The sequence below is a fragment of the Micromonospora sp. S4605 genome (assembly GCF_003176715.1).
GTDB lineage: Bacteria > Actinomycetota > Actinomycetes > Mycobacteriales > Micromonosporaceae > Micromonospora > Micromonospora echinaurantiaca.
In genome coordinates, this window is sequence record NZ_QGSW01000249.1 from 1 (window position 1) to 56,524 (window position 56,524).

The following is a 56,524-nucleotide window of genomic DNA, read 5'->3' on the forward strand; positions in this document are numbered from 1 at the left end:
GGTCTGGTTCGGGGGCCGGGGCGGGGATCTTGTACTCCTCGGTGAGCGTGGTGACCGGGCCGGGCCAGGTGGCCTGGGCGACCTCGATCGGCTTGCGCGCGCCGTCGTAGGCGACGTGCAGCAGGTGCAGCACCGGGGTGTCCGGGCGGATCTGCAGGATCTCCGCCTCCTCCCGGCTGGGCTGGCGGGCGCTGATCGTGTCGGTCGCCGAGACGTACCGCCGCCCGGTGGCCTCCTCGGCCTCCTGGTAGAGCGGCCGGCCGTACGCCTCGCTGCGTTCCAGTGAGGTGCCGGCGGCGTCGGCGGGCAGGAACCAGGAGGCGCCGACCTCGACCGGGGAGTCCTCGGTGCGGACCAGGTGCCGGCGGCAGATCAGCTCGGTGCCGTCGGGCACGCCGAACGCGTCGGCCACCTCGGGCGGGGCGGGGGCGCGGCCGACCGAGACCAGTTGCTGCCGGTACCGGGCGGCCAGGTCGGTGTGGTAGCCGCGGAAGCCGCCGTACCGTCCCCGGGAGAGCCGGTTGAGCCGCCGCCGGGTGCCCCGGACGTACGTGCCGGAGCCCGGCTTGGTGATCAGGATGCCCTCGACCCGCAGCTGGTCGACGGCGCGCTGCACGGTCTGCTTGGCCACCCCGAACATCTCGGCGATGGCCGGGATGGACGGCAGCCGCTCACCCGGCCCCCAGTCGCCGCGCCGCACCTGCGCCTTGAGCTGCGCGGCGATCTGCCGGTGCGGGAACTCCGCCGCGCCCGGATTGATCTGCATGCGTGCCTCCTCGATCACAGCTAGGTTCCTAGGATGGCCTAGCGGGTGTGACCACGCCACCCCGGACACGCCGACAGTCCCCGCCTCGGCGACCGAGCTGCGAAGCGGCCGAGGTTTCGCCAGCGGAGCCGAGAGCCCAGCGAAAGAGCGAGGCCAGGGAGTTTTCGGAGAAACGAACCGGGCCCCGGAACGGCTGTCCGGAGCCCGGTGGGCGAACGGGGAAGCGGGGGAGCGGGCTACCAGGAGCCGGCGGTCGGGCCGGCCGAGCCGCCGCGGCGGCGCAGGTACTTCTCGAACTCCTGGGCGATCTCGTCACCGGTCAGCGGGGTGATGCCCGCGTCGCCGACGCGCTCCTCCAACTCGCGCACGTACTCGCCGAGTTCGGCGTCCTGCTCGGCGGCGCTGCGTACCCGCTGCTCCCACTCGGCGGCCTCCTCGGCCAGGTCGGCCATCGGCACCGGCAGGTCGAGCACCTCCTCGACCCGGTGCAGCAGGGCGAGGGTGGCCTTGGGGCAGGGCGGGTTGTTGGCGTAGTGCGGCACGTGCACCCAGAACGAGACCGCGTCGACCTCGGCCCGGGTGCAGGCGTCGTGCAGCACCCCGACGATGCCGGTCGGCCCGTCGTAGCGGGTGGGGGTGAGCTGGTAGCGCTCGGCGGCCCGGGAGTCCGAGGCGCTGCCGCTGATCGGCAGCGGCCGGGTGTACGGCACGTCGGCCAGCAGCGCGCCGAGCAGCACCACCCGCTCGACCTCCAGGCTGTGGCAGATCTCCAGCACCTGCTCGCAGAAGGTGCGCCAGCGCATGCTCGGCTCGATGCCGCGGATCAGCACCACGTCGCGCTCGGTGCCCTCCGGGCTGGCCACCATGAACCGGGTGGTGGGCCACTGCACCCGGCGGGTCTCGCCCTCGGCCATGGTGATGGTCGGCCGGCTGACCTGGAAGTCGTAGAAGTCCTCCGGGTCCAGCTCGGTGACCTGCCGGGCGTTCCACACCTGCTCCAGGTGTTCAACTGCGGCGGTGGACGCGTCCGCGGCGTCGTTCCACCCCTCGAACGCGGCGATGGCCACCGGGGACCGCAGCACCGGCAGTCCGTCGAACTCGGTCACGCCGTCACCTCTCCCTGCTGGTCGCGGACGGTGCCGGGGCCGCGCCCGGTGTCCCGCCGGCCGGGCACGGGGGCGCTGCTGTTGTCCTTCACGTCCGCCAGCCTACGTCCCGGGGCCGGGCGCGGCCCGGTGGCCGCGCCGGTCGGCAGGCGGGAAGCAACGGGCATAAGCCTACAGATCAGACAGGGTGATCCCGCTGACAGTATCTGGGACAGGGGTATGGGCCGCGACGTGGCCGGGGGCGGCACACTAACCTGAACGGCGTGCGGACTTCGTTGCTCGACGTACTGGCAGACCGGATCCTGATCGCCGACGGCGCGATGGGGACGATGCTGCAGGCGGCCGACCTGACCCTTGACGACTTCGAGGGCCACGAGGGCTGCAACGAGGTCCTCAACGTGACCCGGCCGGACGTGGTCCGCGGCGTGCACGAGGCCTACCTCGCCGCCGGGGCGGACTGCGTCGAGACGAACACGTTCGGCGCCAACCTCGCCAACCTCGGCGAGTACGACATCGCCCACCGGATCCGGGAGCTCTCCGAGGCCGGCGCCCGGATCGCCCGCGAGGCGGCCGACGCGTTCGCCACCCCGGAGCGGCCCCGGTTCGTGCTCGGCTCAATCGGTCCCGGCACCAAGCTGCCCACCCTCGGCCACGCCGACTACGCCACCCTGCGGGACGCCTACCGGGAGAACGCCGCCGGCCTGATCGCCGGCGGCGCGGACGCCCTGATCATCGAGACCTGCCAGGACCTGCTCCAGGTCAAGGCGGCGGTGGTCGGCGCGAAGCGGGCGATGGCCGAGATCGGGTCGCGGGTGCCGATCATCTGCCACGTCACCGTGGAGACCACCGGCACCATGCTGCTGGGCAGCGAGATCGGCGCGGCGCTGACCGCGATCGAGCCGCTCGGGGTCGACCTGATCGGGCTGAACTGCGCCACCGGCCCGGCGGAGATGAGCGAGCACCTGCGCTACCTCTCCCAGCACGCCGGGCTGAGGCTGTCGGTGATGCCGAACGCCGGCCTGCCGCAGCTGACCGCCGACGGTGCGGTCTACCCCCTCACCCCGGTCGAGCTGGCCGACGCGCTGGAGCGGTTCGTCGCCGAGTACGGCGTATCGCTGATCGGTGGCTGCTGCGGCACCACGCCGGAGCACATCCGGGTGGTCGCCGAGCGGCTGCACGGCGCCCGGCCCGGCCCCCGCGAGCCCCGGCACGACGCCGGCGTCTCCTCGATCTACCACCACGTGCCGTTCGCCCAGGACGCCAGCGTGCTGATGGTCGGGGAGCGGACCAACGCCAACGGTTCCAAGGCGTTCCGCGAGGCGATGCTGGCCGCCGACTGGCAGGCCTGCGTGGAGATCGCCCGCAGCCAGGCCCGGGACGGCTCGCACCTGCTCGACCTCTGCGTCGACTACGTCGGTCGGGACGGCACGACGGACATGCGCGAGCTGGCCGGCCGGTTCGCCACCGCGTCCACCCTGCCGATCATGCTGGACTCCACCGAGCCGGCGGTCGTGGAGGCTGGCCTGGAGATGCTCGGCGGCCGGTGCGTGGTCAACTCGGTCAACTTCGAGGACGGCGACGGCCCCGAGTCGCGGTACGCCCGGGTGATGCCGGTGGTCGCGGAGCACGGCGCCGCCGTGGTCGCCCTGCTCATCGACGAGGAGGGCCAGGCCCGCACCAAGGACTGGAAGGTGCGCGTCGCCGGCCGGCTGATCGAGGACCTGACCGGGCGCTGGGGGCTGCGCCGCTCCGACATCCTGATCGACGCGCTGACCTTCCCGATCGCCACCGGCCAGGAGGAGACCCGGCGGGACGGCATCGAGACCATCGAGGCGATCCGGGAGATCGCCACCCGATGGCCGGGGGTCAACTTCACGCTGGGCATCTCCAACGTCTCGTTCGGGCTCAACCCGGCCGCCCGGCAGGTGCTCAACTCGGTCTTCCTGCACGAGTGCGTGCAGGCCGGGCTGACCTCGGCGATCGTGCACGCCAGCAAGATCCTGCCGATGTCGAAGATCCCCGACGAGCAGCGCGAGATCGCCCTCGACCTGGTCTACGACCGGCGGCGCGAGGGCTACGACCCAGTGCAGCGGTTCATCGAGATCTTCGAGGGCGTGGACGCCGCGTCGGCGCGCGCCGGCCGGGCCGAGGAACTGGCCGCGCTGCCGCTGGACGAGCGGCTCAAGCGGCGGATCATCGACGGCGAGCGCAACGGCCTGGAGGCCGACCTGGACGCCGCCATGGCCGGCGGCCGGACCCCGCTGTCGATCATCAACGACATCCTGTTGGACGGGATGAAGGTGGTCGGCGAGCTGTTCGGCTCCGGGCAGATGCAGTTGCCGTTCGTGCTCCAGTCCGCCGAGGTGATGAAGACCGCGGTGGCGTACCTCGAACCGCACATGGAGAAGGCCGACGACGGCGGCAAGGGCCGCATCGTGCTCGCCACCGTGAAGGGCGACGTGCACGACATCGGCAAGAACCTGGTGGACATCATCCTGTCCAACAACGGCTACGAGGTGGTGAACATCGGCATCAAGCAGCCGATCACCGCGATCCTCGACGCCGCCGAGGAGCACCGGGCCGATGCCATCGGCATGTCCGGGCTGCTGGTCAAGAGCACGGTCATCATGAAGGAGAACCTCGCCGAGATGGCCTCGCGCGGGGTCGCGGAGCGCTGGCCGGTGCTGCTCGGTGGGGCGGCGCTGACCCGGGCGTACGTCGAGGACGACCTGCGGTCGATGTTCCCCGGGCAGGTGCACTACGCCCGGGACGCGTTCGAGGGACTGTCCCTGATGGACCGGGTGATGGCCGCCAAGCGTGGCGGGGCGCCGGTGATCGACGCGGAGCGGGAGGCGGCACTGGCCGCCCGGCGGGCGCGCCGGGAGCGGCAGCGGGCCATCGTCAACGAGTCGCTGCCGGAGCTGGACGACGCCTCGGTCCGCTCGGACGTGGCGACCGACGTCGAGGTGCCCACGCCGCCGTTCTTCGGCACCCGGGTGGTCAAGGGCGTGCCGCTGGCCGACTACGCGGCGCTGCTCGACGAGCGGGCCACCTTCCTCGGCCAGTGGGGGCTGCGCGGCGCCCGGGGCGGCAAGGGACCGTCCTACGAGGAGCTGGTGGAGACCGAGGGCCGGCCGCGGCTGCGCTACTGGCTGGACCGGCTGATCGCCGACAAGGTGCTGGAGGCGGCCGTGGTCTACGGCTACTTCCCCGCCTACGCCGAGGGCAACGACCTGGTGGTGCTGGACGAGAACGGGCACGCCGAGCGGGCCCGGTTCTCCTTCCCGCGCCAGCGGCAGGAGCGGCGGCTCTGCCTGGCCGACTTCTTCCGCCCCCGGGGTGAGCAGCTGGACGTGGTGGCCCTGCAACTGGTCACCGTCGGCCAGCCGGTCAGCGAGTACGCGGCGAAGCTGTTCGCCCGCAACGAGTACCGCGACTACCTGGAGGTGCACGGGCTGTCGGTGCAGCTCACCGAGGCCCTCGCCGAGTACTGGCACAAGCGGGTCCGCGCCGAGCTGGCGCTGCCGGGTGGCCGTACGGTCGCCGACGACGACCCGGCGGACCTGGCCGGCCTGCTGCGCACCGACTACCGCGGTTGCCGGTACGCGTTCGGCTACCCGGCCTGCCCCGACCTGGAGGACCGGGCGAAGGTGGTGGAGCTGCTCGGCGCCGAGCGGATCGGGGTGCAGCTGTCGGAGGAGTTCCAGCTCATGCCGGAGCAGGCCACCGATGCGATCGTGGTGCACCACCCGGAGGCCAGCTACTTCAACGCCAAGTGACGCCTCGCCCCGCCTGAGAGAGACCACCCGCGCGGCCGAGCCGTGGACGAAACTGTCCCGGCGTGGTCTGCGGTGGGCGCTGGACGGTCCCGTCAGGGCTGGAACAGTTTCCAGTGCCCCTCGGAGACGACCTGGGCGGCGCCGTCGACCACCCTGATGGCGGTCTCATCGTCGATCGCGTACGTCGGCGCAGGAATCCGTGCCGCCCACCTCGCTGCGTTGGCCAAGGAAGCGTCGGGGTGGTCCGGGTGCTCCAGGTGCGGGATCACCGCGAAGTCAACGAGTCCCGCTCCCTGTCCCGTGACCAGGATTCTGTCGAGGTCACCCTGGGGCGAGGCGAACACGACGTCCTCCGACTTCAGCGGTCCATCGTTCCCGCGTGGCGGTTCGTCGTAGGTCTCGACGAAGGTGGAGGCAGCAGCGATGCTCCCGGCGCTCACGCCCACGTAGACCGCCTCGGAGCGCAGCGTCGGCAGGAGACCGGTCAAACCGGAGCGCCGCATCCAGTTGGCGAGAAACAGGGGGTCGCCGCCCCACACCAACAGTGCGTCGGCGTCCCGGACCGTTGGCACCCAGGTAGCCTCCTCGATGCTCGGCAGCGCCGTCAGCTCCAGGACCCCCAACGATTTCCAACCCAATTCACACAACGGCGCTGGAGCCTTGCCGCAGATCGCCCGCCACGCCATGCCGGGCCCGCCGGGGAAGGAGTAGACGGCGGTGGGGATAAAGAGGGCGTTGGACTCGGCGATCGGTTTGCCCAGCAGGTCAACCAGCGCGTCGTGGATGCTGCTGTTCTTGATCCCGGCCGATGTGAGGAGAGCTCTCATGTTCCTACCTTCCTGAGTGGTCCAGGTAGGGGACGGTAGCGGCTGGGTCGGACGTTGGGTCGATGTCGGCGTCGGGTGGTTGCCCCACAGGCACAGTCTGTCCACGGGCGCAGGACGGTGAGGTGCTCCGAACAGCGCCGGTCAGCCGATGGTCCACTTGCCACGTCCGGTCAGACTGGCAGTGTGAGACGGGACACAGGGGCGCGGGTCGTAGCCCTGGCCGTCTGCGTCCTGCTCTCAGCGGAGATCGGCGGGTGGCAGGGCTGGCGGAACGCGACGGTGGACCCGCCCGCACCTCCGGCGGTCTGCCCGCTCATCCGGTCGGCGGTGTTCGACCTCCTGGTTCCTGCGCGCGGTGCCCTGCGAACCGGGGAGCAGAACGGGCCCGGCCTGCGCTCGAACTACTGCCTGGCCGAGAGCGTGTCCACGACGGAGGGCGCACGCGCTGAGCTGTGGGTGTCCCTCGGGCGTTACGGGCGGCACGAGGGCCGTGGCCCGCGTTGCGTGGACCGAGATGGGCTGCTGACGGTCGTCAACAACGAGAATCATCCCGTTGCGCTCGGCGACCGCGCCGTCTACTTCATCGCGGGCGACCGCGAAACTGGCCGGCGCATCAACTTCTCGGCGTGCTTCGGCACCTACGGAGTGCTGGTCGAATACGAAGCGACTGGCGCCGCCGATACGGCGATGGTCGCCTCGGCCACCACCGTCGCCCAGGAGGTGCTGTCGTGGCTATGAACGGCCCCCCGTTTCCGTGGATTCCCGTTCCGGGAGACCTGCGACCCCGTGGCCTCGACCGCCGAATGCTCGTGCGGCAGTGGCTGCTGGCTGCTGCGGCGGTGTCCCTCATCATCGCCGCCGGCGTGGTCGCGTGGCACGTCGGCCGGCTGGCGGCACCCACGATCGGCAGGTGGCAGATCACCATCACCGACCAGACGAGGGACGCACCACCGCTACCCGACCTGCCGGCATCTCCGTTCGCGCGGTAACCGCGGCCGTCGATCGGGAGCGAGTGCCTGCGATGCCCGTGGCGTCGGGCGGCGGCGTCGTACCCGGTGTCGGGCCGGGTTCAGGCGATGAGCAGACGGAGGCCGAGGTCTACCGCGTCGAGATCGACGAGGTCGCGGTTACGTTCGGCCCACCGACCCGAGGCGAGGTCGTCACGGAGGCGGCGCACCGCGCGCTGCTCGGCCTCCGGCCCCACTCTCGCCCAGACCGATACTCCGCGACGGACATCCTCGTCCAGGTACGCCTCGGGTCGGCGCCAGTGCGCCTCGAAGAACCCGTCGACGCAGTCCCACGGAATGAGCACCGGTTCGACCCGGGCCTCGACCGCGTGGGCCAGGTCGGTCAGCGAAGGTCGGCCGACCAGGAGGTCCGCGACCTCGGGCAGGTAGTCACGAGTGAGCCAGAACCGGTGACGCCATCCGCTGTCAGTGGTGTCGTGCGTGAACACCACCACGCGGCGAGCGACGCGCCGCATCTCGCGCAGGCCGGCGATCGGGTCCGGCCAGTGATGGACGGAGGCGACCACCATCGCTGCGTCGAAGGAGTCGTCATGGAACGGCAGGTGCTCAGCGGATGCCGCCAGGCACGGCGCCGCGTCCGCGGGACGCTGCGAGCGCATGAGCGCCGACGGTTCCACCGCGAGGACGTGCCGGTCCGGGGGCTCGTACGACCCGGTGCCCGCCCCGACGTTCAACACCGTCCGGGCATCGCCGAGCGCGGCCCAGATCCGCGCAGCGATGCGCGGTTCGGTGCGGCGGGTCACGGTGTAGGTGGCTCCGATGGTGTCGTACAACTGCCCGCTGGTCATGACTCGGCCTCTCTGGTCGGTTGCCGCCGTTGTCCCCGCACGCCCCGCGGCCTGGCTAGGCGTATCGATGACCGGTGTTCATTCTCGGTCGCTGGCCGGTGGAGTGGTAGGCCACGCCCCGATCCCACAGCGAAGCCTCAGGAAGCGGTGCCGCACAGCTCGCGTCGCTCGGGCACTGCTCGAGGCCGGCCGACCGGTAGGCGCTCGGCGATGTATCCATCGATGTTCATCGCGACGAGGTACTGTGTCCGGGTCATCTGCGGAGGCTAGCGGCGGCCTGCGACGGAATCCCGACGAGCGGACGGCATCGGTCGAACCGCGACCGGCGGGTGTCTGGCGCAGCGGGCGATCCGGCGGCGGGCAGCGTGCGGCGACTGCTCCTACGATGACCCGGTGCTGATCATCGACTGGCTCTCCGAGGTTTGGCCGCGGACCCGGGCGGTACGCGTCCTCGACGGCGGTCTGGACGGCGGGCCGCTGGCGGAGCGCGCCGTGCTGGCCGAGACGCGCGACCCGGCTCGGCTGGCCCGGATGCGACGGCTCACCACTGTCGGCCGGTTCACCGGTGACGTCTGTCGGTGCCTCGGCGGGCCCACCCTGGCCCTGTACGACGCAGCGGACACGCTGCTCGGCAGCGCCACCCTGCATGGGCACGGCAGCGTCTCCTGGGAGCGGTCCAGGTTCGCCGACGACCTCGAGGTCGCCGAGCCCGAGGCGTTGACGCTGTTCCTGGCCGAGTGCGGGGTGACCGGGCTGCTGGTCGACCTGCTCGGCCCGCTCGTGTCGGCCCTCGGCTACGACGAGCCGCCGGACGGCCCACAGTTCCGTCCGGCCGGGGCTTCGGGGGTGCTGGCCGCCCGGGAGGTGCCCGAAGTGCTCCGCGACGACCTGGTCGCCGTCGCCGGCGACGACGCCGCGCAGCTTCCCGAGGACCGGGTACGCGGCCTCGCCGAGCGGTTGACCAGTGTGGAGCCGGATCCGGTGGCCCGGGCGGGTGCGTTGCTGAACTGGCTGGGCCGGCTACCGTTCCCGACGGAGGCGTTGTGGGGTGAGGGCGTCCTGGTGCGCCGGCTGCTCGCGGCACTGCCCGAGGGCGACATCGTGGCGGCGACGGCATCGGGTACGCCGGTTGCGGTGCTCGGCGCGGTGAACTGGGCGGCCCACCAGCCGGACGACCGCGCGATCGCCGCCGCCATCACGCCTACGCTGCTCGGCTGATCCACTGCGGATTTCCGTCACCCCGTGACCGGGTTCGGCCGTCGCCGGGCGGGACCGGGGGAAGCCCGGCAGGCTGTGGGGCGTGACGATTCGTACGGTGGCCATGACCTCAGGTGGTGGTCGCATGATCCAATTCCCTGGCAGGGTTGAGTGATGGCCGCCCAGCTTCGCGCTCGTCTGACCGACTGGACCGTGATCGTGCCGCTGCTGGCGGTGCTGCTGCTGGTCCTGACCTGGGGACGCGAGCTGTCCGGCCCGCTCGTCGTGGTGGTGGCCGCCTTCCTGGCCGGCGCGGTGCTGGCCGCCGTGCACCACGCCGAGGTGGTCGCACACCGGGTGGGGGAGCCGTTCGGCTCGCTGGTGCTCGCCGTGGCGGTCACCGTCATCGAGGTAGCCCTGATCGTCACGCTGATGATCAGCGGCGGGGAGAAGACCCAGTCGCTGGCCCGGGACACCGTCTTCGCCGCCGTGATGATCACCTGTAACGGGATCCTCGGCCTGTCGTTGCTGCTCGGCGCGCTGCGTCGGGGCGTGGCGGTGTTCAACTCCGAGGGCAGCGGCGGTGCGCTGGCCACCGTGGCCACCCTCGCCACGCTGAGCCTGGTGGTGCCGACCTTCACCACGAGCCGTCCCGGCCCGCAGTTCAGCCCGGCGCAGCTGGCCTTCGCCGCGGTGGCCTCGCTGGCGCTGTACGGGTTGTTCGTCTTGGTGCAGACCGGTCGGCACCGGGACTACTTCCTGCCGGTCACCAGCGAGGGCGCGGTGATCGAGAGCGACGGGCACGCCGCCCCGCCGTCGACCCGCAAAGCGCTGCTCAGCCTCGTGCTGCTGCTGATCTCGCTGGTCGCGGTGGTCGGGGACGCCAAGTCGGTTTCCCCGACGATCGAGGCCGCGACCGCCAGGGCCAACCTGCCGCACTCGTTCGTCGGCGTGCTGATCGCCCTGCTGGTGCTGCTGCCCGAGACCCTGGCCGCGGTGCGCGCGGCGCGCCGGGACCGGGTGCAGATCAGCCTCAACCTCGCCCTCGGTTCGGCGATGGCCAGCATCGGGCTGACCATCCCGGCGATAGCGCTGGCCATGATCTGGCTGGAGGGGCCGCTGGTGCTCGGCCTCGGCGGCACCCAGATGACCCTGCTCGCGCTCACCGTGGTCACCGGGGTGCTGACGGTGGTGCCGGGGCGGGCCACCCTGTTGCAGGGCGGCGTGCACCTGGTGCTGCTCGCCGCGTTCGTCTTCCTCGCCGCCAGCCCCTGAGCCGGCGCTGCCGCGACCGGCGCTGCCGTGCGGCCCCGGCGCCAGTGCACGCGACCCGGCGCCGCCGCGCGTCATCCGCCGTCGAGGCGGTCGGCCCGGGTGTGCAGGTAGCGCTGCTGGGCCAGGTTGGTCGACCGGGCGGCCGCCGCCCGGTAGACGTCCCGGGCGGCGGTACGGTCGCCGAGCAGTTCCAACAGATGCGCGCGGACGGCCGGCAGGCGGGCGTCCGCGCCGAGCCGGCCGTCGGCGGCCAGCGCGTCGACCAGCGCGAGTCCCGCCACCGCACCCTGGCTCATCGCCACCGCCACCGCGTGGTTGAGCGCCACCACCGGGCTGTCGGAGACCTGCCGCAGCACCTCGTACAGCGCGGTGATCTGGGCCCAGTCGGTCGCCTCGGCGCTGGGTGCCTCGTCGTGCACCGCAGCGATCGCCGCCTGCACCTGGTACGGCCCGACCCGGCCACGGGGGAGCGCGGCGGTGACCAGGGCGACGCCCTCGGCGATCTGGTCGGCCTTCCACCGGCTGCGGTCCTGCTCGGCCATCGGCACCAGTTCGCCGTGCGGGCCGGTGCGGGCCGGTGCCCGGGCGTCGGTGAGCAGCATCAGCGCGAGCAGCCCGGTGACCTCCGGATCGTCCGGCAGCAGCCGGTGCAGCAGGCGGGTCAGCCGGATCGCCTCGGCGGCCAGGTCGGCGCGGAGCAGCGCCGGCCCTGCGGTGCTCGCGTACCCCTCGTTGAAGATCAGGTAGAGCACGTGCAGGACGGCGGCGAGGCGCGCGGCGCGCTCGGGCCCGGCGGGCATCGCGAACGGCAGGCCGCTGTCGCGGATGCGCTGCTTGCCGCGGGTGATCCGGCGGGTCATCGTGGCCTCCGGCACCAGGAACGCCCGCGCCACCTCGGCGGTGCTCAGCCCGCCGACGGCGCGCAGGGTGAGCGCGATCTGGGAGGCCGGTGACAGCGCGGGATGGCAGCACAGGAACAGCAGGGTGAGGGTGTCGTCGGTGTCGGTCGGCGGGCGGTCCGCGGCCGGGGCCAGCCGCTGCTCCGGCAGCACCCGGCGGGCCACCGTCTCCTCCCGCCGCCGCCGCGCCTGCTCGCCGCGCAGCAGGTCGGTCAGCCGGCGGGACGCCACGGTGATCAGCCAGCCGCGCGGGTTGTCCGGTACGCCGTCGCGCGGCCAGCCGGTGGCCGCCGCGATCAGCGCCTCCTGGGTGGCGTCCTCGGCGGTGTCGAAGTGGCCGTACCGGCGCACGAGCGCGCCGAGGACCTGCGGCGCCAGCCGGCGCAACAGGTCCTCGACACGCTCCGCGGGCATCGCCGGTTCAACCGTCCAGGTCGGCGATGCCCTCGGCGACCGGCCGCACGTCCACGTACTCGCCGGGGGCGTCCGGGTTGACGAAACCGGCGGCGATCTCGGTGGCCCGGTCGAAGCTGTCGCACTCCACGATGGTGTAGCCGGCCAGCACCTCCTGCGTCTCCGGGTACGGCCCGTCGGTCACCACCGGCAGCCCGCCGCTGACCTGGACCCGGCGGGCGTGTACCGGGGCGACCAGCCCGCGCGCGTCCACCAGTTCGCCGGACTCGGCCAGCGCCTGGTGGCCCTTCTCCATGTGGGCGTGCATCGCGGCGACGTCCTCGGCCGACATGGCCGGCTTGCCGGTGGACCGGCCGGCCATCGCGTCGTAGTCGCGCTGGGAGCCGTACAGCAGGATCATGTACTTCATCTCGCGTCCTCCTCTTCGGCGCCGGTGCGGCGCCCTCACCGGAGACGTCGGCGCCGCCCGCCGGTTCCGGACACCGGAGGTGGAGCCTACGTCCGCGGTACGGGTGCACGGGTCGACTACCGTCGACGCATGACGATGTGGATGCTGCTCGGCGGTGTGGCGGCGGTGATCCTCGGGGCGGTCGCCTGGGTGGGCTGGCGGGACCGCCGGCGACTCAGCGGGCCGGACGACACGCGCGCCGACCGGGACGCCCGCGCCAGCCAGCACGCGCACGAGGCGCAGCGGCACGCCTCCCCGGGGCAGGAGTGGTCGGCGCGCAACGACACGCAGGGGTTCTGAACGCTCCGCGCGGGTGAACCGGCGCGGCTGTCGCCCCGTAGATCATGGCGAGGGCATGACGGACGTGCCGTCGGGGTACTGCACGGGCATCGCCGACGCCGGGAGGGGCACTGTGACGGCAGGTAGGCACGGGTGGTCGCGCGGGTCGCTGGCCGGGCTGGTGGTGGCGCTGGTGGCCACCGCCGGGTGCTTCGTCGGCGGGGTGTCCGAACCGGGCACGGAGGAACCGGCGCCACGGCAGCCCGCTTCGTCGGCGTCACCCGGGGCGGAGCAGACCCGGGCGGACGGCACCACCAGCGTCGCCGAGTTCCAGCAGGACGTCCGCGACGCGCAGAGCATCGCCGAACGGTACTGGGCCCAGCAGTTCCAGGCCTCGGGGCAGCAGTTCCGGCCGGTCCGGCGGATCATCCCGTACCAGCGCGGCGGTGAGGTGACCTGCGGCGGGCAGGAGATCCCGCGCAACAACGCGGTCTACTGCTCGGCCGGCGACTTCATCGCCTACGACGTGCGCTGGTCGGTGGGGGCGTTCCGCCAGGTCGGCGACGCGTTCGTGTTCTACCTGCTCGGCCACGAGTACGCGCACGCCATCCAGGTCCGCCTCGGCATCCGCTACAGCTTCACCATCCAGCAGGAGCTGCAGGCGGACTGCATGGCCGGGGCGTACCTGGGGGACTCGGTGCGCGGCGGGGTGCTGACCCTCGACGAGGGCGACCTGGACGAGTTCCGCGACGGGCTGCTCGCGGTCGGCGACGACCCCGACCAGCCCTGGTTCGCGGAGGGTTCGCACGGCACCGCCGAACAGCGCACCGAGTCCTTCTTCCGCGGCTACGAGCGGTCCCTGGCGGCCTGCGACCTCGGCTGAGCGGTCCCGGTCAACCCTCGTCCCACCACTGGCTCACCCGCACGGACGCGCCGCCGCCGTTGTCGCCCAGGTTGGGGTCGTTGAAGGAGAAGGTCACCCGGGGGTTCGGGCCGGCGCTGAAGTAGAGGATGCAGCCGCTGTCCGTGCCGACCGGGAACCACCGTCCGGGGCCGTAGGACAGGCCGTTCTTCAGCACCAGCACGGACCCGTCGGAGACCTTGGCGATCAGCGCGTACCGGAGGGCGTCCGGCGCCGGCCACCCGCTGCCGCCCGGAGGCCACTCGCCGGCGATGGACTTCTGGGTGCCCCAGTGGTCGATGCGGATCTTGCCCTGCGCGGACACCCGGAGCACGTCCCGGTCCCGGATGCCCACCGGAGTCGGCCACACGGTCTGCCGGTTGCCCGGCGCCGCCCAGGGTTGGTCGTCGATGTTCTGTGGCGGGGCCAGGTCGTAGCAGCGGTCCAGCGGCAGGTTCGCCGCCGCGGCCGGGGCCGCCGGCCAGAGCGCGGCGGTGGCCGCGAGGACGACAACGGTGCACCGGGAGAGCAGGGATCGGACGCGCATCGGCGACCTCCTCAGGCGACGGGCCGCCGCGTCGGCGGCCGGCTGCGCCCAGTCTGCGACCGGGCCGCAAGCCCGCCGCCCGGGCGCGGCCGGAGCCTGGTCGCGGAGCCGACCGTCGGACAGGTCACCCGGACGGCACCTCGCCCCGGCAGCCGTACGGGAAGTTGAGAGGATCGCGGGGTGACCACTGATCCGCTGCCCAGCCGCCATCCCGCCGCCGTGCTCTTCGACATGGACGGCACCCTGGTCGACAGCGAGAAGCTGTGGGACGTCGCGCTGCACGAACTGGCGGCCGAGTACGGCGGCACCCTCTCCGACGCGGCCCGCAAGGCGATGGTCGGCACCAGCATGGCCGCGTCGATGCGGCTGCTGCACGACGACCTGGGCCAGCCGGAACGCGACCCGCAGGTCAGCGCGGCGTGGATCGACGCCCGGATCCTGGAGTTGTTCCGCACCGGCCTGCGCTGGCGTCCCGGCGCGCTGACCCTGCTGCGGGCGGTCCGGGGGGCGGGCATCCCCACCGCCCTGGTCACCTCCAGCGGCCGGCCGCTGGTCGAGGTGGCGCTGGACACCCTGGGCCGGGACAGCTTCGACGCGGTGGTGTGCGGCGACGAGGTGGACGCCACCAAGCCGCACCCGGAGCCGTACCTGACCGCCGCCCGGCTGCTCGACGTGCCGATCGCCCGCTGCGTGGCGATCGAGGACTCGCCGACCGGGGTGGCCAGCGCGCTCGCCGCCGGGGCGGCGGTGCTCGCCGTACCCGCCGAGGTGCCGATCGCCGCGACGGCCGGCGTACACCAGGTGGAGAGCCTGACCGCCGCGGACCTGGAGCTGCTGGCCGCCCTGCTGGGCGAACCGCCGACCGGATGACGCGACGGAGGGGCCCGCCAATCGGCGGACCCCTCCGTCTGCGACGGCGATCTCAGTCGTGGGCGATGGCGCCCAGCACGTTGATCCGGGCGGCGCGGACCGCCGGCAGCACCGCGGCGATCACGCCGACGAGCGCGGCCAGGCCGAGCATGACGCCCATCTGGTCCCAGGGCAGCACCAGGTCGGTGATCCCCTCGTCCTTGAGCGCCTCGACCACCGCGGCGCCGAGCCCGCTGCCGACCGCCACGCCGAGCAGCGCGCCGAACACCGAGATCACCACAGCCTCGACGGTGATCATGCGCATGGTCTGCGCCCGGCGCAGCCCGATCGCCCGCAGCAGGCCCAGCTCGCGGGTGCGCTCCAGCACCGACAGCGCCAGCGTGTTGATGATGCCGAGCACGGCGATCACGATGGCCAGCGCCAGCAGAATCTGGATCATCGTGAGCAGCCCGTCCAGCTGGCCGGCCTGCTGCTCGATGAACGCGTCCCGGTCGGCCACCGACACCTCGGGGGAGTCGGCCAGCAACGCCTCGACCTGCGGCTGCACCGAGGCCACGGGGGTGCCCGGGGCCAGCTGGATGAAGCCCTGGATCGGCTGCGGGATGGTGAAGTCGCGGGCCGCCGCCGGCGGCAGCACCACCGGGTTGGTCAGCTGCGAGCTGGCGTAGATGCCGCTGACCGTGTAGGTGCGGGCCTCGCCCCGGGCCAACTGCACCGGCACCTGGGAGCCGACGGAGAGCCCGCGCGACTTCGCGGTGTCCGAGCTGACCAGCATCTGGTCCGGCGCGAGCCGGTCGATGTCACCGGCGGTCGGGGTGGCCCCGAAGATCTGTCGCAGCGAGGCCACCTCGCTGCTGGCCGCCACCCAGGTCCGCTCGCCGCCGACCAGCGCCATGTCGCCGTACTCGCCGTCGACCAGGCGGACGCCGGGGATCGCCGCGGCCTTCTCCAGCACCGCCGGGTCGAAGCTCGGCGGCCGCGGGCCGCTCTGCATGCCGGCGATCACCAGCTCGGCCTTGATGGTGTCCTGGGCCAGGCCGCTGATGCTGCTCTTCGCCGAGTCCAGGATCACCGTAACGCCGGTGACCAGCGCGATGCCGACCATCAGCGCGGCGGCGGTGATGGCGGTACGCCGCGGGTTGCGGCCGGAGTTGAGCCGGCCCAGCTTGCCCGGCACCGACCAGGCGAAGATCGCCCCGAGCAGGCTCACCACCGGCCGGCTGATCAGCGGGGTCAGCAACGCCACGCCGATGAAGGCGAACAGCACGCCGCCGAGGATGGTGACCAGGGTGTTGTCGCCGGCGTTGCCGGTGAGGCCCAGGGCCAGCAGCGTGGCGCCGATCGCGGTGACCACCCCACCGGCGACGGTGATCTTGGTCAGCGGCCGGTCCGGGGTGGCCACGTCCTGCATCGCCGCGATCGGCGGGATCCGGGACGCCCGCAGCGCCGGCAGCAGCGCCGCCACCACGGTGATGATCAGGCCGACGGCGAACGCGCCGATCACCGCCGACGCCGGCACGCCGAGCCCGGCCAGGGTGAGCCCGCCGGCGAAGGTGCTGAACAGGTACGCCAGCAGCGCGCCGATGCCGATGCCGGCGCCCAGGCCGAGCACCGAGGCGATCAGGCCGACCGCGATGGCCTCCAGCACCACCGAGCCGATGATCTGCTTGCCGCTGGCGCCGATGGCCCGCATCAGCGCCAGTTCGCGGGTGCGCTGGGCCACGATGATCGAGAAGGTGTTCAGGATCAGGAAGGTGCCCACCAGCAGCGCCACCGCGGCGAAGCCGAGCAGGATCCGGTTGAAGAAGGTCAGCGCCTCCTTGAAGCCCTCGGCGGCCTCGGTGGACAGCTGCTCGCCGGTCTTCACCACGTAGCCGCCGCCCAGGGCGGCCGAGACCGCGTCGCGCAGCGACTCGTCGGACACCCCGCCGGCCGCCGTCACCGACACGCTGTTGAAGGTGTCAGGCTCGCCCAGCATGAGCCGCTGCGCCACCGGCGTGGTGAACATGATCTCGTTGGCGCCGCCGATCGAGTCCCGGTCACCGCTGTAACCGAAGATCCCGACGATGGTGAACTCCTGCTTCGGCTGCATCGGGGTGAGCACGCCCACCCGATCGCCGAGCTTCACCTTGCCGGCGGCGGCCAGGCCCTTGTTGATGACGATCTCGTCGTCGGCACGCGGCTCGCGCCCCTCGCGCAGCCGCACCACCTCCGACTCGCCCGTCCAGTTCTCGCCGAGCTGCGGCGGACCGAACGAGGCGACCGCCTTGCCGTTGCTGCCGACCAGCCGCGCCCCGTCGGCGGCGACCACGCCGGTGGCCTCGGCCACCCCGGGCACCGTCCGGACGGTGTCGACCGTGGCCGCCGGGAACGGCGGGGCGGTCTGCTCGCCCTCCATCTCCGACACCGCGATCTTCGGCTTCGCGGCGACGTTGACGTCGATCCCCTCGTACGCGTCGGCGAAGATCGCGTCGAAGGAGCGGCCGAGGGTGTCGGTGAGCACGAAGGCGCCGGAGACGAACATGACCCCGAGCACCACCGCCAGGCCGGACAGGATGAGCCGGACCTTGCGGGCCAGCAGGCTCTTCAGTGTCGCCCGGAACATCAGTTGCCCACCTCGGCGGCGTGGGTGTCCAGCTTCTTCATGGTGTCCAGCACCGTCTCGGCGGTCGGCTCGATCAGCTCGGAGACGATCTGCCCGTCGGCGAGGAAGACCACCCGGTCGGCGTACGCGGCGGCGGTCGGGTCGTGAGTGACCATGACGATGGTCTGCCCGTGCTCGCGTACCGAGTTGCGCAGGAAGTTGAGCACCTCGGCGCCGGCCCGGGAGTCCAGGTTGCCGGTCGGCTCGTCGGCGAAGATCACCTCGGGGCGGGAGACCAGCGCCCGGGCGCAGGCCACCCGCTGCTGCTGACCGCCGGAGAGCTGCGCCGGGCGGTGGTCCAGCCGGTCCCGCAGCCCGACCGTGGCGATCACCGTGTCGTACCAGGCCGGGTCGGGCTTGCGGCCGGCGATCGACAGCGGCAGCAGGATGTTCTCCTTGGCCGTCAGCGTCGGCAGCAGGTTGAACTGCTGGAAGATGAAGCCCACCTTGTCCCGGCGCAGCTTCGTCAGGCCCGAGTCGCCGAGGCCGGTGACCGTGGTGTCGCCGATCGACACGGTGCCCCGGGTCACCGAGTCCAGCCCGGCCAGGCAGTGCATCAGCGTCGACTTGCCCGACCCGGACGGGCCCATGATCGCCGTGAACCGGCCCTGCTCGAACTCCGCGGTCACCCCCCGCAGCGCGACGACCTGCGCCTCGCCGCTGCCGTACACCTTCCACACGTCGTTCGCCCGGGCCGCGGCCTGCGCCTGCCGGCCTACCGTCGCGGTCACGTCATGCACCTCTTCCGTCTGGTTTTGATCCGCGCCGCCCCCGCTGGTCCGGCGCGGCAGTCCCCATCATCTGTGCTCCGCGGCGGCGATCCGTCCGACTCCGGGTGGAAGCGGTGCGGATTTCGCGCTGCGGGTGCCCCCCACCGCCGGCTCAGGGTTGCCCCTGAGCCGGCCGCCGGGCCGGCGGGTTTCCGCCGGCCGGGGACCGATCCTGCACATTGACGCCGCGTGAGGGTCAACCGCGCCGCGCCGTCTTCCGTCACGGTAGGTGACCATGACAACCGGGGCCGTCGCCCCGCCGGCGGCTCTTCGGGTACGCCCCGGGCGGTAGCCCGGTGGCCGCGCGCTACGCCCGGGGGCGGACCAGTCCCGACTCGTACGCCAGCACCACCGCCTGCACCCGGTCGCGCAGCCCCAGCTTGGTCAGCATGTGCCCGACGTGGGTCTTGATGGTGGTCTCGCTCACCGACAGCGCCCGGGCGATCTCGGCGTTCGACAGGCCCCGGGCGACGTGCACCAGCACCTCCCGCTCCCGCTCGGTGAGCGCGTCGAGCGCCCGGGGCGGGGTGGCCGCCGGGTCCGGCAGCACGTCGGCGAAGCGGTCCAGCAGCCGCTTGAGGATCCGGGGGGCGACCACCGCGTCCCCGCCGGCCACCGTCCGGATCGCGGCCACCAGGTCGTCGGCCGGCACGTCCTTGGCCAGGAAGCCGCTCGCCCCGGCCCGCAGCGCCCCGACCACGTACTCGTCGAGGTCGAAGGTGGTCAGGATCAGCACCCGCACCGGCAGCCGGGCGTCGACGATGGCCCGGGTGGCGGCGACCCCGTCCATCCGGGGCATCCGGATGTCCATCAGCACCACGTCGGGCAGCAGCCGCCGGGACAGCTCCACCGCCTCCACGCCGTCGCCGGCCTCGGCGACGATGTCCAGGTCGTCCTCGGCGCCGAGGACCATCCGGAACCCGGTACGCAGCAGCGGCTGGTCGTCGGCGAGCAGGATCCGCACCGGCCGTGCCGGCGCCGTCGGATCGGTCATCGTTCTCCCTGTCCTGCTGTCCCGTTGTCCTGCCGCTGTGCCGCTGTGCCGCTGTGCCACCCTGCCGCTGTCCCACCCTGCCGCTGTCCCACCCTGCCAGGTGGTCCCGTCGCCGTGCGGTCCCGCCGGCGCGGGCCGTCGTCGCTGTTGTCGGGGCGCGCCGTCAGGCCGGGCGGACGACCGCCGGCTCCACCGGAATCCTCGCGTACACCCGGAAGCCGCCGCCGGGGCGCGCCCCGATGCGCAGGACCCCACCGTAGAGGCCGACCCGCTCGCGCATCCCCACCAGCCCGTGCCCGATCCGGTCGGGCTCGGGCAGCGGCCCGCGCCCGGTGTCGGTCACCTCCACCTCGACCGCGTCGACGCCGAAATCCAACCGCACCTGCGCGGTCGCCGTACCGGCGTGCTTGAGCGCGTTGGTCAGCGCCTCCTGGGCGATCCGGTACAAGGTCAACGCCACCCCCTGCTCCATCCCGCCGGGGGTGCCCTCGACCCGCAGGGTGACCGGCAGGCCCGCCTCGCGTACCTGGTCGACGAGCGCCTCGATGCCGGCCAGCCCCGGCTGCGGAGCGAGGTCGGCGGCCGGCTCGGCGTCGGTACGCAGCACGTCCAGCAACCGGCGCAGCTCCCGTAGCGTGGCCCGGCCGGTCTCCTCGATGGTGGCGACCGCCTCGTCGGCGGCGTCCGGGTCGCGCCGCAGCACCCGGCGCGCCCCGGTGGCCAGCACCCCCATCACGCTGACGTGGTGGGCGACCACGTCGTGCAGTTCCCGGGCGATGCGCCGGCGCTCGTCGGCGACCGCCTGCTCGGCCAGCGCCCGCTGGTTCTCCTCGGCCACCCGGGCGCGCTCCCGCAACGCCTCCGTCGAGGTGCGGCGGGCGTGCACGGTACGCCCCACCGAGAACGCCACCGCCCCGATCAGCAGGTTGTTCAGCACCAGGTAGGCGGGGCCGATCTCCAGCACGCCGGCCGGGGGCGCCAGCGTGTTCACCAGCGCCACCGGCAGCCACAGCACGACCGCGGCGGCCAGCGCCTGCCGTACCGGCCGGCGGGCGGCGATGGTGTAGGTGAGCACGACGAAGGTCAACCCCTGGGTGCCCGGCGCGAAGTCCAGCAGGGCGGGCAGTGCCAGGCTCGCCACCGCCACGCCCACCGCCGGCCAGGGCGCCACCCGCCGCAGGACCGCCGGGGCGGCGCACAGCGCGCTCCAGCCCAGCGCCGCCGGCAGCGGCCGGGGCCACAGCTCGCGCGGGGTGAGCAGGGTGAAGACCGCCTCCGCCACGATCAGGCCGACGGCGAGCAACGCGTCGGCGGCCAGCGGGTGCCGGCGCGTCCACTCTCTCGGGCCCGAGGTCATACCGCGACGCTAGCCGCCGCGGCGCCGCGGAAAGATCGTCGCCGGCGGTGAGGCGGCCTCCTCCCTGAGGAGGAGACGACCTCGCGCGCCCTCAGGGGCAGCGGCCCGCCGGGAGGCGGAGCTGCGCGGCCCGGGAAGCCGCCCGCAAGCCCCGGCGGCCGGCGGTACCGGCCCGTCCATGGGCCGCGCGGGCCGGTGCGGTGCGATGCGTCGGGTGGCCGCCTGCTCGTCGACGTTGGGCGGCACTGTTGCGCAGCTTTTCGGCGCGGTCGGGTGGCTGCCTACTCGTCGGCGCCGGGCGGCGCCGGCCGGGAGCGGGCGTCGCGCAGTGGATCCGCCGCCGGCTCCGGAGTGGGGAAGGGCGGCGGAGTGCCGCCGAAGCTCGGGCAGAGCGCCTGGTGGTTGCACCAGTCGCAGAGCCGGCTCGGCCGGGGGCGGAAATCCTGCTGGGCGGTGGCCTGCTCGATCGCCCGCCACAGCGCCACCACCGTGCGCTCGAAGCGGAGCAGCTCGTCGGCGTCCGGCGCGTAGTCGCAGACCTCCGCGTCCTTCAGGTAGAGCAGCCGGAGCACCCGGGGGACCACGCCACGGGTGCGCCACAGCACCAGCGCGTAGAACTTCAGCTGGAACAGCGCGCGGGCCTCGAACGCCTCCCGCGGCGCGCCGCCGGTCTTGTAGTCGACCACCCGCAGCGCGCCGTCCGGCGCGACGTCGAGCCGGTCGAGGTAGCCCCGGATGAGCAGCTCGTCGTCGACCACCGCGGAGATCAGGCTCTCCCGCTCGGCCGGCTCCAGCCGGCGCGGATCCTCCACCGCGAAGTACCCCTCCAGCAGCGCCGCGGCCGAGCGGAGGAACTCGGCCACGGCCGGGTCGTCGCCCTCGGCGAACAGCCCGGCCAGCTCCGGCTGCTCGGTGACCAGCCGGTCCCACTGGGGGGCGACCAGGTCACCGGCGGCGTCCGGGGTGCGGCCGCCGGCCGGCAGGTCGAACAGCCGCTCCAGCACCGCGTGCACCAGCGTGCCCCGGGCCTGCTCGACGGTGGGCCGCTCGGGCAGCCGGTCGATGCTGCGGAACCGGTAGAGCAGCGGGCAGGTCTTGAAATCCGCCGCCCGCGACGGCGACAGCGAGGCCCGTACCGTCGCCGGCACCTCCGCCGGGGTCGCGGGCTGCTGGGTGATCACCGGTTCCGCCGTCATGCCCGGAAGGTTAGGGCACCGGTGTGACACCGCCACGGCCCGCCGCGCCGCACGCCGCGACGGGCCCGGTCCGTAGCATCGACCCGGTGGAGGAGCAGAACAGGCGACCGCGACCGCGGCCCGGTGGGCGCACCACGCTGACCGTGGGGCGGGTGTTCGGGGTGCCGCTGCACCTCAACGGCTCGATGCTGCTGCTGGCGGCCCTGGTGACCGTGATCTACGCCGAGTTCGCCCGCCACCAGCTGAACCTGCCGCAGATCAGCGGCTACCTGATCGGCCTCGGGTTCGTCGTCTCGCTGCTCGGCTCGGTGCTGCTGCACGAGCTGGGGCACGCGCTGACCGCCCGCCGGTACGGCATCGGTGTGCGCGGCATCACCCTGGAGCTGCTCGGCGGGTACACCGAGATGGACCGGGACGCGCCCACCCCGCGGGTCGACCTGCTGGTGTCGCTGGCCGGGCCGGCGGTCTCCGCGGTGCTCGGCGCGGTCGCGGTCGCGGTGACCCTCGCCCTGCCCGACCGTACGGTGGCCAACCAGCTCGCCTTCCAGCTCGCGGTGAGCAACGTGATCGTCGCGCTGTTCAACATCCTGCCCGGGCTGCCGCTGGACGGCGGGCGGGCGCTGCGCGCCGCGGTCTGGGCGCTCACCCGGGACCGGCACCGGGGCACCGAGGTCGCCGGCTGGGTCGGGCGGATCGTCGCCGTCGGCACCGCGCTGCTGGTCGCCGCGCTCACCGCCGCCCGGCTGCTGGCGCCGCTGGCGCTGCCGCTGATGCTGCTGGTCGCGTTCACCCTGTGGCGGGGCGCCGGCCAGTCGATCCGGGTGGCCCGGGTCAGCCGCCGGTTCCCGCTGATCGACCTGTCCCGGCTGGCCCGGCCGGTGCTGACCGTGCCCACCGGCACCCCGCTGGCCGAGGCGCAGCGGCGGCGGGCCGCCGGCGCCGCGCCGGGCGCCGCCCTGCTGGTCGCCGACTCGGCCGGCCGGCCGGTGAGCCTGGTCGACCCGGCCGCCGCGGAGACGGTGCCGGTGGAGCGTCGCCCCTGGCTGGCGGTCGACGCGGTGGCCCGGTCGCTGGCCGACCTGCCGGCCCTGCCGGTCGGGCTCGACGGGGAGCGGGTGATGGAGGCCGTGCAGGCCCACCCGGACGCGCAGTACGTGGTGACCGCAGGCGAAGATGTCGTGGGCATCCTGCACATCGCGGATCTGGCTCAGCTCCTCGAACCTCAACGGAAGATGAACACGTGACCGCAACTCCCTCCGCCGCCCAGGCCGACCCGGGCGCCGCGGCGCCCGCCGACACCCCGGCGCTGCCCCCCGTGCACCGCGGGCCGTTCCGGCCCGGCGACCGGGTGCAGCTGACCGACCCGAAGGGGCGGATGCACACGGTCACCCTGGAACCGGGCAAGGCGTTCCACACCCACCGGGGCATCCTGGAGCACGACGCACTGATCGGGCTGCCCGACGGCAGCGTGGTCACCACCTCCGGCGGCGGCACCGCATTCCTGGCGCTGCGGCCGCTGCTGTCGGACTACGTGCTGTCCATGCCGCGCGGCGCGCAGGTGATCTACCCGAAGGACTCCGCCCAGATCGTCGCCATGGGCGACATCTTCCCCGGCGCCAAGGTGCTGGAGGCCGGCGCCGGCTCCGGCGCGCTGAGCTGCTCGCTGCTGAGGGCCGTCGGCACCGAGGGGGAGCTGCACTCCTTCGAGCTGCGCGACGACTTCGCCCAGATCGCCCGGCGCAACGTGGAGGCGTTCTTCAACGGGCCGCACCCGGCCTGGCACCTGCACGTGGGTGACGTCGCCGAGTGCACCGAGACCGGCTTCGACCGGATCATCCTGGACATGCTCACCCCGTGGGAGACCCTCGACATGGTCGAGCGGGCGCTGCTGCCCGGCGGGGTGTTCATCGGCTACGTGGCCACCACCCCGCAGCTGTCCGAGCTGGTGGAGGCGCTGCGCGAGCGCGGCGGCTGGACCGAGCCGCGGGCCTGGGAGTCGCTGGTGCGCGACTGGCACGCCGAGGGGCTCGCCGTCCGGCCGGACCACCGCATGATCGCGCACACCGCCTTCCTGGTGTCCGCGCGTAAGCTCGCCCCCGGCGTGACCGCGCCGCCGCGGCGGCGCAAGCCCAGCAAGGGCACCGAGGCGTACGTGCAGCGCCGACAGGCACTGCGCGAGGCCGAGGCAGCCCGGCAGACGGCGGCCGCCCGAGCCGCCGGGGCGCAGCCCGACTCGACGGAGGAGATGGACAGGCCGTGACGGCGGAATGGGGCGGCTGGGAGTGAACGGGTGGATCCCGCCGGTCGGTGCGGGCCGGTGGTGCGACCCTCGGACGGTGGCATGAGCGAGCGGATCGTCCGGCTCGGCGCGGCGGTGTCCCGTGCCGGCGCGCGGCGTGACGGAGTGCCGGCATGAGCCGGCCCGGCTTCGGTGGCGGCGACCTGCCGGCGGTGTTCCCGGACTGGTCGCCCTACCAGGACCTCGAATCGGCGGCCCGGGCCTACCTGCGGGACCCGGACGTGGCGCTGGAGGCGCTCGGCGGGGTGCTGCGCGGGGCGTCGGTGCTCGGCTTCACCCTGGAACGCTTCGTCAACGAGGTCAACGGGGTGTGGCAGGAGGTAGTGGTCTGCGACGGCAGCCGGCTCGTCCTCTGGCACGGCGAGGACGTCCCGCCGGGGGAGGGGCCGCCCGGGTCGATGACCTCCTCGCTGCGGGTGGTGCCGGTCTCCTCGGTCACCGAGGTGGGCTGCCGGCGCCGGCTCACCCGGGGTGACAACGGCGAGATCCGGGTCGACAGCATCGACGTCTACCTGCTGCTGACCTCGCTCGACGAGGCCCCGCCGAGCGAGGAGATGGCGGGCGCGCCGCGACACGACGCGCTGCGCTTCGGCAAGACCCTCGACGACGGCGGCGCCGGGCAGATCGCCCGGCTGGAGGAGTTCGCCCGGCTGGTCGCCTCGGTGGTCGGGCGTCCGCTGCTCTGAGCGGCCGGCGGGGCGCCCCGGCCGCTCCGCCGCGGGCGGCGCCGGAGCGGTGAGTGGTTCGTGCCGGGGGCGGGGTCAGTCGTCGGCGTCGGGGCCGGCGACCTCGACGCCGTCGCTGTCGCGCACCACGTGGATGCACTCGCCCGGGCACTCGCGCGCCGAGTCGATCACCTCGAGGCGCAGGTGGGCGGGGACGTCGACCCGGTCGCCCGGGGCCTGCCGCAGCTCGCCGTCGGGGCCCTTGACGTACGCCAGGCCGTCGACGTCGAACTCGAAGACCTCCGGCGCGTACTGCACGCACAGCCCGTCGCCGGTGCAGAGGTCCTGGTCCACCCAGACCGTCAGCTGGTCGGTCGCGACCTCGGCCACGGGTGCACCCCCCATGTTCTCCCGTCCCACGCCCCGACGGTACCCGAACGCCCGTACGGCCCCACCGGCCCACCCTTGGCGATCAAGGTTCGGTGACGAGGGCGTTGCGCGGGACCGAATCGGCCTCATAGCGGCTAGTGTTAGGGCAGAACGTTCAAGCCCCCCGGGGAGGTGGGACGTGGCACGCAGCGACGACGCGGACTCGCGCGCCGCACGGTGGGAGAAGGAGGCCCACGATCTCTCCACGCAGGTCGCGTTCCTGCAAGAGGAACTCGCTCTGGTGCGGCGCAAGTTGACCGAAAGCCCCCGACACGTCCGGCAGCTCGAAGAGCGGCTGGCGGCCACCCAGGCACAGTTGGCGCGGCTGACCGAGAACAACGACCGGCTGGTGAGCACTCTCAAGGAGGCTCGCGCGCAGATCGTGACGCTCAAGGAGGAGATCGACCGCCTCGCGCAACCGCCGAGTGGCTACGGCGTCTTCCTGGCGCGGCACGACGACGGCACGGTGGACGTCTTCACCGGCGGCCGCAAGCTCCGGGTGGCCGTCTCGCCCTCGCTCGACGTGGCCGAGCTGCGGCGCGGCCAGGAGGTGCTGCTCAACGACGCGCTCAACATCGTCGACGCGTTCGGCTTCGAGCGGGTCGGCGAGGTGGTGATGCTCAAGGAGGTCCTCGAGGGCCCCGGCGGCGCTCCGGGCGACCGGGCGCTGGTGGTCTCGCACTCCGACGAGGAGCGGATCGTCCACCTGGCCGACTCCCTGATCGGTTCGCCGATCCGGGCCGGCGACTCGCTCATGATCGAACCGCGTTCGGCGTACGCGTACGAGCGGATCCCCAAGAGCGAGGTCGAGGAACTGGTTCTGGAGGAGGTGCCGGACGTCGACTACACCGACATCGGCGGCCTCCACGCGCAGATCGAGCAGATCCGCGACGCGGTGGAACTGCCCTTCCTGCACGCCGACCTGTTCCGCGAGCACCAGCTCCGCCCGCCGAAGGGCATACTGCTCTACGGCCCGCCCGGCTGCGGCAAGACGCTGATCGCCAAGGCGGTGGCCAACTCGCTGGCCAAGAAGATCGCCGAGCGCCGGGGCGAGGAGAAGCACACCAGCTACTTCCTCAACATCAAGGGCCCGGAGCTGCTCAACAAGTACGTCGGCGAGACCGAGCGGCACATCCGGCTGATCTTCCAGCGGGCCCGGGAGAAGGCCGGCGAGGGCACCCCGGTGATCGTGTTCTTCGACGAGATGGACTCGGTCTTCCGCACCCGTGGCTCCGGCGTCTCCTCGGACGTGGAGAACACCATCGTCCCGCAGCTGCTCAGCGAGATCGACGGCGTCGAGGGCCTGGAGAACGTCATCGTCATCGGCGCCTCCAACCGGGAAGACATGATCGACCCGGCGATCCTGCGGCCCGGCCGGCTCGACGTGAAGATCAAGATCGAGCGGCCGGACGCCGAGGCGGCCAAGGACATCTTCTCCAAGTACATCCTCTCCGGGCTGCCGCTGCACCCGGACGACCTGGCCGAGCACGGCGGCGACCCCCAGGCCACCGTCGCGGCCATGATCGACGCGGTGGTGCTGCGGATGTACTCGGAGACCGAGGAGAACCGCTTCCTCGAGGTCACCTACGCCAACGGCGACAAGGAAGTCCTTTACTTCAAGGACTTCAACTCCGGCGCGATGATCCAGAACATCGTCGACCGGGGCAAGAAGATGGCCATCAAGGAGTTCCTCACCTCCGGCCGCAAGGGGCTGCGCCTGCAGCACCTGCTCGACGCCTGCGTCGACGAGTTCCGCGAGAACGAGGACCTGCCCAACACCACCAACCCGGACGACTGGGCCCGCATCTCCGGCAAGAAGGGGGAGCGTATCGTCTACATCCGCACCCTCGTCTCCGGCGGCAAGGGCGCCGAGGCCGGCCGGTCCATCGAGACCGCCAGCAACACCGGCCAGTACCTGTAACACCCGAGTCGACGGGCCCGCGGCGCACCGCGGGCCCGTCGCCGTACCACCGGATGTACACCCGGCCGGCGCGCGTCCGCCGGGCGGGATGCCGGGCCCGTCGGTAAGCTTCCGGGCACCGCTTCGCCGACCCGCCGAGGAACCGCGTGCCGTCCGAGCTCACCGTCGTCGACCCGCCGGCCACCCCGGCGGCCGAGCCGACCCCACCGGAAACCCGCCGCCGACGCACCGCCGCGCTGGTGGCCGCGGCGCTGCTGGCGGCCTGGCTGGTCCCCGTCGTGGCGTACGCGACGCACCGCGCGTGGCTGCTGCCACCGCTGCTCCTGCTCGGCACCGCGAGCCTGCTGCGCGGCGGCCGCACCCTGCTCGACCGGCTGCTGCTGGCCACCATGCTGCTGCTCGGCGCGACCACCGCGGCGGGCCTGCTCGTCGCGGTCTGGCCCTGGGGGCTGCACCCGGTACCGGTCAACGGCACCGCCCTCACGGTGCTCGTGCTCGCCGCCGTGGCCACCGGCCGCCGCCCCCGGCTGCCCCGACCGGGCTGGGTCGACCTGTTCCCGGTCCTCGGCACCGCCGCACTCGTCGGCTACCTCGCCCAACCGCTGCTGCGCGCCGGAGACCTCGCCACCCGGCTGACCCTGCTCGGCCGCGGCGAGGACAACTACCGCCACCTCGCGCTCTTCGACGTCGTCGGCCGCGCCGGCGGCTACGTCTTCGTCGACCCGGCCGCCGCCCGGGAACAGATCGTCTCCGCCCTCGTCCACTACCCGCAGGGTTGGCACCTGACCACCGCCCTGCTCGACGGCCACCTCACCCCGATCGGCGCCGCCGCCCGCGGCGCCGGCGCCGTCGAGCCCTACCTGTGGTGGACCGTCGCCGGCTTCGGCCTGCTCACCCTCACCCTGCTCTGGGTCGCCCAGCGGATCCCCGGCCCGCTGCACCCCCTGCACCGCACGGTGCTCACCGTCGTCGTCGGCGCCCTGATCCTCGGCACCCAACTGCCGCGGCTGCTCATCGCCGGCTACCCCACCGAGGTGCTTGGCCTGACCCTCGCCGTCGCCCTGGCCGGCCTCGTCATCCGGCCGCTGGCCGGCACCCGGGAACAACTCGTCCTGCTGGGCGCCCTGCTGACCGGCATCGGCTTCAGCTACTACCTCTTCCTGCCCGCCGCCGTCGTGCTGGCGCTGTGCTGGTTCGCCGGCCACTGGCGGGAGGCGCTGCGCGCCTGGCCCACCCTGCTCGCCGTCGCCCTCGTCACCGTCCCCCTCGCCGCCACCACGCCGCTGCTGGGTCTGCTGCGCGCCGACCACGCCGAGGCGCTCGCCGCCCCGATCGGCCGGGACGTCACCCAGACCTGGCGCGCCCTGCTCTGGCTCGGCGGGCTGGTCGTGCTCGCCCTGGTCGTCCAGGTCCGCCGCAGCGACCGCGCCTGGCGCCGCACCCTGCTGGTCATGCTCGTCGGCGCCGGCTTCGCCCTCGCCATCGCCATCGCCAGCATCAACGCCGGCGGGCAACCGGCGTACTACTTCAACAAGGCCGGCCACCTGGCCACCGCGCTGTTCATCGTCGGCACCGCCGGCCTGGTCCGGCTGCTGCCCACCCCGCGCCGCGACCGCGGACTGCCCCGACGGATCGCCACCACCGCGGCGGCGACCGTCACCGGCGTCGCGCTCGCCGCCACCGCCGTCACCTACTGCGGCGTCACCGGCTGGCACCGCGGCATCCTGGTCACCGACGAGTGGACCTGGGCGCAGCGCTGGGTGCACCAGCACCTCGAACAGCCGGTCCGCGCCGCGGTGGTCTGCGCGGAGGTCGACCGGGCCTACCCGCCGGTGCCGTGGGCCACCACCTTCATCCTCGACCGCGGTCCCTACCGCTCCTACCTGGAGGGGCTCTGCCTCTCGGCCCTGCAGGGCACCACCGCGCAGAGCGAGCCCGGCGTCTACGGCATGGTCTTCCTCGAACCCGACCGCACCCGGGAGATGCTGCGCCGCACGCCCGGACCGGTCCGGTTCGTGGTCGCCGACCCGGGCGCCCGGCGGCGGATCGAGAAACTGCTCATCGCCGAACCGGAACTGCACCGCCGGGTGACCGTGGAGGTCATGCTGATCCCCGAGCCGTACCGCTGAGCCGCCGCGCGGCCGGCGACACCACGACCGGCTGCACCGCCACGCCCCCATCCGCGGTGGCGCCGACTACGCTCGACTCGACGGGGGACCGGTCGGGCGAGCGAAGCGGGTAGGTCGATGAGCGTAAGACGGATCATGGGCACCGAGGTCGAGTACGGCATCTCCGTACCGGGCCAGGCGGGGGCCAACCCGATGGTCACCTCGTCCCAGGTGGTCAACGCCTACGGGGCACGCCCGGAACTCAACCGCGGCGGCCGGGCCCGCTGGGACTACGAGGAGGAGTCGCCGCTGCGCGACGCCCGCGGCTTCACCTACTCCGGGGCCGCCTACGACCCCGCCGAGGCGCTGGCCGACGAGGATCTCGGCCTGGCCAACGTGATACTCACCAACGGCGCCCGGCTGTACGTCGACCACGCGCACCCGGAGTACTCCACTCCCGAGGTGACCAACCCGCTGGACCTGGTCCGCTGGGACAAGGCCGGCGAACGGGTGATGGCCGAGGCGGCCCGGCGCGCCGCCACCATCCCCGGCACCCAACCGATCCACCTCTACAAGAACAACACCGACAACAAGGGCGCCAGCTACGGCGCGCACGAGAACTATCTGATGCGCCGGCAGACCCCGTTCGCCGACATCGTCGCGTACCTGACGCCGTTCTTCGTCACCCGGCAGATCGTCTGCGGCGCCGGTCGGGTCGGCATCGGCCAGGACGGCGGGCAGAGCGGCTTCCAGATCTCCCAGCGGGCCGACTTCTTCGAGGTCGAGGTCGGGCTGGAGACCACCCTCAAGCGGCCGATCATCAACACCCGGGACGAGCCGCACGCCGACGCCGACAAGTACCGCCGGCTGCACGTCATCATCGGCGACGCGAACCTGTCGGAGATCTCGACGTACCTCAAGGTCGGCACCACCGCGCTGATCCTCACCATGATCGAGGAGAAGGCGCTCGGCGCGGACCTGGGCATCGCCGACCCGGTCAGCGAGCTGCGCGCGGTCAGCCACGACCCGTCCCTGTCCCACCTGATGCGGCTGCGCGACGGGCGCCGACTGACCGCCCTGGACGTGCAGTGGGCGTACTACGAGCGGGTCCGGTCCTTTGTCGACGACCGGTACGGCAACGACGCCGACGAGCAGACCCTGGACGTGCTGGCCCGCTGGGAGGGCGTGCTGGACCGGCTCGGCCGGGACGTGATGCTCTGCGCCGACGAGCTGGACTGGGTGGCCAAGCTGCGGCTGCTGGAGGGCTACCGGGAGCGGGAGAAGCTCGGCTGGGGCTCGCACAAGCTGCAGCTGGTGGACCTGCAGTACTCCGACGTGCGCCCGGAGAAGGGCCTCTACCACCGGCTGGTGACCCGCGGGGCGATGAAGACGCTGCTGACCGACGAGCAGACCCGCACCGCGATGACCGAGCCGCCGGAGGACACCCGGGCCTACTTCCGCGGCCGCTGCCTGGCCCAGTACGCCTCCGAGGTGGTCGCCGCCAGCTGGGACTCGGTCATCTTCGACGTGGGCCGGGAGTCGCTGGTGCGGGTGCCGATGATGGAGCCGGAACGGGGCACCCGCAAGCACGTCGGCGAGCTCTTCGACCGCTGCCCCAGCGCCAAGGACCTGCTGGAGACCCTCACCGGCGGCTGACCGGGCCGGCCGGCCCGCGGCGCGCCCGTCCGGCGCGCGGCGCCGCGCCGCCCGTACGACGGTGACCCCTGGCCCGTCGCGCGTACACCCGGCGCGCGGCGGGCCTTTCGTCGCTCCCGCGAGGTAAGTTTCTCGCAAGAGATCGTGGAGGAGGCACCAGATGGCCACTCGTGACAGCGGCGGGCAGTCGCAGTCCGGCAAGTCCCGCCAGGGCGAAGAGATCGAGGACGTCACCACCGAGGCCAACCCGGAGGTCGCCGAGCGGCACGCGGAGATCACCGAGGACGTCGACGACCTCCTCGACGAGATCGACTCCGTCCTCGAGGAGAACGCAGAGGAATTTGTCCGCGGATACGTGCAAAAGGGCGGTCAATAGACATAGCGGGTTAAACCGGACATGTCGCGTCCATTAGATGATCGAGACGGCAAGCGTCGCTGCCGTGACTGCGGGGAGTGGAAGGCGCTCGAGGATTTTTGCTCGAGCAGCAAGCGTCCCAGCGGTCGCGGCAGCTACTGCAAGCCGTGCTTCAATCGGCGCTCCAAGGCCAGCTATGCCAAGCGGGTACAGGAGGAGCATGGACGTGAGGTGAGGCGTTCCCGGGAACTGCCGGAAGGCCACGGCTTCTGCGTTGACTGTGGAACGGTCAAGCCTGTGGCCGACTTCCCCCGCAACCGTTCCGACAGCACCGGATACGCCACCTATTGCAAGCCGTGTCACAACACGCGCACTCGAGAGACCAAGGAACGGCTCTACGGTGGCGACCGCGAGTACCACCTGCGGCGGCGGTACGGCATCGGGCAGCAGGAGTTCGACGAGCTCCTGGCCGAGCAGGGCGGGGTCTGCGCCATCTGCGGCGGCGCGGACCCGCAACATGTGGACCACGATCATCGCACCGGTTGGGTGCGCGGGATACTCTGCTTCAACTGCAACGGTGGTCTTGGTCAGTTCCGTGACGATCAGGCGCGGCTGGCCGGGGCGATCACATACCTGAGAGGAACCACGTGGCAGCGGGTTTTGATCCATCCGGGCGTCTACCAGATGTGTTCACCAACGCGGGGACGTCCTCCTTCACCACGTTCCTGAGCAAGGTGGCTCCCGAGATGCTGCCCGGCCGCCGGCCGCTGCCGCCGGGCATGGCCGCCGACCTGGCGCCGCACGCCACCACCATCGTGGCCATCTCGGCCGCCGGTGGCGTGGTGATGGCCGGCGACCGACGGGCCACGATGGGCAACCTGATCGCCCAGCGCGACATCGAGAAGGTGCACCCGGCCGACGCGTACTCGCTGGTCGGCATCGCGGGCACCGCCGGCATCGGCATCGAGCTGATGCGACTGTTCCAGGTGGAGCTGGAGCACTACGAGAAGATCGAGGGCGCGATGCTCTCGCTGGACGGCAAGGCCAACCGGCTCGCCTCGATGATCCGGGGCAACCTGGGTGCGGCCATGCAGGGGCTGGCCGTGATCCCGCTCTTCGCCGGCTTCGACCTGGCCTGCGCCGACCCGGCGAAGGCCGGCCGCATCTTCAGCTTCGACGTCACCGGTGGCCCCTACGAGGAGACCGGCTACGACGCCATCGGCTCCGGGTCGCTGTTCGCCAAGTCCGCCCTGAAGAAGCGGTACCGGGCCGGGCTGTCGATGGACGACGCGGTCCGCCTCGCGGTGGAGGCGCTCTACGACGCCGCCGACGACGACACCGCGACCGGTGGGCCGGACCTCACCCGCCGGATCTACCCGGTGGTGATGACCGCGACGGCGGAGGGCACCCACCGGCTCACCGACGCCGAGACGGCGGCGATCGCCGAGAGCGTGGTCTCCGGCCGGATGGAGAACCCGGGCGGCTGATCCGCCCGCACAGTCAGCAGCCGTCAGCACAGCGCCGTAAGGAGAACCGCCGCCGTGGCCATGCAGTTCTACGCCTCGCCCGAGCAGATCATGCGCGACCGCTCCGAGCTGGCCCGCAAGGGCATCGCCCGGGGGCGCAGCGCCGTGGTCCTGAGTTACGAGGGCGGGGTGCTCTTCGTCGCGGAGAACCTCTCCAGCGCCCTGCACAAGGTCAGTGAGATCTACGACCGGATCGGCTTCGCCGCCGTCGGCCGGTACAACGAGTTCGAGAACCTGCGCCGCGCGGGCGTGCGGATGGCAGACCTGAACGGCCTGAGCTACGACCGGCGCGACGTCACCGGTCGGGCCCTGGCCAACGCGTTCGCGCAGACCCTCGGCGCGATCTTCACCGAGCAGTCCAAGCCGTTCGAGGTGGAGATCTGCGTGGCGCAGGTCGGCTCCACCGCCGAGGACGACGAGATCTACCGGCTCACCTACGACGGCTCGGTCAACGACGAGCCGGGCCGGATGGCGATGGGCGGCCAGGCGGAGGCGATCACCAACGTGCTCAAGGCCGACCACTCGGCGGAGATGTCGTTGAGCGACGCGGTGAAGCTGTCGGTGCGGGCGTTGAGCAGCGTCGGCGGCGAGGGTGGCGCGGCCCGGACCATCGCGGCCGACCAGCTGGAGGTGGCCGTGCTGGACCGCCGCCGGGTCGGCCGGACGTTCCGGCGGATCACCGGGGCGGCGCTGACCGCGCTGCTGGACGGCGGCGCGGCCAAGGCCGAGGAGCCGGCCGCCGCGGGTGGGCCGACGACGCCGACCACGCCGACCGAGGAGGCACACAAGCCGACCAGCTCCGCCGGGTCCGCGGACCTGGAGGACAAGCCGGGCCAGCCGGCCGACGAGTAGTCCCGTCGCGCTGCGCCGGGGTCCGGGCTTCCGGGCCCCGGCGTACGTGTTCGCGCCGCCTGCCAGCGCGCCGGCCGGGACCGGCGATGTCCGCCTGCCCACGGCGGTTGCGGGGCGGCCGGCTCAGCGGCCGGCCGGAGGGGACCGCGCCGCCCGGTGGCAGCGCGGTGGGCCGGTCAGGCCCGGCGCAGCAATGGCCGGACCAGCGCCCAGTAGCCGGCGGCGATGACGTTGAAGATGCCCATCCCGGGCGGCGCCTCGACGTTGGACGGGTCGACCTTCGCGGTCATCATGGCCGCAATGACGCCGTCGGGCACGGTCCGCTCCGCTTGCAGACGGCGGCGGCGGGCGCGTACCCAGGCCCGGTTGGTCCACAGCCAGCGCCAGCCACGGACCTTCTCCTTCGACCAGCCGCCGAGCAGCGCGGCGGCGAGCAGGGCGGCCTCGGAGAGCAGCAGCATCGGCGCTAGCAGCGCCAGCGTCCGCCCCTCGTACGCGGTGAGCAGGGAGAGCAGCCGGTTCCGCTCGACCAGGTAGACCTTGAGCGAGTTGCGGGAGAACTCGTAGTGGTGCACCACCACGGCGTCCGGCACGTACTGCGGGCGCAACCCGCGCTGCCAGAGGCGGAGGCTGAGCTCGGTGTCCTCGTGGTAGGCGAAGTACTCGGCGGGGAAGCCGTCCAGTTCCTGCCAGAGCTGGCGGGCGATGACGAAGCAGCAGCCGCTGAGCGAGGGCACCGTGGTGCGTACGGCGTGGGCGCTGGCCGGCTCGCCGTTGCCGCCGGCCCAGGAGAGCCCGATGAAGTGCAGCGGGTTACCGGAGGTGTTGATCAGCTGCGGGTTCTCGGCGAGCCGGATGGAGGCCATGGCGGCGCCGACGCCGGGCTCCCCGGCGACCGCGACGACCTTGGCCAGCGCGTCCGGGGCGACGATCGCGTCGGAGTTGACGAAGGCGAGCCACTCGCCGGTGGCCTCGGCCGCGCCGACCCGGCAGCCGCCGGCGTACCCGGTGTTGGTCTCCGGGCGGACCACCCGGACGCCGGGGAAGCCCTTGACCACGTCGATGCCGTCGCCGGTGCAGCCGTTGTCGACGACGATCAGCTCGATCTCGACGTCTGTGCTGGCCAGCACGGCCCGGGCGGCGTCGACCAGGTACGGCTCGGCGCCGTAGGCCAGCATCACCGCGGACACCTGGGGGCGGGTCATCGGATGCCTCCGGATACGCCAGTCGCCACGGCGTCGTCGAGCGGCCGGGCCGGGGTGGGGACGGGACGGGTGCCGCCGCGCAGCAGCAGCGCCATGGTGCCGGCGACCACGACGGAGCCGACGGCGTAGGCGAGCTCGACGCGGAGCGCGACCGGTGCGGGGGCCAGGGTCACCGCGAGCAGGGCGACCACGCCGAGCGTCCAGGCGGCGGCCTGGGCCCGATGCCGGTTCAGGGCGAGCAGGGCCTGGCCGAGCACCATTGCCCAGAGGTAGGCGAGGGTGCCCGCGGCGAGCCAGCCGAAGTCCACCTGGTCGAGCACGTCGGGGGCGTCGAAGAGGGCGCCGACCAGCCACGGGCCGAGCAGCACGGCGCCGACCGCGCCGATCAGCCCGAGCGCGGTGACCACGCCGAGCGACCGGCGGAGCAGGCCGTGGAAGGCGGCCCGGTCGCCGGTGGTGGCGGTGGCGGCGAGGCCGGGCAGCAGCGAGGCCTGCATGGAGCCGAACACGAAGAGCGGGATCCGCACCAGCACCAGCGCGGACAGCAGCGCGCCGGCGGTGGCCACGTCGTCGGGGGCGAGCAGCCGGACGTTGATCACGCCGACGTTCACCACGACCTGGGAGAGCAGGCTGGAGACGGTGAGCAGCCCGAGGCCGCGCACCAGTGCGCCCCAGGGCGCCGGCGCGCCGCCGCCCACGGCGCGCAGCACCGGGGGCAGGGTGAACAGCACGCTGGCCAGCGGGGCGATCACCAGCACCACCCCGTACCACAGCGGGGAACTGACGCCGGCGAGCCCGAACAGCGCGACCATGACGATGCGCAGCCCGCCGTCGACGCCGAGTTGGCCGCCGTACCAGGGGAACAGCGACAGGCCGGAGAGGACGCCGCGGGTGGTGTAGGCGATCGCCATGGCGACCAGCGACCCGATCAGCACCAGCACCATGTCGCCGTCGCCGGCGAAGAGCCGGTCGGCGAGCACGCGGTAGCCGGCGACGGAGGCGAGCACCATCACGGCGAGCACCGCGGCGGCGAGGGCGGCGCACCGGGCCAGCACCGGGCCGGGCGGCAGCCCCTGGGTACGGCGGGCGGCGACGACCCGGGCGACCTCCTGCTCGACCGGGATGAACACGCCGATGCCGACGGTGAACACGATCGACCAGAGCACCGACAGCGAGCTGTAGTCGGCCTCGGTGAGGCTGTGGCCGGCGACCGCGAGGTGGACGTAGGAGGCCAGTCCGAGCAGCGCCAGCCCGGCACCGACGGCCACGGTGCCGGGCGGGACGAGGGCGAGCAGGCGCCGCATCACTGGCGGATGAGCGCCAGCGTGAGCACCACGAACGCCCGGCCCAGGTAGATCATCGCCTTGGCGGGGGAGTGGCTGGGGGTGCCGGCCATCCGCTTGCGCATGGCCACCGGCACCTGCCGGATCCGGTAGCCGCGGCGGGCGGTGTGCACCAGGGTCTCGACGGTGTCGCCGAGGTACTCGGCCGGGTACCAGCGGGCGAACATCTCGATCACCCGCCGGTTCGCGGCGCGGAAGCCGGAGGTGGTGTCGGTGAGCTTGGTGCGGGCCACCCGGGACAGCACCGCGGAGAGCATGACCATCGCCCAGCGGCGCGGGCCGCGGACGGAGTAGTCGCCCTCGCCGGCGAACCGGGCGCCGATCACCAGGTCGTTGTCGTCGAGCAGGTCGACCAGCTTCGGCACGTAGCGAGGGTCGTGCTGGCCGTCGGCGTCGATCTGGATGGCGACGTCGTAGCCGTGGTCGCGGGCGTACCGGTAGCCGAGCCGCATGGCCCCGCCGACCCCGAGGTTGTAGGGCAGCTGGGCGACCCGGGCCCCGGCGGCGGCGGCGACGGCGGCGGTCCGGTCGGTGGAGCCGTCGTCGACCACCAGCACGTCGACGCCGGGCAGCTCGCCGCGCACCTCGCCGACCACGTCGGCGATCGAACCGGACTCGTTGAGCGCCGGGATGATGATCAGGACGCGCTTGCCGTTAACCATCGTTGGACACCAGTTCGTCTCGGGCGGCCCGCTCGGCGGCGATCTCGGCGCGCAGCAGGGCGAAGTCTTCGGCCAGGGTGCGGGTCTCCTCCTCCAGGGCGCTGACCTCCCAGCTCAGGTGCACACAGACCAGGAGCAGGAAGACGATGCCGAGGAAGAGCACGAGGCTGACGCCGGAGGCGACGCCGAGCATCCCGGCGACGCTGTCCAGCAGTCGGGGGAAGAGCGACAGGGGGATGACGACCAGCAGCACGCCGAGCCACAGCATGCCGTACTTCTCCCGGAGCTGACGGCGGCGAAGCAGCTCGACGATGGTGCCGAGCAGCAGCAGGCCGGTCAGACCGGTGACGAGGGTGAGCTTCATGCGACCTTCCACGGGGCGGGTGGAGCGGCGGAGGCGAACGCGTCGGCCAGGGTGGTGTGCCAGTCCGGAAGCGGTGGCAGACCCGCGGCGGCCCAACGGCCGTGCCCTAGCACACTGTACGCCGGTCTGGGGGCGGGACGACGAAACCGATCGCTGGTGGTGGGTCTGATCCGGTCCGGGTCGAGCCCGCGCAGCGTGAACACCGCGCGGGCCAGCCCGTACCAGGTGGTCTGGCCGGCGCAGGTGCCGTGGTAGACGCCGGCGGGGGCCCGGCCGGCCAGCGCCGCGTCGCCGAGCGCCACCAGCTGCGCGGCGAGGGCGTACGACCAGGTGGGCTGGCCGTGCTGGTCGTCGACAACGTCGAGGTGCTCACGCTGCTCGGCCAGCCGGAGCATGGTGGCGACGAAATTGGGCCCGTGCGCCCCGTACAGCCAGGCGGTGCGCACCACGTAGCCGGTTTCGGGGAGAAATCGGGCGACGGCCCGCTCCCCGGCCAGCTTCGAGCGGCCGTACGCGTTGACCGGCGCGGTGGGCGCGTCCTCGGCGTACGGGGTGGTGCCGTCGCCGGGGAAGACGTAGTCGGTCGAGACGTGCACCAGCCGGGCGCCGGTGGCCGCGCAGGCCGCGGCGAGGTGCCCGACGGCGTCGCCGTTGACAGCGGTGGCGGCCGCCTCCTGCTCCTCGGCCCCGTCCACGTCGGTCCAGGCCGCGGTGTTGACCACCAGGTCGTGCCCGGCGACGGCGGCCCGGACGGCGGCGGCGTCGGTGATGTCGACCTCGGCCCGGGTGGCGGCGGTCACCTTCAGGTCGGGCCGGCTGTCGAGCACCGTGAGCAGGTCCCGGCCGAGCATCCCGCCCGCTCCGGTGACGAGCACCCGGCTCATGCGGCGGGGGCCGACTTCAGCGGCTCCCACCAGGCCCGGTTATCCCGGTACCACTGCACGGTGTCGGCGAGGCCGCGGTCCAGGTCGATGCTCGGGGCGTACCCCAGCTCGTCGCTGATCTTGGTGATGTCCAGCGAGTAGCGGCGGTCGTGGCCCTTGCGGTCGGCGACCGGGACGACCCGGTCCCAGCCGGCCCCGCAGGCCTCCAGCAGCCGGCCGGTGAGCTCCTTGTTGGTCAGCTCGGTGCCGCCGCCGATGTTGTAGACCTCACCGGCGCGGCCCTTCTGCTGCACCAGCGCGATGCCCCGGCAGTGGTCGTGCACGTGCAGCCAGTCCCGCACGTTGCCGCCGTCGCCGTAGAGCGGCACCGTCCCGCCGTCGAGCAGGTTGGTGACGAACAGCGGGATGACCTTCTCCGGGAACTGGTACGGCCCGTAGTTGTTGGAGCAGCGGGTGACCACCACGTCCATGCCGTGGGTGCGGTGGTAGGCCAGGGCGAGCAGGTCGGAGCCGGCCTTGGAGGCCGAGTACGGCGAGTTCGGCGCCAGCGGCCAGGTCTCGGTCCAGGACCCTTCGTCGATCGACCCGTACACCTCGTCGGTGGAGACGTGCACGAACCGGCCGGTGCCGTGGCGCAGCGCGGCGTCGAGCAGGGTCTGGGTGCCCAGCACGTTGGTGGTGACGAACGGCGCGGCACCGGCGATCGAGCGGTCGACGTGCGATTCGGCGGCGAAGTGCACGATCACGTCGTGACCGGGCACCACCTGGTCGATCAGGGCCGGGTCGCAGATGTCGCCCTGCACGAAGCGGAACCGGGGGTCGTCGCGCACCGGCGCGAGGTTGGCCAGGTTGCCGGAGTAGGTCAACTTGTCGAGCACGGTCACCGCGGCAGGCTCGACCGCGGGCACACCCGTGGCGCTGCCGAGGGGCACGCCCAGCAGCATGCGGACGTACTCCGACCCGATGAATCCGGCTCCGCCGGTGACGAGGATCCTCACGGGTCCGGAAGTGTACGCGACGTGACGACGAGGCCGGGGGACGCGGACCCGGCTGTCCGGTTCGGCCCGGTCCCGGTAGGCTCCCCCGGTGCGCGGAATCCTACTCGCCGGTGGCACCGGATCCCGGCTCTGGCCGATCACCCGGGCGGTGTCCAAGCAGCTGATGCCGGTCTTCGACAAGCCGATGATCTACTACCCGCTCTCCACGCTGGTGATGTCCGGCGTGCGGGAGATCCTGGTGATCACCACGCCGGAGGACCAGAGCCAGTTCCAGCGGTTGCTGGGTGACGGCAGCCAGTGGGGGCTGCGGCTGGAGTACGTCGTCCAGGCCCGCCCGGAGGGCATCGCCCAGGCGTTCGTGCTCGGCGCGGACTTCATCGGCGACGAGGCGGTGGCGCTGATCCTGGGCGACAACATCTTCCACGGCGTGGGCCTGGGCCGGCAGCTCGCCGCGCACGGTGACCTGGTCGGCGGCCGGGTGTTCGCCTACCCGGTGGCCAACCCGGAGGCGTACGGGGTGGTCGAGTTCGACGAGGGCGGCAAGGTGCTCTCGATCGAGGAGAAGCCGACCCGGCCCAAGTCCCGGTACGCGGTGCCGGGGCTGTACTTCTACGACAACCGGGTGGTCGACATCGCCCGCAAGCTCACCCCGAGCGCCCGCGGCGAGTTGGAGATCACCGCCGTCAACGAGGCGTACCGGGAGACCGGCGAGCTGTCGGTGACCGTGCTGGACCGGGGCACCGCCTGGCTGGACACCGGCACGTTCACCTCGATGATGCAGGCCGCCGAGTTCGTCCGGGTGATCGAGGAGCGGCAGGGCATGAAGATCGGCTGCGTCGAGGAGGTGGCCTGGCGGGCCGGCCTGATCGACGACGCGCAGCTGCGCGCGCTGGCCGAGCCGCTGACCAAGAGCGGCTACGGCGACTACCTGCTCGGGCTGCTCGCCGAGCGGGACGGCCAGGCGGTGCCGCGGTGAGCGCGGAGAGCGCGGGGAGCGCGCAGCAGCGCCGGACGGGGGTGGCCCGGTGAAGATCCGGCCGTTGGGCATCGAGGGCGCCTGGGAGATCACCCCGCGGCAGCACGGCGACCCGCGCGGACTGTTCATGGAGTGGTACCGGTTCGACCGGCTCGCCGAGGCGGTGGGGCATCCGCTGCGGCTGGCCCAGGGCAACCTGTCCGTCTCGGCCCGTGGCGTGGTGCGCGGCATCCACTTCGCCGACGTGCCGCCCGGCCAGGCCAAGTACGTCACCTGCGTCCGCGGCGCGGTGCTCGACGTGGTGGTCGACCTGCGGGTCGGCTCGCCCACGTTCGGCCGCTGGGAGGGCGTCCGGCTGGACGACGTGGACCGTCGCGCGGTGTACCTCAGCGAAGGGCTGGGGCACGGGTTCTGCGCGCTGACCGACGACGCGACGCTGAGCTACCTCTGCTCCACCACCTACAACCCGACCGGCGAGCACGCGGTGCACCCGCTGGATCCGGAGCTGGGCATCGAGTGGCCGGTCGACGAGCCGCAACTGTCGGCCCGCGACGCCGCCGCGCCCAGCCTGGCGCGGGCCCGGGAGAGCGGCCTGCTGCCCGATCACGCGACCTGCCGGTCGTACGTGGCGAGCCTGCGGCCGGACGGTATGCCGCAATCGGCCGGGAATTGACGGCCCCGCGGACCACGACCTGTGGTGTGACAGTGACGAACGGGCCCTCCGGGCGGCTAATGTCTCATCATGGAGCGGCGAATCTTCGGCCTCGAGACCGAGTACGGCGTCACCTGCACCTATCGGGGGCAGCGGCGGCTCTCCCCTGACGAGGTCGCCCGGTACCTCTTCCGCCGGGTGGTGTCCTGGGGCCGGTCGAGCAACGTGTTCCTGCGCAACGGCGCCCGGCTCTACCTCGACGTCGGCTCGCACCCCGAGTACGCCACCCCGGAGTGCGACTCGGTGGTCGACCTGGTCGCCCACGACCGGGCCGGCGAGCGGATCCTGGAGGGGCTGCTCGTCGACGCGGAGAAGCGGCTGCACGACGAGGGCATCGCGGGTGAGATCTACCTGTTCAAGAACAACACCGACTCGGCCGGCAACTCGTACGGCTGCCACGAGAACTACCTGGTCTCCCGGCACGGCGAGTTCGGCCGGCTGGCCGACGTGCTGATCCCGTTCCTGGTCACCCGGCAGCTGATCTGCGGCGCCGGAAAGGTGCTGCAGACCCCGCGCGGCGCGGTCTACTGCCTGTCCCAGCGCGCCGAGCACATCTGGGAGGGCGTCTCCTCGGCGACCACCCGCAGCCGGCCGATCATCAACACCCGGGACGAGCCGCACGCCGACGCCGAGCGCTACCGACGGCTGCACGTCATCGTCGGCGACTCCAACATGAACGAGGTCACCACGCTGCTGAAGGTCGGCACCGCCGACATCGTGCTGCGGATGATCGAGGCCGGGGTGGTGATGCGCGACCTCACCCTGGAGAACCCGATCCGGGCGATCCGCGAGGTGTCGCACGACATCACCGGCCGGCGCAAGGTGCGGCTCGCCTCCGGCAAGGAGGTCAGCGCGCTGGAGATCCAGCAGGAATACCTCGCCAAGGCGACCGAGTTCGTCGAGCGGCGCGGCGGCGACCAGACCGCCAAGCGGGTGGTGGAGCTGTGGGGCCGGGTGCTGCGCGCGGTGGAGACCGGCGACCTGGAGCCGGTGGCCCGGGAGATCGACTGGGTGACCAAGCTGCGGCTGATCGAGCGCTACCAGCGCAAGCACGACCTGCCGCTGTCGCACCCCCGGGTCGCGCAGATGGACCTCGCCTACCACGACCTGCGCCGCGGCCGGGGCCTCTACGGGCTGCTGGAGCGGCGCGGCGAGGTGGACCGGGTGGCCACCGACCCGGAGATCTTCGAGGCCAAGGAGACGCCGCCGCAGACCACCCGGGCCCGGCTGCGCGGGGAGTTCATCCGGCACGCCCAGGAGAAGCGGCGCGACTTCACCGTCGACTGGGTGCACCTGAAGCTCAACGACCAGGCGCAGCGCACCGTGCTCTGCAAGGACCCGTTCCGGGCGTACGACGAGCGGGTCGAGCGGCTGATCGCCAGCATGTGACGGCGCGCCCGAGCCCCGGTGGCGGTCACCGCCGCCGGGGCCGGGTGGCCGGGTAGGCTGACCGCGCCATGACGACTTCCGAACCTGACGAGAGCGGCCGGCAGCGGCAGAACTTCATCGAGCGCCGCCGCGAGAAGATCCGCGAGGAGATCGCGCGCAACCGGCGCGGCGAGTACACCGTGCCGACCTGGGTGCTCGCGGTCGCCCTGGTGGTGATCGTCGGCGCCTGGCTGGGCCTGATCTTCCTCGCCTGAGCGCCGCCTCCGCCGCCGCGCCCGCCGCCCGGTCCGGCGGATCGGGTCAGGCCGCCAGGCGGGCGGCGTGCCGGCCGGCCGCGGCGGCGGCCAGGAAGTAGGCGTGGTCGGCGTCCAGGCCGCGGCCCATCGTGGACAGCCGGACCGGGGTGGCGCGCAGCGCGGTGTCCAGCCCGTCGGTGGGTACCCGGACGATCCGGTGTCGCCCCGCCAGCGGGGCGAGGGCCGCGTCGACCTCGGCGGCCAGCGTCGGGTCGAGGCCGTCGGGTACCACCAGCTCGGCGGCGGCGAGCGCGACCCGGCCGTACGCGGTGAGGCTGTGGTGTGACACTCCACGGTGCCGGGGACGCGGGTCGGCGGCGGAGATGCGCAGCGACCCGACGGCCCGCCCGCCCAGCGCGGCGACCGCGTTGACCGCCTCGCCGACGGCCACCCCGGAGAAGCCCCAGCGGGTGCCGGTGCCCAGGTTGCCCGGCCCCTGGGCGACGATCGCCACATCGGCGCCGAGCACGTGCCGGGCGGCGAGCAGCCCGCTGTGCAGGGTGGCGGCCTCCAGGTCGCCGCCGAACGCCTGCCCGACGCTGATCGTGCCGACCAGGTAGTCCCGCAGCCCGGCGAGGGTCCGGGAGAACCACGCGGGCAGCGCCCCGCCGTCGGTGAGCAGGTACGCCACCCGCGCGTCGGGGGCGTCGGCGTGGATCCCGGCCAGGATCGCCGGCAGCGCCGAGTGCAGGTCGGCGGTGACCACGGGCAGGCCGGCGACGTCCTCGGCGGCCGCGAGCACCGCCCGGTGCGGCGAGGCCTCCTCGTCCACGCCGAGCAGGATCGGCTGCAGCGGGGTGTAGCGGGCCTTGACCAGGTGGCCGGCGTCGCGGTTGTCCAGCGCCTGCGGCGGGTCCGGCGGCAGCCGGTCGGGCAGCGCCACCACCAGTGCGTACCCGCCGGTGCCGAGCCCCATCAGCAGCGCGCCGGCGTTGAGCAGCACCCGGTCGCCGGGCTCCGGCCGGCCGACCAGGTCGGGGTAGGCCAGCGCCCGCATGGTGGTGCCGTCCGGCAGGTCGACGTCGAGCTCGACCGCCCCGGCCCACTGCCGCCGCAGCGCGCTCACCGTTCCCGACCGCCATCGCACCATGCCCGGCACGGTATCGGGCCGGGCATCCGGCACCGGGGTGGGGACCCGCCCGGCGTGACCTCCGGCGGCCGGCACGGGTGCCTGGCCCGCCGCGCGCGCCGTGCCGCGCCCGCGTGGGCACCACGCCGGCGGCCGGATCGGTTCCGGATCGAGCCGCTGCGCCGTCAGTCCGGCCCGGTGCCGCCCGGTGCTCCGCCGGCATCGGCCGGGCCGGCCGGGTCGGGGTGGGCGTCGCGGGCGGTGGCCCGGGTCGGGTCGAGGAAGACGTACCGGATCTCCGGGTAGCGGCCGGTCAGCCGCCGCTCGGCGGCGTCGGCGGCGGCCTCGATCTGCGCGCCGGTGGCCGCGTCGTCGAAGTCGACCTTGGCGGCGACCAGGATGTCGGCCGGGCCGAGCTGCATGGTCAGCAGCGTGTCGACCCGCCGCACGGCGGGCAGGTCGGTCAGCTCGCGGTCGATCTCCTGGCGCAGCCGGGCCGGCACCGACCGCCCCACCAGCAGCGACAGGTTGCGCAGCGCCAGCGTCACGGCGACCACCAGGAGCAGCACGCCGATCAGGATCGAGGCGATCCCGTCGTACAGCTCGTCGCCGGTCAGCTCGGACAGCGCGACCCCGGCGGCGGCCAGGACCAGTCCGATGAGGGCCGCGCTGTCCTCCAGGAACACCGCCTTCACGGTGGTGTCCGCGGTCAGCCGCAGATAGCGCCGCGGGGTGGTGCGCCAGCGCCGGGACTCGGCGCGGACCTGGCGCGCGGCCCGGGCCAGGGAGACCGACTCGATCACGAACGAGACCGCCAGCACGACGTACGAGACCAGGTAGTCGCCGCTGTGCTCGTGCACGAGGATGGTGGTGACGCCGTGGGTGACGGCGAAGCCGGCCCCGGCGACGAAGGTGAACACGGCGGCCAGGAACGCCCAGACGTAGCTCTCCTTGCCGTAGCCGAACGGGCGGCGGGCGTCCGCCGGCCGGGCCCCGCGGCGCAGCGCCAGGTAGAGCAGCGCCTCGGTGGTGGTGTCGGCGACCGAGTGGACCGCCTCGGAGAGCATGGCCGCCGAACCGGAGATCAGCCCGGCGACCAGCTTCGCCGCCGCGATCGCGAGGTTGGCGGCGCCGGCGACGACGACCGTGCCGACGCTCTCGGTCCGGACGGTCGGTGCGGTCACCAGGTCACCCTATGGGCGCCGGCGACGTCCCGTCGGGCGATGCGCCGGTGGCCGGCGGAGCTCCCCGGCGCGTGGGTGCGCGTCGCGGGCGCGCGGGCTGCTAGCGTTACCGCGTGTCGCGGACCCGCACCGAGCGCCTGGTCAACCTGGTGATCTGCCTGCTGTCCACGCGACGGTTCCTGACCGCCGCGCAGATCGCCGCGACCGTGCCCGGGTACGAGCACGACCCGGACGACGCCCGCGACCACGAGGCGTTCCAGCGCAAGTTCGAGCGGGACAAGGCCGAGCTGCGCGAGCTGGGCGTGCCGCTGGAGACCGGGACGGCGAGCGTCTTCGACGCCGAGCCCGGCTACCGGATCGCCCGCCGGGAGTACGCCCTGCCCGACATCCCCCTCGAACCGGATGAGGCCGCCGCGGTGGGCATCGCCGCCCGGCTGTGGCAGCACGCCGGCCTGGCCGCCGCCGCCTCCTCCGGGCTGGCCAAGCTGCGCGCCGCCGGTGTCGACGTGGACCCGCAGGCCACCCTCGGCCTGGAGCCGATGGTCACGGTCGACCCGGCGTTCGCGCCGCTCACCGCCGCCGCGCGGGACCGCCGCGAGGTCAGCTTCGACTACCGGGTGCCCGACCGGGACGCGCCGAGCCGGCGCCGGCTCCAGCCGTGGGGTGTGGTCTGCTGGCGCGGCCGGTGGTACGTGGTCGGGCATGACCTGGACCGGGTGGCCACCCGCTGCTTCCGGCTCTCCCGGGTGGTCGGCGCGGTCCGGGTGACCGGCGAGCCGGGCGGCTACCAGCCGCCGGCCGGGGTCGACCTGATCAGCCACGTGGCCCGCTGGTCGGGCCCGGTGGAGCGGGCCGGCCGGGCCACCGTGCTGGTCACGCCCGGGCGCGCCGCGGGGCTGCGCCGCTGGGCGGTGAGCGTCACCACCGGCGGCGACGCCGACCGGCTGGTGCTGCCGTACGCCGACCCGGACTCGCTCGCCGGCCAGCTGGTCGGCTACGGCCCGGACGTGCGGGTGCTCGACCCGCCGGAGGTGCGCGAGGCGGTCATCCAGCGGCTCAAGGAGATCGCCGCCCGGCACGACGAGCTGGCCGGCGCCGGAGGTGCCCGGTGACCCGCCCGGCCGCCAAGGGCGGCTCCCGGGCCTCGGCCGACCGGCTCGCCCGGCTGCTCAACCTGGTGCCCTACCTGCTGGCCCGCCCCGGCATCGAGATCGCCGAGGCGGCCGGCGACCTGGGCGTCACCGAGCGGCAGCTGCGCGAGGACCTGGAACTGCTCTGGGTCTGCGGGCTGCCGGGCTACGGGCCCGGCGACCTGATCGACATGGCCTTCGACGGCGACCGGGTCACCATCACCTACGACGCCGGCATCGACCGGCCCCTGCGGCTCACGCCGGACGAGGCGCTCGCCCTGGTGGTGGCGCTCCGGATGCTCGCCGAGACGCCCGGGGTGGCCAACCGGGAGGCGGTGGAGCGGGCCCTCGCCAAGATCGAGGACGCGGCCGGTGACCTGGTGGCCGCGCCGGTCGAGGTCCGGCTGCCCGCCGACACCCGCCGGGTGCAGGAGCTGCGGGCCGCGGTGGAGAGCGGCCGGGCGCTGCGGATCACCTACTACACGGCCGCCCGGGACGAGACCACCGAACGGGTGGTCGACCCGTTGCGGATGCTGATGGTCGGCGGGCGCGCGTACGTGGAGGCGTGGTGCCGCCGGGCGGAGGCGGTGCGGCTGTTCCGCTCCGACCGGATCGACGCGGTCACCGAGCTGGACGAGCCGGCCGTGGTGCCGCCGCAGGCCCGCCCGCACGACCTCACCGACGGGGTGTTCCGCCCCTCGCCGGACCTGCCGCTGATCACGCTGCGGGTGGGCCGCAGCGAGCGGTGGATCACCGAGTACTACCCGTGCGAGTCGGTGGCGGCCGGCGACGGCGACCAGTGGCTGGTCTCGCTGCGGGTCACCGACCTCGGCTGGGCCCGCCGGTTCGTGCTCGGCCTCGGCCCGGAGGTCACCGTGGTCGCGCCGGTCGAGCTCGCCGAACAGGTGCGCGCGGCGGCCGCCGCCGCGCTCGACGCGTACGCCTCACCGGCGCCGAGCCCCGCGCCCGCGCAGCCGGCGGAGCGACCCGACACGCCGGCGGCGCCATCCGCCGGTCCGGCGGTGCCGGCGGGCGCCCAGTAGGCTGACCGCCGTGGTGACGTGGATCGTGCTCGCGGTGGTGCTGGTCGCGCTCGTCGGGTTCGCCCTGGCCGTCCGGACGGTGCTGGCCCGGCTGCCCCGGCTGCGCCGCGCGGCGCTGGCCCTGCAACGGCGCGCGACCGAGGCGGAGGCGCTGCGGGAGAGCGCGGAGAGCCTCCAGCAGCGCGCCGAGACGCTGCAGGGGCAGCTCGACACCGCCCAGCGCCGGTTGGAACTGATCAAGGCGAAGCGCGGCGACTGATCGACCACCGTTGTCGTCCCTGCGCGATCCGGCCGGGTTGCGCGCAGGAACGATCGGGCGGGGGCGGTTGACGGGACACTCGGGGTTGGTCAACACTTCACCGGCCGGGACGAACCACCACCGCCCGGCGGGTGGCAACGGCCTTCGGCGCACGTACGATGGGCTGCGACACACCCCTTGCCAGACACACAGAGCGACTGGAGCTTCCCATGGGTGCCCTCAAGCCGTGGCACATCGCCGTACTCGTGGTCGTGCTGATCCTGCTCTTCGGCGCGAAGCGGCTCCCCGACGCGGCCCGTTCGCTGGGCCGTTCGCTGCGGATCATCAAGGCCGAGACCAAGAGCCTGCACGACGACGACCGCGACCTGGCCGAGAAGGCCGACGCGCAGGCCGGCTACCAGCCGCTGCCGCCGCACGCCGGGCAGCAGGCCCCGCAGCAGGCGCCCTACCAGGCCCCGCCGCAGCAGCAGCCGGGCGTTGACCCGGTGCACCGCGTCCGCGACAACTGACCGAAGGGCCCGCAACCGTGGCCTTCGGTCTTCGTAAGCGCGGTCCGAGCAGCTTCCAGCGGGCCGCCGACGGCTCGATGACCCTGATCGAGCACGTCCGCGAGCTGCGCAACCGCCTGTTCAAGGCGTCGCTGGCGATCGTGGTCGGCTTCGGCTTCGGCATCTGGCTCGCCGGCCCGGTGCTGAACGTGCTGAAGCGGCCGTACTGCGACCTGCCGCAGGCGCAGACGACCAACGGCGCCTGCGACTTCGTCCAGCTCGGGCCGGCCGACCTGTTCCTGCTCAACCTCAAGATCGGGCTCTGGGTCGGGCTGATCCTCGCCGCGCCGGTCTGGCTCTACCAGCTCTGGGCGTTCATCGCGCCGGGCCTGCACCGGCACGAGCGGCGCTACGCGTACGTCTTCACCGGGCTGGCGGCGCCGCTGTTCGCCGCCGGCGCGGTGCTGGCCTACTTCGTCACCGCGAAGGGCCTGGAGTTCCTGCTGGACATCTCCGGCAGCGAGATCAACACCACCCTGGACATCACCCGGTACGTCTCGTTCGTCACCAACCTCATCCTGCTCTTCGGGGTGGCGTTCGAGTTCCCGCTGCTGGTGCTGATGCTCAACTTCGTCGGCATCGCCAGCGCCAAGCGGCTGCTGGGCTGGTGGCGGGTGGCGGTCTTCGTCTTCTTCGCCTTCTCCGCGGTGGTCACCCCCACCCCGGACCCGTTCGGGATGACCGCGCTGGCCATCTGCCTCTGCGCGCTCTACTTCGCCGCCGTCGGTGTCGCGTTCCTCAACGACAAGCGCCGGGGACGCGGCAAGGAGGTCTACGCCGGCATCGCCGACGACGAGGTGTCGCCGCTGGAGTTCGACCGGGAGCCGGTGGAGGCGGGGGAGCGGGTGGACGCCAGCGCGCCGATCACCGCCCCGGAGCCGATCTCCGCCCCGGCGCCGATCGACCGCCGTTACGACGACATGACCTGACCCTCGGTAATTGCTCCGGCACCTGCCGGAGCGGTCCTCCGACACGCTGACAAGGAAACGCCGCCCTGGGTGGGCGGCGTTTCCCGTGGCGGTAGGTTGCTCGCCGTGACCGCTGACGATCACCCCTCCGTGGCCCCCGACGGTCCCGTCGCCGTACTGGCCAACCCGACCGCCGGCCGGGGCCGGCACCGCGGCCTGCTGCCCGGGCTGCTGGACCGGCTCGCCGCCACCGGCCGGCCGGTGCGGCTGCTCGAGGCGCACAGCGCCGAGCAGGCCGAGGCGGCCTGCCACGCGGCCGTCGCCGACGGGGTGGCCGCGCTGGTCGCGGTGGGCGGTGACGGCACCGTGCACCGGGCGTTGCAGGCGGTCGCCGGGACGGCGGTCCCGTTCGGTCCGGTGCCGGCCGGCACCGGCAACGACTTCGCGGTGGACACCGGGTTCCCGGCCGACCCGCTGGCCGCCGTCGAGGTGATCGTCGACGCGCTGCGCGCCGGCCGTACCCGTCCGGTCGACCTGGCCCGGCTGACCGGCGCCGACGGCACCCGGCGCTGGTACGGGGCGGTGCTGGCCGCCGGCTTCGACGCGATCGTCAACGAGCGGGCCAACCGGATGCGCTGGCCGCGCGGCCCCCGCCGGTACGACCTGGCGATCCTGGTGGAGCTGGCCCGGCTGCGGCCACGCCGGTACAAGCTGCGCCTCGACGGCGAACCGCAGGAGGTGGACGCGGTGCTGGTGGCGGTGGGCAACGCGCCCAGCTACGGCGGCGGCATGCGGATCTGCCCGGACGCGGACCTCACCGACGGGCTGCTCGACGTGGTGGTCGGCGGGCGGTTCGACCGGCTCACCCTGATGCGCGTCAAGCCGAGCATCTACCAGGGCACCCACGTGCGGCACCCGCTGGTGCGCAGCTACCGGGTGCGCGAGGTGGAACTGGCCGCCGAGGGCATCACCACGTACGCCGACGGGGAGCGGGTGCTGGACCTGCCGGTAACCGTCACGGCTGTGCCGGCGGCGCTGCGGCTGCTGCGCTGACCCGTACCGCGCCGACGCTGGCCGCGATCACCAGCCCGATCGCCAGCACCTCCGGCACCGTGAGCGCCTGATCCAGCACCAGCCAGCCGGCCAGCGCGGCGATGGCCGGGCCGAGGCTCATCAGCACGGCGAAGGTGTGCGTGGGCAGCCGGCGCAGGGCGAGCAGTTCGAGGGTGTACGGCAGCACCGAGGAGAGCACGGCGACGGTGGCGCCCAGCGCCAGCACCGTCGGGTCCAGCAGGGCGGTGCCCGACCCGAGCAGCCCGGCCGGCAGGGTGAGCAGCGCGGCGACGGCGAGCGCCAGGGCCAGCCCGTCGGCGCCCGGGAAGCGCTGCCCGACCCGGGCGCTGAAGACGATGTACGCCGCCCACATCGCGCCGGCGGCCAGCGCCAGGCCGGCGCCGACCGGGTTGAGCCGGTCGAAACCCCCCTGCCCGAGCAGGGCCACCCCGGCGGCGGCGAGCCCCGCCCAGCACCAGCTGGCCAGCCGGCGGGCGGCCAGCACCGACAGGGTCAGCGGTCCGAGCACCTCCAGGGTCACCGCCGGGCCCAGCGGAATGCGCTCGATGGCCTGGTAGAACAGCGAGTTCATGCCGGCCAGCGCCACCCCGAACCCGGCGGCGGCCGCCCAGTCGCCGCGGCCGTAACCGCGCAGCCGGGGTCGGCACACGGCTAGCAGCAGCACCGCGCCGATGGTCAGCCGCAGGGTGACCGCCCCGGCCACCCCGGAGCGCGGGAAGAGCAGGGCGGCCACGGCTGAGCCGAACTGCACCGACAGCGCCCCGCCGAGCACCAGGCCCACCGCCCGCAGGCCGCCGCGCGGGCGCGGGGCCTCGGCGGCGGGAGCGGGCGGGACGGCGCGCAGAGTGTCGGTCACCCTTCCGACGCTACGAGCCGGCGTCGCCGCGCGGAAATGCCGGTCCGCCCGCGCTTATGCTTGGCGGTTATGACCGTGGAGCTGCGCCACCTGCGGGCCTTCCTGGCCATCGCCGAGGAGAGCAGTATCACCCGGGCCGCGGCCCGGCTGCGGCTCACCCAGCCCGCCCTCTCCCGTACGCTGCGCCAGCTGGAGAACCACCTCGGGGTACGCCTCGCCGACCGCTCCACGCACCACCTGGCGCTCACCCCCGCCGGCCGGGCGCTGCGCGACCGCGCCGCCGCGGCGGTGGCCGCGGTCGACGACGTGCTCGACCCGGCCCACCTGGGCGGCCGGCCGATCCGGCTGGGGCACGCCTGGTCGGCGCTGGGCGGGCACACCGTGACCCTGCTGCGCCGCTGGCGGCAGCAGCACCCGCACACCCCGCTGGAACTGCTGCGCATCGACGAACGCACCGCCGGGCTGGCCCGGGGCCGGGTCGACGTGGCGGTGCTGCGTCAGCCGGTCGACCTGCCCGGGATCCGCACCCAGCGGCTGCTCGACGAGCCGCGACTGGCCACCGTGCCGGCCGACAGCCCGCTCGCCGGCCGGGCCACGCTCACCCTGGCCGACCTGGTCGACCAGCCGATCGCGGTGAACGCCACGACCGGCACCACCACCCTGGAGTTGTGGCCCGCCGGCCGGGCCCCGGCCACAGTGGTGCCGGTGGCCAACACCGACGACTGGTTGGCGGCGATCAGCGCCGGCCGGGCGGTCGGGGTCACCACCGCGGCGACCGCGGCGATGTATCCCAACCCGGCGGTGGCGTACCTGCCGCTGACCGACGCGCCGCCGGTCACCGTGCTGCTGGCCTGGCGCGAGCCGCCCGGCCACCCGGCCGTCGCCGACCTCGTCGCGCTGGCCCGGGACACCGTCCGCGGCTGAGCCGGCGTGCGGGCCGCCGGCGGGGTCTGAGCCGCCGCCCGGATCGCTGCCGGGGCCGAGCCGCGGGCGGGCGCTGGCGAGGGCTGCGGCGGCGTATCGACAGAGGGTCAGCCCGGCAGGGCCAGGTCGAGCACGGCGCCCAGGCCGTTCTCCCGGCCGGCCTCGGCCGCCGGGAGCACCAGCGCGGCGCAGCCAGCCGTCACCGCACCCGCGTCGGCCGGGCTGTCGCCGACCATCAGCGCCTGCTCCGGGTCGACGCCGAGCATCCCGCAGGCGCGCCAGAAGATCGCCGGGTCCGGCTTGCAGCGCCCCACCTCGTACGACAGCACGAACGCGTCGACCAGGTCGGCCAGCCCCCAGGCGGCGAAGTGCGGCCGGATGTCGAAGCCGATGTTGCTGACCACGGCCACCCGCACCCCGGCCTCGCGCAGCGCGCCCAGCGTGGGCCGGGCGTCCGGGTACGGCACCCAGCCGTCGGGCACCAGCAGCCGCTCGTAGAGGGCCTCGGCGAAGCCGTCGATGCCGGCGTCCACCGTCTCGGCGAGCCCGGTGTACGCGCCGCGGTGGGCGTGCGGGTAGAGGTCGCGGTCGGCCCACAGCTCGGCCAGCCGGGGCGGCACCCGGGCCGGCAGCGGGCCACCCGCCCGGCCGGCGGTGAGCAGCCGGTCGGCCAGCGCAGTGGCCCGGGCCCGATCCAGGGTGACCCCGCAGGTCGCGGCGGCGGCCAGCACCCACTCGCGGGCCTCCTCGACCTGGGCCAGGGTGCCATGGAAGTCGAACAGCACCGCCTTCACGGGCCGGCGGGACGCCCTCGGACCGGCGGCGGCGCTGACCGGGGCGGGTGTCTGGGGCGGTTCGGCATGGTCCGGCACGTGCTGCACCCTACCGACCGGCTCCGGCGGCCCCGATCGGGCGGCCTTGTCCGGTGTCCGCCGCCGGCACGCATTAATCTTGGTGCCATGTCGAGCCCCGCCGAGCGGTACGCCGCGGCGCGCCGCCGGGCCGCGCAGGCCTCCCAGTTCCCGGCGCTGGACGAGTTCGCCCTTGACCTGGGGTTCGATCTCGACGACTTCCAGCGCGAGGCGTGCCAGGCGTTGGAGCGGGGCAGCGGGGTGCTGGTCTGCGCCCCCACCGGCGCGGGCAAGACCGTGGTGGGGGAGTTCGCCGTGCACCTGGCGCTGCGCGGCACGCCCGGGCAGCCGGCCGACGGGGCCCGGCGCAAGTGCTTCTACACCACGCCGATCAAGGCGCTGTCCAACCAGAAGTACCACGACCTGGTGGACCGCTACGGCGCCGAGCAGGTCGGCCTGCTCACCGGCGACAACGCGATCAACGGCGACGCGCCGGTGGTGGTGATGACCACCGAGGTGCTGCGCAACATGCTCTACGCCGGCTCGGCCACCCTGGAGGGCCTGGCGTACGTGGTGATGGACGAGGTGCACTACCTCGCCGACCGGTTCCGCGGCGGCGTCTGGGAAGAGGTGATCATCCACCTGCCCGCCTCGGTGACGCTGGTCTCCCTGTCGGCCACCGTCTCCAACGCCGAGGAGTTCGCCGACTGGCTGGTCACCGTACGCGGCGAGACGGCGGTGGTGGTCAGCGAGCACCGGCCGGTGCCGCTGTGGCAGCACATGCTGGTCGGCAAGCGGATGTTCGACCTGTTCCACGACGCCGACGCGGCCCGCAAGCACGACGTGCACCCGGAACTGCTGCGCTACACCCGGGACACCATGCGCCGCCTCGAACTGGGCGAGGGGCGCAGCGCCGGCCCGGGCGGCGGGCGGCGCGGTCCCCGCTGGCGCGGCCCGATGCGCCCGGACATCGTCGACCGGCTGGACCGGGAGGGCCTGCTGCCGGCGATCCTGTTCATCTTCAGCCGGGCCGGCTGTGACGCTGCGGTGCAGCAGTGCCTCGCCGCCGGGCTGCGGCTCACCTCGCCCGAGGAGCGGGCGGAGATCCGCCGGGTGGTCGAGTCCCGAGTCACCGCGATCCCCGGCGAGGACCTGTCGGTGCTGGGCTACTGGGAGTGGCTCGACGGCTTGGAGCGCGGGCTGGCGGCCCACCACGCGGGCATGCTGCCGGCGTTCAAGGAGGTCGTCGAGGAGTTGTTCGTCCGCGGCCTGGTCAAGGCGGTCTTCGCCACCGAGACGCTCGCCCTGGGCATCAACATGCCGGCCCGCTGCGTGGTGCTGGAACGGCTGGTCAAATACAACGGCGAGGCGCACGTCGACCTGACCCCGGGGGAGTACACCCAGCTCACCGGCCGAGCCGGCCGGCGCGGCATCGACGTCGAGGGGCACGCCGTGGTGGTGTGGTCCCCGGAGACCGACCCGCGGCACGTGGCCGGCCTCGCCTCGACCCGTACGTACCCGCTGCGGTCCAGCTTCCGGCCCTCGTACAACATGGCGGTCAACCTGGTCGGCACGGTCGGCGCGGAGCCGGCCCGGGCGCTGCTGGAGTCGTCGTTCGCGCAGTTCCAGGCGGACCGGTCGGTGGTCGGCCTGGCCCGGCAGGTGCAGCGCAACACCGAGACCATCGAGGCGTACGGCGCCGACGCCGCCTGCCACCACGGCGACTTCGACGAGTACTTCGGGCTGCGGGTGGCCATCGCCGACCGGGAGCGGGCGCTCGCCCGGCAGGGGCAGAGCCAGCGCAAGGCGGCCGCGGTGGCGTCGCTGGAGCGGCTGCGGGTGGGTGACGTGATCCGGGTGCCGTCGGGCCGGCGGGCCGGCCTGGCGGTGGTGCTGGACCCGGCGACCGGTGGGTTCGGCGAGCCCCGCCCGCTGGTGCTCACCCAGGACCGCTGGGCCGGGCGGGTCAGCCCCGGCGACTTCACCACCCCGGCCGAGGTGCTCGCCCGGATCCGGGTGCCCAAGCACTTCAACCACCGCTCCCCGGCCGCCCGGCGGGATCTCGCCGCCGAGGTCAGCGGCACCGGGCTGGACCGGCACGGTGGCCGCCGCGGCCGGTCCCGGCAGGCGGTCGGCGAGGACCACCGGCTCAGCCAGCTCCGTGCCGAGCTGCGCCGGCACCCCTGCCACGCCTGCCCGGACCGGGAGGAGCACGCCCGCTGGGCGGAGCGGCGGCGCCGGCTGGAGCGCGACACCGAGGAGCTGCGGCAGCGGGTGGCCGGCCGGACCGGCTCGCTGGCGCGTACCTTCGACCGGATCGTCGCGCTGCTCACCGCGCGCGGCTACCTCGCGCCGGACGGCGCGGTGACCGACGCCGGACGGATGCTCGGCCGGATCTGGACCGAGGCCGACCTGCTGGTCGCGGAGTGCCTGCGGCGTGGGGTCTGGGACGGGCTCTCCCCGGCCGAACTGGCCGCCGCGGTCTCCGTGGTGGTCTTCGAGGCGCGCCGCGACGTCGACGAGCGGGCCTCGCTGCCACGCGGCGGGGTGTCCGAGGCGGTGGACGCCACGCTGAAGCTGTGGAGCGAGATCGAGGCCGACGAGGCGTCCCGGGGGCTGGCGGTGACCCGCGAGCCCGACCTGGGCTTCGCCTGGCCGATCTACCGCTGGGCCCGGGGCGAGGCGCTGGCCAAGGTGCTGGCCAGCGGCCACGAGATCGACGGGGAGATGCCGGCCGGCGACTTCGTCCGCTGGGCCCGGCAGGTGGTCGACCTGCTCGGCCAGCTCGCCGACTCCGGTGGCGCGTCGGCCGACCTGCGGTCCACCGCCCGGCAGGCGATCGGCGCGGTGAACCGGGGCGTGCTGGCATACCACGCCGCCGCCTGACCGGCGCGGGGCCCGAGCCGGGCCGCGGGGTCAGGAACGGCCGGCGAGGGCGTCGACCAGCCGGCGGGCGGAGCCGGCCAGGTTCCACCGCTGGGCCAGCTCCAGCAGCCGGTCCGGGTCGGCGGGGGCGGTCGGCAGCTCGGTGGGCAGGTCGGGCAGCGGCACGTCGAGCGCGACCTTGACCACCTTCGGCGCCACCGCCAGGTAGTCCCGGGCGGCGGCGAGCTTGGCGCGCAGGCCGGGGGCGAAGCCGGAATCCGGGTCGTCCAGGGCGGCCAGGATGCCGGCGATGTCGCCGTAGCGGGTGACCAGCCGGGCAGCGGTCTTCTCGCCGACGCCGGGCACGCCGGGCAGGCCGTCGCTGGGGTCGCCGCGCAGCGCGGCGAAGTCGGCGTACCGGTCGGCCGGCACCCCGTAGCGGGCGCGCACCGCGGCGTCGTCGCAGTCCTCCAGCTTGGCCACGCCGCGCCCCACGTACAGCAGCCGCACCGGGCGGGCGTCGTCGACCAGCTGGAACAGGTCGCGGTCGCCGGAGACCACCTCGACCGGCGCGGGCTGGGTGACCGAGAGCGTGCCGAGCACGTCGTCGGCCTCGTAGCCGGCCGCGCCGACGGTGGTGATGCCGATGGCGTCGAGCACGTCGAGGATGACCGGCACCTGCGGGGTCAGCGTGTCCGGCACCACCTCACCGCCCTCCGGGGCGAGCCGGTGCGCCTTGTACGACGGCAGGAGCGCCACCCGCCAGTCGGGCCGCCAGTCGTGGTCGAGCGCGCAGACCATCCGGTCGGGCCGGCGGGTGCGGATCAGGGTCGCCAGCATGTCGAGGAAGCCGCGCACCGCGTTGACCGGGCTGCCGTCCTCGGCGCGGGCGGCGGACTCGGGGATGCCGAAGTAGGCCCGGAAGTAGAGGCTGGGCGAGTCGACGAGCAGGATCGGGGGTTGCTGTGCCACGTCCGACAGCCTGGCACAGCCCACCGACGATCGGGGGGACGGCCCGCCTGGGTCAGCGCCGGTCGTCCGGCCGGTAGACGGTCTCCCGGCGGGCCACGTACTGCAGGGCGTAGCTC

Annotated in this window: 54 protein-coding genes and 1 pseudogene (1 of these 55 cut by a window edge); 30 read left to right on the forward strand and 25 right to left on the reverse strand. The window is 73.5% G+C overall.

The annotated features are described in order from the left end of the window. The coding region (locus DLJ47_RS22180; protein ID WP_109902428.1) for a GntR family transcriptional regulator at positions 1 to 766 on the reverse strand (766 nt) is incomplete at its 3' end. A gap of 236 nt (positions 767 to 1,002) precedes the next feature. Further along, entirely contained in the window at positions 1,003 to 1,872 is an 870-nt protein-coding gene (locus DLJ47_RS22185; protein ID WP_088993729.1) for a PAC2 family protein, read from the reverse strand. Positions 1,873 to 2,135: 263 nt separating this feature from the next. Here DLJ47_RS22185 and metH point away from each other — a divergent pair, with 263 nt between their 5' ends. Further along, positions 2,136 to 5,651: a methionine synthase gene (gene metH / locus DLJ47_RS22190; RefSeq protein ID WP_199235963.1), complete on the forward strand. Its 3,516-nt coding sequence runs from the start codon at positions 2,136 to 2,138 to the stop codon at positions 5,649 to 5,651. 92 nt (positions 5,652 to 5,743) lie between these two features. Here metH and DLJ47_RS22195 read toward each other — a convergent pair whose 3' ends face one another. Next, the gene (locus DLJ47_RS22195) at positions 5,744 to 6,478 is read right to left on the reverse strand and encodes a Type 1 glutamine amidotransferase-like domain-containing protein (protein WP_109902354.1); all 735 of its coding nucleotides are present in this window, start codon (positions 6,476 to 6,478) and stop codon (positions 5,744 to 5,746) included. A 327-nt stretch (positions 6,479 to 6,805) separates the two neighbouring features. Here DLJ47_RS22195 and DLJ47_RS22200 point away from each other — a divergent pair, with 327 nt between their 5' ends. Together DLJ47_RS22200 and DLJ47_RS22205 are read left to right on the forward strand one after the other, a co-directional pair. After that, positions 6,806 to 7,216: a hypothetical protein gene (locus DLJ47_RS22200; RefSeq protein ID WP_146228165.1), complete on the forward strand. Its 411-nt coding sequence runs from the start codon at positions 6,806 to 6,808 to the stop codon at positions 7,214 to 7,216. 65 nt (positions 7,217 to 7,281) lie between these two features. Then, the gene (locus DLJ47_RS22205; protein WP_109902358.1) at positions 7,282 to 7,467 is read left to right on the forward strand and encodes a hypothetical protein; all 186 of its coding nucleotides are present in this window, start codon (positions 7,282 to 7,284) and stop codon (positions 7,465 to 7,467) included. Positions 7,468 to 7,547: 80 nt separating this feature from the next. Here DLJ47_RS22205 and DLJ47_RS22210 read toward each other — a convergent pair. Next, positions 7,548 to 8,282: pseudogene (locus DLJ47_RS22210) on the reverse strand (class I SAM-dependent methyltransferase); the annotation flags it as partial. Between the two features lie 405 nt (positions 8,283 to 8,687). Here DLJ47_RS22210 and DLJ47_RS36375 point away from each other — a divergent pair. Further along, positions 8,688 to 9,512: a hypothetical protein gene (locus tag DLJ47_RS36375; protein ID WP_199235964.1), complete on the forward strand. Its 825-nt coding sequence runs from the start codon at positions 8,688 to 8,690 to the stop codon at positions 9,510 to 9,512. Positions 9,513 to 9,665: 153 nt separating this feature from the next. After that, entirely contained in the window at positions 9,666 to 10,766 is a 1,101-nt protein-coding gene (locus tag DLJ47_RS22220; RefSeq protein WP_109902362.1) for a calcium:proton antiporter, read from the forward strand. Positions 10,767 to 10,837: 71 nt separating this feature from the next. Here the strand turns inward: DLJ47_RS22220 and DLJ47_RS22225 are convergent, their stop codons facing one another. Beyond that, positions 10,838 to 12,079: an RNA polymerase sigma factor gene (locus tag DLJ47_RS22225; RefSeq protein ID WP_109902364.1), complete on the reverse strand. Its 1,242-nt coding sequence runs from the start codon at positions 12,077 to 12,079 to the stop codon at positions 10,838 to 10,840. Positions 12,080 to 12,086: 7 nt separating this feature from the next. Further along, entirely contained in the window at positions 12,087 to 12,488 is a 402-nt protein-coding gene (locus DLJ47_RS22230) for a YciI family protein (RefSeq protein WP_109902366.1), read from the reverse strand. A gap of 129 nt (positions 12,489 to 12,617) precedes the next feature. Between DLJ47_RS22230 and DLJ47_RS22235 the strand changes: the two genes are divergently transcribed. Both DLJ47_RS22235 and DLJ47_RS22240 read left to right on the forward strand, forming a co-directional pair. Beyond that, positions 12,618 to 12,827, forward strand: a complete 210-nt coding sequence (locus DLJ47_RS22235) for a hypothetical protein (RefSeq protein ID WP_109902368.1) — start codon at positions 12,618 to 12,620, stop codon at positions 12,825 to 12,827. 112 nt (positions 12,828 to 12,939) lie between these two features. Continuing rightward, positions 12,940 to 13,689 carry a neutral zinc metallopeptidase gene (locus tag DLJ47_RS22240; RefSeq protein WP_233257953.1) on the forward strand — a complete coding sequence of 250 codons (750 nt, stop codon included), beginning with the start codon at positions 12,940 to 12,942 and terminating at the stop codon, positions 13,687 to 13,689. Between the two features lie 10 nt (positions 13,690 to 13,699). Here DLJ47_RS22240 and DLJ47_RS22245 read toward each other — a convergent pair whose 3' ends face one another. Beyond that, on the reverse strand, positions 13,700 to 14,254 hold the full coding sequence (locus DLJ47_RS22245) for a hypothetical protein (RefSeq protein ID WP_109902372.1): 555 nt from the start codon (positions 14,252 to 14,254) through the stop codon (positions 13,700 to 13,702). 219 nt (positions 14,255 to 14,473) lie between these two features. Between DLJ47_RS22245 and DLJ47_RS22250 the strand changes: the two genes are divergently transcribed. Continuing rightward, the gene (locus DLJ47_RS22250; RefSeq protein ID WP_109902374.1) at positions 14,474 to 15,124 is read left to right on the forward strand and encodes an HAD family hydrolase; all 651 of its coding nucleotides are present in this window, start codon (positions 14,474 to 14,476) and stop codon (positions 15,122 to 15,124) included. A 52-nt stretch (positions 15,125 to 15,176) separates the two neighbouring features. Here the strand turns inward: DLJ47_RS22250 and DLJ47_RS22255 are convergent, their stop codons facing one another. From DLJ47_RS22255 to DLJ47_RS22275, 5 genes are all read right to left on the reverse strand, one after another. Beyond that, positions 15,177 to 17,729, reverse strand: a complete 2,553-nt coding sequence (locus DLJ47_RS22255) for an ABC transporter permease (protein ID WP_109902376.1) — start codon at positions 17,727 to 17,729, stop codon at positions 15,177 to 15,179. Then, entirely contained in the window at positions 17,729 to 18,499 is a 771-nt protein-coding gene (locus DLJ47_RS22260) for an ABC transporter ATP-binding protein (RefSeq protein ID WP_088993741.1), read from the reverse strand. Before DLJ47_RS22260 ends, DLJ47_RS22255 begins: the two co-directional genes overlap by 1 nt. A gap of 346 nt (positions 18,500 to 18,845) precedes the next feature. Continuing rightward, positions 18,846 to 19,532: a response regulator gene (locus DLJ47_RS22265; protein WP_109902378.1), complete on the reverse strand. Its 687-nt coding sequence runs from the start codon at positions 19,530 to 19,532 to the stop codon at positions 18,846 to 18,848. Between the two features lie 163 nt (positions 19,533 to 19,695). Beyond that, positions 19,696 to 20,889: a sensor histidine kinase gene (locus tag DLJ47_RS22270; protein ID WP_109902380.1), complete on the reverse strand. Its 1,194-nt coding sequence runs from the start codon at positions 20,887 to 20,889 to the stop codon at positions 19,696 to 19,698. Between the two features lie 281 nt (positions 20,890 to 21,170). Continuing rightward, a complete protein-coding gene (locus tag DLJ47_RS22275) occupies positions 21,171 to 22,085 on the reverse strand; it encodes a RecB family exonuclease (RefSeq protein ID WP_109902382.1) in 915 nt (304 codons plus the stop codon). 152 nt (positions 22,086 to 22,237) lie between these two features. Between DLJ47_RS22275 and DLJ47_RS22280 the strand changes: the two genes are divergently transcribed. From DLJ47_RS22280 to DLJ47_RS22290, 3 genes are all read left to right on the forward strand, one after another. Further along, on the forward strand, positions 22,238 to 23,329 hold the full coding sequence (locus tag DLJ47_RS22280; protein WP_396777931.1) for a M50 family metallopeptidase: 1,092 nt from the start codon (positions 22,238 to 22,240) through the stop codon (positions 23,327 to 23,329). After that, complete coding sequence (locus tag DLJ47_RS22285; RefSeq protein WP_396777723.1) at positions 23,326 to 24,345, forward strand: tRNA (adenine-N1)-methyltransferase; 1,020 nt, start codon at positions 23,326 to 23,328, stop codon at positions 24,343 to 24,345. Before DLJ47_RS22280 ends, DLJ47_RS22285 begins: the two co-directional genes overlap by 4 nt. Positions 24,346 to 24,497: 152 nt before the next feature. Beyond that, on the forward strand, positions 24,498 to 25,070 hold the full coding sequence (locus tag DLJ47_RS22290; protein WP_088993745.1) for a hypothetical protein: 573 nt from the start codon (positions 24,498 to 24,500) through the stop codon (positions 25,068 to 25,070). 75 nt (positions 25,071 to 25,145) lie between these two features. Here DLJ47_RS22290 and DLJ47_RS22295 read toward each other — a convergent pair whose 3' ends face one another. Next, on the reverse strand, positions 25,146 to 25,439 hold the full coding sequence (locus tag DLJ47_RS22295; protein WP_088993746.1) for a ferredoxin: 294 nt from the start codon (positions 25,437 to 25,439) through the stop codon (positions 25,146 to 25,148). Positions 25,440 to 25,617: 178 nt separating this feature from the next. Between DLJ47_RS22295 and arc the strand changes: the two genes are divergently transcribed. The 7 genes from arc (at position 25,618) to prcA (ending at position 33,896) form a co-directional block, all read left to right on the forward strand. Then, positions 25,618 to 27,399 (forward strand): proteasome ATPase, encoded by a 1,782-nt coding sequence (arc, locus tag DLJ47_RS22300; protein WP_109902384.1) that lies wholly within the window; start codon positions 25,618 to 25,620, stop codon positions 27,397 to 27,399. Positions 27,400 to 27,545: 146 nt separating this feature from the next. Then, the gene (locus DLJ47_RS22305; protein ID WP_109902386.1) at positions 27,546 to 29,528 is read left to right on the forward strand and encodes a hypothetical protein; all 1,983 of its coding nucleotides are present in this window, start codon (positions 27,546 to 27,548) and stop codon (positions 29,526 to 29,528) included. Between the two features lie 117 nt (positions 29,529 to 29,645). Next, entirely contained in the window at positions 29,646 to 31,163 is a 1,518-nt protein-coding gene (dop, locus tag DLJ47_RS22310; protein WP_109902388.1) for a depupylase/deamidase Dop, read from the forward strand. Between the two features lie 160 nt (positions 31,164 to 31,323). After that, complete coding sequence (locus DLJ47_RS22315; protein ID WP_067366797.1) at positions 31,324 to 31,539, forward strand: ubiquitin-like protein Pup; 216 nt, start codon at positions 31,324 to 31,326, stop codon at positions 31,537 to 31,539. A 276-nt stretch (positions 31,540 to 31,815) separates the two neighbouring features. Further along, positions 31,816 to 32,247 (forward strand): endonuclease VII domain-containing protein, encoded by a 432-nt coding sequence (locus DLJ47_RS37035; RefSeq protein WP_233257954.1) that lies wholly within the window; start codon positions 31,816 to 31,818, stop codon positions 32,245 to 32,247. Then, on the forward strand, positions 32,166 to 33,005 hold the full coding sequence (gene prcB, locus DLJ47_RS22325) for a proteasome subunit beta (protein ID WP_199235966.1): 840 nt from the start codon (positions 32,166 to 32,168) through the stop codon (positions 33,003 to 33,005). The genes DLJ47_RS37035 and prcB overlap by 82 nt, the downstream gene beginning before the upstream one ends. 54 nt (positions 33,006 to 33,059) lie before the next feature. After that, a complete protein-coding gene (prcA, locus tag DLJ47_RS22330; RefSeq protein WP_109902394.1) occupies positions 33,060 to 33,896 on the forward strand; it encodes a proteasome subunit alpha in 837 nt (278 codons plus the stop codon). Between the two features lie 176 nt (positions 33,897 to 34,072). Here the strand turns inward: prcA and DLJ47_RS22335 are convergent, their stop codons facing one another. Genes DLJ47_RS22335 through rfbB form a run of 6 tightly spaced genes read right to left on the reverse strand, consistent with a single transcriptional unit; the run spans position 34,073 to position 39,352 of the window. After that, positions 34,073 to 35,101 (reverse strand): glycosyltransferase family 2 protein, encoded by a 1,029-nt coding sequence (locus tag DLJ47_RS22335; protein ID WP_109902396.1) that lies wholly within the window; start codon positions 35,099 to 35,101, stop codon positions 34,073 to 34,075. Next, on the reverse strand, positions 35,098 to 36,405 hold the full coding sequence (locus DLJ47_RS22340; protein ID WP_233257955.1) for a lipopolysaccharide biosynthesis protein: 1,308 nt from the start codon (positions 36,403 to 36,405) through the stop codon (positions 35,098 to 35,100). Before DLJ47_RS22340 ends, DLJ47_RS22335 begins: the two co-directional genes overlap by 4 nt. Next, positions 36,405 to 37,106 (reverse strand): glycosyltransferase family 2 protein, encoded by a 702-nt coding sequence (locus tag DLJ47_RS22345; protein ID WP_109902398.1) that lies wholly within the window; start codon positions 37,104 to 37,106, stop codon positions 36,405 to 36,407. Before DLJ47_RS22345 ends, DLJ47_RS22340 begins: the two co-directional genes overlap by 1 nt. Next, a complete protein-coding gene (locus DLJ47_RS22350; protein WP_088993756.1) occupies positions 37,099 to 37,470 on the reverse strand; it encodes a DUF2304 domain-containing protein in 372 nt (123 codons plus the stop codon). The genes DLJ47_RS22345 and DLJ47_RS22350 overlap by 8 nt, the downstream gene beginning before the upstream one ends. Next, positions 37,467 to 38,354 (reverse strand): dTDP-4-dehydrorhamnose reductase, encoded by an 888-nt coding sequence (gene rfbD, locus DLJ47_RS22355; protein ID WP_109902400.1) that lies wholly within the window; start codon positions 38,352 to 38,354, stop codon positions 37,467 to 37,469. Before rfbD ends, DLJ47_RS22350 begins: the two co-directional genes overlap by 4 nt. Then, entirely contained in the window at positions 38,351 to 39,352 is a 1,002-nt protein-coding gene (rfbB, locus tag DLJ47_RS22360; protein WP_109902402.1) for a dTDP-glucose 4,6-dehydratase, read from the reverse strand. The genes rfbD and rfbB overlap by 4 nt, the downstream gene beginning before the upstream one ends. Before the next feature lie 88 nt (positions 39,353 to 39,440). On the opposite strand from rfbB, the gene rfbA reads away from it, so the two are divergent. The 4 genes from rfbA (at position 39,441) to DLJ47_RS22380 (ending at position 42,683) form a co-directional block, all read left to right on the forward strand. Then, positions 39,441 to 40,328: a glucose-1-phosphate thymidylyltransferase RfbA gene (gene rfbA / locus DLJ47_RS22365; protein ID WP_109902404.1), complete on the forward strand. Its 888-nt coding sequence runs from the start codon at positions 39,441 to 39,443 to the stop codon at positions 40,326 to 40,328. A 49-nt stretch (positions 40,329 to 40,377) separates the two neighbouring features. Beyond that, complete coding sequence (locus DLJ47_RS22370; protein WP_109902406.1) at positions 40,378 to 41,001, forward strand: dTDP-4-dehydrorhamnose 3,5-epimerase family protein; 624 nt, start codon at positions 40,378 to 40,380, stop codon at positions 40,999 to 41,001. Positions 41,002 to 41,070: 69 nt separating this feature from the next. After that, positions 41,071 to 42,429, forward strand: coding sequence for a Pup--protein ligase (gene pafA / locus DLJ47_RS22375; protein WP_088993761.1), 1,359 nt, complete (start codon positions 41,071 to 41,073; stop codon positions 42,427 to 42,429). A 68-nt stretch (positions 42,430 to 42,497) separates the two neighbouring features. Then, positions 42,498 to 42,683 (forward strand): hypothetical protein, encoded by a 186-nt coding sequence (locus tag DLJ47_RS22380; RefSeq protein WP_088993762.1) that lies wholly within the window; start codon positions 42,498 to 42,500, stop codon positions 42,681 to 42,683. Between the two features lie 46 nt (positions 42,684 to 42,729). On the opposite strand, the gene DLJ47_RS22385 is transcribed toward DLJ47_RS22380, so the two are convergent. Continuing rightward, a complete protein-coding gene (locus DLJ47_RS22385; protein ID WP_109902408.1) occupies positions 42,730 to 43,815 on the reverse strand; it encodes a DUF3866 family protein in 1,086 nt (361 codons plus the stop codon). A gap of 164 nt (positions 43,816 to 43,979) precedes the next feature. After that, positions 43,980 to 44,978 carry a cation diffusion facilitator family transporter gene (locus DLJ47_RS22390; RefSeq protein ID WP_109902410.1) on the reverse strand — a complete coding sequence of 333 codons (999 nt, stop codon included), beginning with the start codon at positions 44,976 to 44,978 and terminating at the stop codon, positions 43,980 to 43,982. A gap of 113 nt (positions 44,979 to 45,091) precedes the next feature. Here DLJ47_RS22390 and DLJ47_RS22395 point away from each other — a divergent pair, with 113 nt between their 5' ends. The 6 genes from DLJ47_RS22395 (at position 45,092) to DLJ47_RS22420 (ending at position 49,919) form a co-directional block, all read left to right on the forward strand. Beyond that, positions 45,092 to 46,090: a helix-turn-helix transcriptional regulator gene (locus tag DLJ47_RS22395; protein ID WP_109902412.1), complete on the forward strand. Its 999-nt coding sequence runs from the start codon at positions 45,092 to 45,094 to the stop codon at positions 46,088 to 46,090. Then, complete coding sequence (locus DLJ47_RS22400; RefSeq protein ID WP_233257956.1) at positions 46,087 to 47,151, forward strand: helix-turn-helix transcriptional regulator; 1,065 nt, start codon at positions 46,087 to 46,089, stop codon at positions 47,149 to 47,151. The genes DLJ47_RS22395 and DLJ47_RS22400 overlap by 4 nt, the downstream gene beginning before the upstream one ends. Positions 47,152 to 47,161: 10 nt before the next feature. Beyond that, the gene (locus DLJ47_RS22405; protein ID WP_109902414.1) at positions 47,162 to 47,410 is read left to right on the forward strand and encodes a hypothetical protein; all 249 of its coding nucleotides are present in this window, start codon (positions 47,162 to 47,164) and stop codon (positions 47,408 to 47,410) included. Positions 47,411 to 47,619: 209 nt separating this feature from the next. Continuing rightward, positions 47,620 to 47,919 carry a Sec-independent protein translocase subunit TatA gene (tatA, locus tag DLJ47_RS22410; RefSeq protein ID WP_088993766.1) on the forward strand — a complete coding sequence of 100 codons (300 nt, stop codon included), beginning with the start codon at positions 47,620 to 47,622 and terminating at the stop codon, positions 47,917 to 47,919. A 17-nt stretch (positions 47,920 to 47,936) separates the two neighbouring features. Then, positions 47,937 to 48,887 carry a twin-arginine translocase subunit TatC gene (gene tatC / locus DLJ47_RS22415; RefSeq protein WP_109902416.1) on the forward strand — a complete coding sequence of 317 codons (951 nt, stop codon included), beginning with the start codon at positions 47,937 to 47,939 and terminating at the stop codon, positions 48,885 to 48,887. 96 nt (positions 48,888 to 48,983) lie between these two features. Next, positions 48,984 to 49,919: a diacylglycerol kinase gene (locus tag DLJ47_RS22420; RefSeq protein ID WP_109902418.1), complete on the forward strand. Its 936-nt coding sequence runs from the start codon at positions 48,984 to 48,986 to the stop codon at positions 49,917 to 49,919. On the opposite strand, the gene DLJ47_RS22425 is transcribed toward DLJ47_RS22420, so the two are convergent. Then, positions 49,882 to 50,796 carry an EamA family transporter gene (locus DLJ47_RS22425; RefSeq protein ID WP_109902420.1) on the reverse strand — a complete coding sequence of 305 codons (915 nt, stop codon included), beginning with the start codon at positions 50,794 to 50,796 and terminating at the stop codon, positions 49,882 to 49,884. The two genes, DLJ47_RS22420 and DLJ47_RS22425, sit on opposite strands and share 38 nt — an antisense overlap. A gap of 69 nt (positions 50,797 to 50,865) precedes the next feature. Between DLJ47_RS22425 and DLJ47_RS22430 the strand changes: the two genes are divergently transcribed. Further along, positions 50,866 to 51,720 (forward strand): LysR family transcriptional regulator, encoded by an 855-nt coding sequence (locus DLJ47_RS22430; RefSeq protein ID WP_109902422.1) that lies wholly within the window; start codon positions 50,866 to 50,868, stop codon positions 51,718 to 51,720. Positions 51,721 to 51,827: 107 nt separating this feature from the next. On the opposite strand, the gene DLJ47_RS22435 is transcribed toward DLJ47_RS22430, so the two are convergent. Beyond that, positions 51,828 to 52,592, reverse strand: coding sequence for an HAD family hydrolase (locus DLJ47_RS22435; RefSeq protein WP_109902434.1), 765 nt, complete (start codon positions 52,590 to 52,592; stop codon positions 51,828 to 51,830). 87 nt (positions 52,593 to 52,679) lie between these two features. Here DLJ47_RS22435 and DLJ47_RS22440 point away from each other — a divergent pair, with 87 nt between their 5' ends. Next, the gene (locus DLJ47_RS22440) at positions 52,680 to 55,457 is read left to right on the forward strand and encodes a DEAD/DEAH box helicase (RefSeq protein ID WP_109902424.1); all 2,778 of its coding nucleotides are present in this window, start codon (positions 52,680 to 52,682) and stop codon (positions 55,455 to 55,457) included. Positions 55,458 to 55,487: 30 nt separating this feature from the next. On the opposite strand, the gene DLJ47_RS22445 is transcribed toward DLJ47_RS22440, so the two are convergent. Next, positions 55,488 to 56,417, reverse strand: a complete 930-nt coding sequence (locus DLJ47_RS22445) for a 5'-3' exonuclease (RefSeq protein ID WP_396834525.1) — start codon at positions 56,415 to 56,417, stop codon at positions 55,488 to 55,490. Positions 56,418 to 56,460: 43 nt separating this feature from the next. Further along, positions 56,461 to 56,524: the 3' portion of a hypothetical protein gene (locus tag DLJ47_RS22450; RefSeq protein WP_109902436.1), read on the reverse strand. Its footprint extends 164 nt past the window's final position; only the last 64 of its 228 coding nucleotides appear in the window; the start codon falls outside the window, past its right edge; the stop codon is at positions 56,461 to 56,463.

Excerpts from the sequence above, each read along its gene's own strand:
- DLJ47_RS22335 (WP_109902396.1), bottom strand. The coding sequence starts at position 35,101 with ATGACCCGCCCCCAGGTGTCCGCGGTGATGCTGGCCTACGGCGCCGAG.
- DLJ47_RS22195 (WP_109902354.1), bottom strand. The coding sequence starts at position 6,478 with ATGAGAGCTCTCCTCACATCGGCCGGGATCAAGAACAGCAGCATCCAC.
- DLJ47_RS22245 (WP_109902372.1), bottom strand. The coding sequence starts at position 14,254 with ATGCGCGTCCGATCCCTGCTCTCCCGGTGCACCGTTGTCGTCCTCGCG.
- dop (WP_109902388.1), top strand. The coding sequence starts at position 29,646 with ATGAGCGTAAGACGGATCATGGGCACCGAGGTCGAGTACGGCATCTCC.
- DLJ47_RS22220 (WP_109902362.1), top strand. The coding sequence starts at position 9,666 with ATGGCCGCCCAGCTTCGCGCTCGTCTGACCGACTGGACCGTGATCGTG.
- DLJ47_RS22205 (WP_109902358.1), top strand. The coding sequence starts at position 7,282 with ATGCTCGTGCGGCAGTGGCTGCTGGCTGCTGCGGCGGTGTCCCTCATC.
- tatA (WP_088993766.1), top strand. The coding sequence starts at position 47,620 with ATGGGTGCCCTCAAGCCGTGGCACATCGCCGTACTCGTGGTCGTGCTG.
- DLJ47_RS22265 (WP_109902378.1), bottom strand. The coding sequence starts at position 19,532 with ATGACCGATCCGACGGCGCCGGCACGGCCGGTGCGGATCCTGCTCGCC.
- DLJ47_RS22230 (WP_109902366.1), bottom strand. The coding sequence starts at position 12,488 with ATGAAGTACATGATCCTGCTGTACGGCTCCCAGCGCGACTACGACGCG.
- DLJ47_RS22380 (WP_088993762.1), top strand. The coding sequence starts at position 42,498 with ATGACGACTTCCGAACCTGACGAGAGCGGCCGGCAGCGGCAGAACTTC.
- DLJ47_RS22270 (WP_109902380.1), bottom strand. The coding sequence starts at position 20,889 with ATGACCTCGGGCCCGAGAGAGTGGACGCGCCGGCACCCGCTGGCCGCC.
- DLJ47_RS22350 (WP_088993756.1), bottom strand. The coding sequence starts at position 37,470 with ATGAAGCTCACCCTCGTCACCGGTCTGACCGGCCTGCTGCTGCTCGGC.
- DLJ47_RS22255 (WP_109902376.1), bottom strand. The coding sequence starts at position 17,729 with ATGTTCCGGGCGACACTGAAGAGCCTGCTGGCCCGCAAGGTCCGGCTC.
- DLJ47_RS22385 (WP_109902408.1), bottom strand. The coding sequence starts at position 43,815 with ATGGTGCGATGGCGGTCGGGAACGGTGAGCGCGCTGCGGCGGCAGTGG.
- DLJ47_RS22340 (WP_233257955.1), bottom strand. The coding sequence starts at position 36,405 with ATGCGGCGCCTGCTCGCCCTCGTCCCGCCCGGCACCGTGGCCGTCGGT.
- DLJ47_RS22235 (WP_109902368.1), top strand. The coding sequence starts at position 12,618 with ATGACGATGTGGATGCTGCTCGGCGGTGTGGCGGCGGTGATCCTCGGG.
- pafA (WP_088993761.1), top strand. The coding sequence starts at position 41,071 with ATGGAGCGGCGAATCTTCGGCCTCGAGACCGAGTACGGCGTCACCTGC.
- DLJ47_RS22275 (WP_109902382.1), bottom strand. The coding sequence starts at position 22,085 with ATGACGGCGGAACCGGTGATCACCCAGCAGCCCGCGACCCCGGCGGAG.
- DLJ47_RS22440 (WP_109902424.1), top strand. The coding sequence starts at position 52,680 with ATGTCGAGCCCCGCCGAGCGGTACGCCGCGGCGCGCCGCCGGGCCGCG.
- DLJ47_RS22315 (WP_067366797.1), top strand. The coding sequence starts at position 31,324 with ATGGCCACTCGTGACAGCGGCGGGCAGTCGCAGTCCGGCAAGTCCCGC.
- DLJ47_RS22225 (WP_109902364.1), bottom strand. The coding sequence starts at position 12,079 with ATGCCCGCGGAGCGTGTCGAGGACCTGTTGCGCCGGCTGGCGCCGCAG.
- DLJ47_RS22345 (WP_109902398.1), bottom strand. The coding sequence starts at position 37,106 with ATGGTTAACGGCAAGCGCGTCCTGATCATCATCCCGGCGCTCAACGAG.
- rfbD (WP_109902400.1), bottom strand. The coding sequence starts at position 38,354 with ATGAGCCGGGTGCTCGTCACCGGAGCGGGCGGGATGCTCGGCCGGGAC.
- DLJ47_RS22290 (WP_088993745.1), top strand. The coding sequence starts at position 24,498 with ATGAGCCGGCCCGGCTTCGGTGGCGGCGACCTGCCGGCGGTGTTCCCG.
- DLJ47_RS22430 (WP_109902422.1), top strand. The coding sequence starts at position 50,866 with ATGACCGTGGAGCTGCGCCACCTGCGGGCCTTCCTGGCCATCGCCGAG.